Raw genomic sequence first — 57,272 nt, forward strand, 5'->3', positions numbered from 1 at the left:
CAAAAGTTCAGGTAAAAATTTATCCCTTAGTTCGAACCACTTCTCAGGATTTCTGAAGAATTCTGTAACATTTATCGTTAACTTATCAAGGAATTCATCTTTTTTCTTGTTATCTTTCAGTATCATATCAAGATACTCTTTATACGATTTGCAATTGTACTTCCTAATAAGCATTTCTATTCTTCTTTTGACTCTTTCCGGCTTGTATCCAGAAAGATCTAAATTCATTATATCTTTTATTCTTTTAACAAACCACTCGAATTCTTCCCATGGCAATTCATGAACTTCACCAGATTGGAAACTCGACAGCCAAGCGAACTTTTTCTCCTTGTTGTCGTCCAACGACATATATCTCACCTACCTTCCATACAATACTCCCATTTATCCCAGGTGAATTTATATTATTAACAATATTAAATTCAAAGTTATCTCCTTTTAAGGAAAAGCCAAATTCAGAATTAATCTTTCCATCAGCTAAGTACAACAAATAGTAAATTAGTAGACTTTCTTTCACATAATTTATTCCCATTCCGGATTTATTTCCAAAAAATGCGTAAATACCCTTACCTGCTCCAAATATATAATTATTATCAATCTTCTCAACAAATAATGTGTATCCAAGTATGTTTAACGAAACATTTAGATTTTTCGAATCTCCTATAATCGAAAAATTATCGTCGATGTAAAAAAGTTTGTCGCCATAATAACCAGCTTTGAGCCAAGTCGAATACCAAACTTTTTGTGCGGGGTTTATGAATGTCGTGAAAGGTATTTGATTGATAAAATCATATGTAACTTTGTACGGATAATCTTCAAAATGAAATTTGTCTATGATATCTGAAAACTTGGCGTCTATTTGTGGAAAACCCATTTTGATTTTTACATCAACGGGCAGGTAAAACCTTACATCAAACTTCCAAAAGTTAAAATTGTATCTTAGTGTAAAGCCATAAACATTATCAAATGGAGAGACGTTAAAAAACAACGCCTCTCCAAATACAAAATTAATATTCATTAAAGATAACATTACTAATAAGAGCAAAGATACATATTTGACTTTTTTCATCTAATCGCACCTTTAAAACGTTGAAAGGGTGTCAACTTTCACATCAGCCTTCAAGTTTTGCCATTATTGCTTCAAGTTCTGCATCGTCTATGTCAAAGTTTCCAAATACTTCTTGTACATCATCGTTATCTTCAAGTGCATCGATGAGCTTAAGTACTTTTTCCGCTTCTGAACCTGTTACTTTTACTGTGTTCTTTGGTTTGTATGTTATCTTTGATTCTCCTTCAAATCCATTCTTTGCAAGTGCTTCTTTTACTGCTGTTAAGGATTCTGGAGCTACGTAGACAGTTACTGGATCTCCTTCTTCTATATCTTCCGCGCCGGCATCAATCGCCAATAGTGTGAATTCATCCATATCGGAAATTTTTGAAGCAGGAATTTCAATAGCGCCTTTTCTTTCGAATATCCAAGCAACTGAACCACTTTCTGCAAGTGAGCCACCATTTTTGCTGAGTATGTGTCTTAATTCCTGCGCTGTTCTGTTTTTGTTATCTGTCAACGCAAGTATGTAAAGCGCAACACCACCTGGTGCATAGGCTTCGTATATAATTTCTTCGTACTTTTCGCCTTCTAATTCTCCTGTACCTTTTTTAATTGACCTTTCAACTGTATCTTTTGGCATGTTGGCTTCTCTTGCTTTTTCAAGGACAGCCCTCAACCTTGGGTTTGTGTCTGGGTTTCCGCCACCTTCTCTTGCTGCAACGATAATTTCCCTAATCAATTTTGTGAATATCTTTGACCTTTTAGCATCTTGTGCGGCTTTCCTATGCTTAATATTTGCCCACTTATTGTGACCTGACATAATCTCTCCTCCTTTAAATTCCCTCTCTAATTGATTCTAATTCGTAAAATATTTTATCTCTCGCCTGGTTTAATTACCTTATCAATTATACCATATTCCATAGCCTCTTGTGCACTCATAAAGAAATCTCTATCGGTATCTTTTTCTATTCTTTCTATATCCTGCCCAGTGTGTTTGCTGAGAATTTCATTTATTATTCTTTTTATTCTTAATAATTCTTTCGTTAATATTTCAACATCTTTGGCACTGCCTTCCGCACCACCTAATGGTTGGTGAATCATTATCCTGCTATTTGGAAGTGCAAATCTTTTACCTTTTGCACCAGCTGCAAGTAATACAGCTCCCATTGACGCTGCCTGACCAACACATATCGTTGCAACATCACATTTTACGTATTGCATTGTATCGTATATAGCCAACCCTGCTGTTACAAGACCACCAGGTGAATTTATATAAAGCTGGATATCTTTATCTGGATTTTCCGCTTCAAGGAAAAGAAGTTGTGCAACAACAAGGTTAGCAACATGGTCATCTATTGCACTGCCAAGGAAGATAATCCTATCTTTGAGGAGTCTTGAGTAAATATCATAAGCTCTTTCATAGCGACCTGTGCTTTCGATAACTATTGGGACGTATTGATCGAGTATTTTTTTAAGTTCTCTATCCATTTCCATGCTTTATCACCACTTTTCATCTTTTTCAAACTTCAAATTCAAAAATTATTCTGACTTTTCATCTTCATTTTTCTCATCTTTGTTGAAAGAAACTTCTTCAACTTGAACTTTGTCTACAAGTAAGTTTGCGACTTTTGATTCGACTATATCCATTACAACTTCGTTTCTGAGATCTATTCTTGATTTAATCAAAGCTTCTGCTCTATCTGGGCTTACTCCCCATTCAACTGAAACTATTTCCGCATATGCTTTTATATCCTCATCGTTAACTTTTACATCGTTTTCCTCGGCTAATTTTTTAACTACAAGGTCTTTCTTGATAAGGTTGATGTAATAGTTTTTAAACTCCTCAACGAGTTTTTCTTCACTGCCGTAGCTTTTGATATAATCGTCGTATTTTCCTTCTTCTTTTAAATTATCTATTATATTTTCAACAGCTCTTTGAATTGTTTTTTCACTAATATCAATATCTGTTGCTGATGGTATTTGGTCAATTATTTGCATCTTATAAGAATCGCCTAATTCTCTATCGTATATTTCCTTACCCTCGTTTCTGAACTTTTCCTTTAAACCTTCCAATGTTTCAACATTTTCTATAGCAAGGCTTTTGACAAATTCATCGTTCAAAACGGGGAGTATTCTATTATATACTTCTTCGACTTCTAGTATATATTTATAGGTAATTTTCTCATTTTCGCTTTTTTCAAATGTCTTCTCAAATTCAACAGTATCACCTTTTTTCTTACCATAAAGCTGTTTGACAGCATCTCTTTCATCGTCTTTTAAAAGTAAGTATTCTCTTTCTTCATGGTCTCTAATTGCTTTTTCGTTCAGTAAAACAGTTTCCTTAACCTTGACAACATCACCCTCTTGTGCTTCTCCCTCTTTTGGTTCAAGAACAGCATGTTCATCTAACATATATTTTACTCTCATTTCGACATAACTTTCAAGCACTTCATCCTCTTTTGCTTTTCTAACTTTAATTTTAGACGGGTCGAACGTTACTTCTGGTTCGAGGTGAAGCTCAACAACAACTTTTCCACCATTAGCATCAAATCTTGCATCAACGATAACTGGAGGAATAACAACACTTATATTTTCTTTGTCGAGTTCATCTTCGACTTCTATTATCGCTTCATCTGCTACATAAATATTATAGAATGCATCTTTAAGTCTAAGTTTGTATATCTCCTTTGGAACTCTTCCTACTCTGAATCCTTCTATTTGATATCCTTTGCTGTTAAGTGAATTTACGGCTTTATCTTCTAATCTTTTAACATCGTTGGCATCAAAAATATATTCTTTTACAATGACATTTTTATCTTTTTCTAATTCATTAATTTGCATTACTACACCTCCTAATTTTTCACTTTAAAAAGGGGCAATTTCGCCCCTTTTTATAGGTTAATTACAGAAAATTACTCTACTATTTGCAATACTGAAACTTCTGCACCGTCGCCCCTTCTTTGACCAACTTTTATTACTCTTGTGTATCCACCGTTTCTGCCTGTGTATTTTGGTGCAATCTCGTCGACAAGTTTGTTAACAAGTTTTCTATCTCCAAGTTCTGCAAAAAGTTGTCTTCTTAACGCTATACTTTCTTCTTTATTCTCATCTTTTATTTTGTAAGCTTTTACTGCTTTTGTTATAAGTTTTTCAATATATTCTTTTCCTACCTTTGCCTTTACCGTTGTTGTCATTATTGTGCCGTGTTCTATGATTTCTTTTGCAAGGTTTCTCATGAGTGACCTTCTGTGTGAACCGTATCTATTTAGTTTATTTCTCTTCATCCTGTGTCTCATTTCATTTGTCCCCCTTTCTTAGTGACAGACCAAATTTGTCACGGAGTTTTTCTCTTACTTCCTCGAGAGATTTGAGGCCAAAATTCTTTATTTTCATCAACTCTTCTTCTGTTCTTGATAACAGATCACCTATTGTCTCTATCTTGTCTCTCTTCAAACAATTAAGTGATCTTGCAGATAGTTCTAGTTCTTCAACTTTTTTGCTCATTACATCTTCTGGCGAACCTATTTCTTCTGTTACTACTGCAGTTTCTTGTATTATTGGTATTGGTAATTCCTCAACATCACTAAGACTTTGTTCGATAAACATAAAGTGGTCAAGAATTATTTTTAGTGAATGCTTCAAAGCTTCAGATGGTTTTATGCTTTTCTTTGTCCAAATTTCAAGAATGAGTTTTTCATAGTCCGTTCTTTTATCAACACGAACATTTTCAACAAGCCAATTGACTTTTATAACTGGGCTGTAGACTCCATCTAAAACAATCCAACCTATTTCTGGTCTTTCATTTCTATCTGCTGCCGGGACAAAACCCTTTCCAAATGTTGCATAGAGTTCTATTTCTAAATCAGCATCTTCGTTCAACGTTGCAAGGTAATGGCTTGGATTCACTACAACTACTCCTGCTGGACATTCAATATCCCCTGCCGTAAGTACTCCTGGTCCTTTTTTATTTATCGTCAATTTTACAGGTGATTCAACGTAAGTATCAACACGCAATTGCACTTTCTTAAGATTCAAGAGTATATCCATTATGTCTTCTTTTGCGCCTTCGATTGTATCAAACTCATGGTATTTTTCTGGTTTTACGAATCTTACATCAGTTATTGCAAAACTTGGAATAGAAGAGAGGAGAACTCTTCTAAGTGTATTCCCAACTGTTACGGCGTAACCTTTTTCAAGCGGTGAGAGGGAATACCTTGCATAATAATGGTCCTCGTGTTCTACCTGCTCTTCTAATTTGAATTTCCTTCCTGTAATTTGAATCATTAAGATCACCTCGAGTAGAATTCGACAATAGCCTGTACGTTAACTGGGAGATCAATAATTTCTTCTAATTTTGGATTTCTTACGTATACTCCTTTAAATTGATCGTAATCAACTTCAAGCCAATTTGAAATTGCTCTACCTTTATTTAGCTCTATTGCTTGTTTGATTGGTTCTATTGTTCTGCTTCCTTCTTTTATAGAAATAACATCACCTGGTCTGACTTGGTATGATGGGATGTCAACTTTCTTCCCGTTTACAAGTACATGTCCGTGAGAGACAAGTTGTCTTGCTGCTCTTCTGTTAATTGCGAATCCAAGTCTGTAAACAACATTATCAAGTCTTCTCTCAACTTGTGCTACCAGGTTTTCACGGGTATCGCCAGATTGTTTGACAGCTCTTTCGTAGTATATTCTAAATTGTTTCTCAAGTACTCCGTAAATTCTCTTCATTGTTTGTTTAGCTCTGAGTTGGAGAGCGTATTGTGTTAGTTTTTTCTTTTCTCTACCGTGTTGTCCAGGTGCGAATGGTCTCTTGTCAAATGGACATTTCTCGCTGAAGCATCTTTCACCCTTAAGGTACAATTTCATTCCTTCTCTTCTACACAATTTGCACAAAGGCCCTGTGTTTCGTGCCATTATTTTCCCTCCTTTGGTTTCAAAAATCAGATGTAACTTTTCTTAGCCCTCTCTTACAAAGTTTACTAAGTTTATCTATATCGATTCAATTATTTCACGTATTATACTCTTCTTCTTTTTGGAGGTCTACAACCGTTAAATGGGATTGGTGTAGCATCTCTTATATTGTCAATTTCCAATCCAGCTGCTTGAAGAGTTCTTATAGCTGTTTCTCTTCCAGCACCAGGTCCTTTGACAATAACGTCAACTCTTTTAATTCCCATTTTGACAGCATCTTTCGCTACTTTATCAGCTGCAAGTTGTGCTGCGTACGGTGTACCTTTCCTTGTACCTTCAAAACCTGTCGTTCCACCGCTTGCCCAGCTTAAAACGTGTCCTGTTGGATCTGTCAAGCTGATTATTGTATTATTGTATGTTGACTTTATGTGGACTACACCATGATCAACCGCTACTCTTTTCTTTTGTTTTGTTCTTGTTGTTCGGCCTTTTGCCATTATTTTCCCTCCTTTTACATTTCTTCCATACTTTTACATGCACTCGCTAGTTACAAGTTAAACATCTTTTCGGGTCCGATTTTAAAGAAAAACTTATTTACCCTTTTTCTTAATTCTGCTTGGTCTTGGACCTTTTCTTGTACGGGCATTTGATCTTGTTCTTTGACCTCTAACTGGAAGCCCTAACTTGTGCCTTAAGCCGCGGTAACATCCTATATCCATTAATCTCTTTATATTTCTCATCACTTCTGTTCTGAGTTCACCTTCTACTTTGTAATTCTGTTGAATGAAAGAAGCTATTTTGCTTATTTCATCCTCAGTAAGTTCTTTAACTCTCTTGTCAGGGTCTACACCTGTATTCTTACATATTTCCATTGCGCGTGTTGGTCCTATACCGTATAGATATCTCAATGCAATATGTACTTTTTTATTACTTGGTATTTCAACACCAACGATACGAGCCATTAATCTCCCTCCTTAATTCTATCTCTCAACTATTAATACTTAGTACTTAACCTTGTCTCTGATTATGTTTTGGGTTTACTTTACATACAACGTAAACTTTTCCTCTTCTACGGATAACCTTACAATATTCGCATCTTTTTCCAACTGATGCCTTTACTTTCATACTTAATCTCTCCTTTCGGATATATTCATTTTATTTTTCAATTATTCGTCGTCATCTAGTATCTCTTCTTCGCCCTTTGAGTCAAGTTTCTTTCTGTAAACTATTCTTCCACGAGTGAGGTCGTAGATTGTAAGTTCAACGACTACCCTATCACCTGGTACAAGCCTTATAAAGTTTTTGCGCATTTTACCAGAAACATGAGCGAGCACTTTAAAACCGTTGTCGAGTTGTACTCTGAACATAGCATTTGGTAGTGCTTCAACTATTGTTCCTTCCATTCGTATGACGTCTTCCTTGTTTTTCAGATAAATCACCTCGCGAATACGAAAGTTTCTCTCAGTTTAAGCTTGTATTATTCGGCAAGAGTTAAAATTTCATAACCGTCTTCTGTCACTGCTATCGTGTGTTCAAAGTGTGCCGCTCTCTTGCCATCCCTCGTTACAACCGTCCAACCATCATCTAATATAACCACGTGCCAGCCGCCTTCAGTAACCATTGGTTCTATCGCAATTGTCATTCCCGCTTTAAGTGTTATACCTGTACCTGGCTTTCCATAATTCGGTACTTGTGGGTCTTCATGCAAAGACTTTCCTACTCCATGCCCTACAAAATCTCTTACAACACCAAAACCATGACTTTCAACGTAATTTTGGACTGTAAAAGAAACATCTCCTAATTTTATGCCAGGTCTTATTATTTTTATAGCCTCAAAGAGAGATTCCTGAGTAACTTTTACAAGTTTTTCACCAACTTCATCTGTTTGACCAACTATGTAGCTTATCGCTCCATCTCCATAGTAACCATCATAAATTGCTCCAACATCTATTGAAACTATATCACCTTTTTTAAAAACTTTCTTCTTCAGCGGAAAACCATGTATAACTTCGTCATTTACTGAGACAGTTGTTATATATGGATATCCACCATACCCTTTAAACGCAGGTTTACATTTAAGCTCTTTCAAAATCTTTTCAGCTAAGATTTCTATATCATGGGCGGTTGCACCCTCTACCACTAATTTTTTTGATTCCATAAGTATAGTACCAACCGCCCGACCAGCTATTTTCATTTTCTCAATTTCTTCTCTCGTCTTAAGTCTTATCATTTCTTTTCAAAGCCACCTAATATATTAAACAATATTTTCATTACTTCTTCTACACTTTTTCTGCCATCTAATGTAAAAAGTTTGTTTTGATTTTTATAATATTCGATTAACGGCGATGTTTTTTCGATATAGACTCTGTATCTGCTCCTTACGATATCTTCTTTGTCGTCATCTCTTTGTATTAATGTTCCTCCACAATCATCACAAATGCCTTCAACTCTAGATGGAAGTGTAATTACGTTATAAACCTTACCACATTTGGAACAAACACGTCTTGTGGATATTCTCTGAACTACCGTTTCTTCGTCTACTTCAAAGTAAATAGCACCATCTAATTCCTTACCCATTTTTTTGAGCATTTCATTTAAAGCTTGGGCTTGATTTAATGTCCTTGGATAACCATCGAGTATAAATCCTTTTTTACAATCGTCTTGTTTCAAGCGTTCTTCGACAAGTGCATTTGTTAGTTCATCCGGAACGAGATTTCCTGAATTCACTATATCCTGGACTTTTCTACCAAGTTCGGTACCTTTTGCTATCGCTTCTCTAAAGATATCTCCAGTTGATATATGAGGTATATTGTATTTTTCCACAACTCTTTTAGCATATGTACCTTTACCTGCACCCGGAGGTCCGAGGAATATAAGGTTCATAATTTTCACCCTCTTGAATTTATCTTCTACCAGCTATCTTTCCTTTTTTAACAAAGCCTTCGTAATTTCTCATAATCAAGTGTGCTTCGATTTGTTGAGCAATATCCAAAGCAACTCCAACCGCGATAAGCGCACTTGTACCACCGAGCCAAATATTTACACGCGTAATTCCTTCAACTAAGTAAGGTAACAGTGAAATGCCAACAAGGAAGATCGCTCCGAGGAATGTAACTCTGTTGAGAACGAAAGTAATGTATTCCTCTGTTGGTTTTCCTGCCCTTATTCCTGGTATAAATCCTCCATATCTCTTAATATTTTCAGATATATCCTTTGGATCAATAACAACAACACTGTAGAAGTATGTGAAGAAGAATATCAAGAGCGCGTAAATTATCATCATAAGAGGACTTTGCATACTGAATAGTTTAACTGCCCACTGAGCACCCGTGATTTGCGCAATTGCTTCTGGAATACTAATTATTGCCCATGCAAATATGATAGGAATAACACCTGAGTGATTAACTTTTATAGGCAAGTATGTGCTTGTTCCACCGTATATCCTTCTTCCAACCATTCTTGTTGCATATTCAATTTTGATTCTTCTTTCCGCTTGTTGAACATATATAATTGCAACAACCATAAATATTGCAACTGCGATAAGGAATATCCAACCGAATATATTAAGATTACCAAGAACCGCACTTCTGAAATATGCTGGGTATCTTGAAACAATACCTGCGAATATCATTATACTAACACCATTTCCAATACCTTTTTCTGTAATTCTATCGCCAATCCAAAGAAGGAACATTGTACCAGCAACCAAAGAAACTGTTGAAACAAATGAGAATAACCATGTATTGATTGCGATGATTCCTTGGTAACTTCTTGCAAGTCCGAAAGAAACTACGAATGATTGCAATGCTGCCAATCCAAGTGTAAGATTCTTTGTGTAGTGTTGGAATTTCTTTCTACCTTCTTCACCTTCTTTTAAGAGCTCTTTCAAAGAAGGAATGATAGAAGCAAGAAGTTGCATGATAATAGATGCGTTAATGTATGGAGTAACGCTCATTGAGAACACGGAGAATCTGCTGAAAGCACCTCCAGTGAAAACATCATAGAAGCTGAGAACGCCTCCAGCAAGACCTGTACCTTGTTTGGAAAGCGCCTCCCCCCAAGCTTTGATATTTATTCCTGGAACCGGGACATAAATACCCAATCTGAAAACAAGCAACATTAAGAATGTAAAGATAACCCTATCCCTTACCTCTGGAATTTTCATCGCATTTCGCAGCGCTTTCCACATTATTAAATCACCTCTATTTTTCCGCCAACTTTTTCAATCTTCTCCTTCGCCTTTTCACTGAATTTATGTGCTTTAACTGTGAGTGGCTTTGTTATTTCACCTCTTGCAAGTATCTTTACACCATCGTAAATCTTATCGATAATTCCTTTTTCAATAAGAACTTCTGGTGTAACTACTGCGTTACTATCAAATTTCTCCTCGAGGGTCTCAAGGTTAACAACAGCGTAAAACTTCTTTGTGAAGTTTTTGAACCCAAATTTTGGAAGTCTTCTATGAAGTGGTGTTTGACCACCTTCCATCCAAGCTCTAACTTTTCCTGTACCTCTTGATTTTTGACCTTTGTGACCCTTTCCTGCGGTCTTTCCTTTACCTGAACCTTGTCCTCTTCCAAGTCTTTTGTATTTTTTGTTCGACCCTGGGGTAGGTTTGAGGTCCTCTATAGTAATCATGCAAATTCCCCTCCTTATTCTTCGACTTCTTCAACTTTGACAAGATGTTTTACTTTCTCAACCATTCCACGAATCTGAGGTGTATCTTCTTTAATTACTGTATAATGCATTCTTCTTAATCCAAGTCTTTTAACTGTATCTTTCTGATCGTATTTATATCCAATCGGACTTCTTACAAGTGTTATTTTCAGCTTCTTCATACATTAGCCCTCCTTTTTAACACCGCGTACTACTTGAGCTGGGGTAATATCTCTAAGAGCTGCTATTTTGTCTATACTGTAAAGGTTCTTTACGCCATTTACTGTTGCTTGAGCCATTATTACTGGATTTGTTGACCCCATTGCTTTTGTAAGAACGTTTTGAACGCCCGCAAGCTCAAGGATAGCACGTACTGTACCGTTGGCAATTATACCGGTACCTGGTGCAGCAGGCTTCATAAGTATCTTAGCTGCGTCTTGTCTGCCAACTACTTCGTGAGGGATTGTACCCTTAACTACAGGAATTTCTATTATATTCCTTCTTGCACTAACAAGCGCTTTTCTAATTGCATCAGGAACTTCTCTTGCTTTTCCAACACCGACACCGACTTTACCATTTCTATTTCCGACAACTGCAAGAACTCTGAAAGAAAGATTTTTACCACCTTTTGTAACTTTAGTCGTTCTTCTAATTTCAATAATCCTTTCTTCAAATGTTTCACCTGCTTGTTTTATCTTTTCGGCAATTTCTGACACTGTGAGCACCTCCTACCAAACCTTAGAATTTCAATCCAGCTTCCCTTGCCGCATCTGCAAGGGCTTTTACTCTACCATGGTACTTAAATCCACCGCGGTCAAAAACTACTTCCTTTATACCTTTTGCAAGTGCTCTTTCTGCTATAAGTTTTCCTACTTCTTTTGCCGCTGTGATGTTCCATGTCTTTTGAAGTTTTTCCTTCATAGCCTTTTCTACGGTTGACGCTGCAACCAAAGTAATACCTTTCGTGTCATCGATTATTTGAGCGTACATGTGTTTTTCGCTTCTGAATACAGCAAGTCTTGGCCTTTCAGGAGTTCCAAAAATCTTTTTTCTTAACCTTTTATGTCTGACAAGTCTCAATTGCCTTCGGTCTTCACGTTTAATCACGTTTTATACCCCCTTATGCTTTCTTTCCTTCTTTAAGTTTGAGAACCTCGTCTACATACTTTATACCTTTACCACTGTATGGATTTGGTTCTCTCCACTTGCGTATATCTGCTGCAACTTGTCCAACTCTCTGTTTATCGATTCCACTAACAATTATTTTATTTGGTGCAGGGACTTCTACTTTTACATCAGCTGGTACATCGAATTCTACTTGGTGAGCATAACCGAGGTTCATGATTAACTTATTTCCTTGAAGTTGTGCCCTGTAACCAACACCAACAATTTCAAGTTCTTTCTTAAACCCTTCAGTAACACCTAAAACCATGTTTCTGATAAGTCTCCAGTAAGTACCAACCATTGCCTTGAACTTTCTCTCATCTGCTTTTCTCTTGGCTACCTCAAGATTTGGTGTAACCCAAACTTCGTTGCCTTCGACTTTTATAGAAACAAATGGATGATTATTTAATTTCAATTCACCCTTTGGGCCTTTAACTTTTATCTCAGAGTCGGTGATTGATAACTGAACATTTGTTGGTAAAACAATTGGTTTCTTCGCAATACGTGACATGTACTACACCTCCTTACCAGATGTAGGCAATAACTTCTCCACCGACTCCATGTTCCGCTGCTTCTTTGTCGGTGAGTACGCCTTTTGATGTGGATATTATGGCAATACCGAGTCCATTTTTAACTCTTGGTATGTTGTTTTTACCAACATAAATCCTTCTTCCTGCCTTAGAAACACGAACAATTCCATGAATTACTCTTTCTCTGTTCTTTCTTGTACCTTTGTATTTCATTTGAATTCTCAAAATTCCTTGTTTTCCATCTTCAATGTATGTGTATCCCTTAATAAATCCTTCCCTAACAAGAATATCAGCTATTGCCTTTTTTAAATTGGATGCAGGAACATCTACTTGTTCTTTAAAAACTTGGTTTGCATTTCTTATTCTTGTAAGCATGTCAGCTATTGGATCGCTCCACACGGTTAACACCTCCATAATTACCAGCTTGCCTTCCTAACGCCCGGGAGTTTTCCCTCGTTAGCCATTTTTCTAAAACACACTCTGCAGATTCCAAATTCTCTGTATACTGAATGGACTCTTCCGCAAATGCTGCATCTTGTGTATTCTCTAACTTTAAACTTTTTCGGCTTCTTCCATCTTTCGACCATTGATTTCTTTGCCATTTATTTTTCCCTCCTTAATTACTGCTTTTTGAATGGGAAACCAAGTAACTCAAGTAATCTTCTTGCTTCTTCGTCTCTTTTTGCTGTTGTAACCACTACAATATCCATACCTTGGATCCTCTTGATCTGGTCTGGTGAAATTTCTGGGAATACCAATTGTTCTGTTAAACCGAAACTGTAATTACCTTTTCCATCAAATGAATTTGGATTTAAACCTCTGAAGTCTCTAACTTTAGGTAAAACAAGATTAACAAGTTTGTAGACAAAATTGTACATTCTTGGCCCTCTGAGCGTTACTTTTACACCAACGCTCATACCTTTTCTTATCTTAAAGTTAGAGATACTCTTTTTTGCTTTTGTGATTATTGCCTTTTGACCAGCTATTGTTGTTAATTCTCTTGCGTGCGCTTCTATAACATCTTTATTTCTTGAACCTTCACCAACACCCATATTTATAACTACTTTAACAAGTCTTGGAACTTCATGAATATTTTTATATCCAAATTCTTTCATTAAAACCGGCACCACTTCTTTTTGATACTTTTCCTTCAAAGGAACAAATTCGTAGGCCATTTTTTACTCCTCCTTACTTCTTATCTATGATTTCTCCACATTTTTTACAGTATCTAACTTTTGATCCATCTTCGAGTACTCTAAATCCTACTCTTGTAGCCTTATCACAGCTTGGACAGACTAACATAACCTTTGACCAGTAAAGTGGTGCTTCTTTTTCAATTATACCGCCTTGTCTCATTTGTCCAGTTGGTCTTTGGTGTCTTTTTACTACGTTTATGCCTCTGACTATTAATTTCTCTTCTTTTGGAAGTACTTGTATAACTTCTCCTCTTTTACCTTTATCTTTTCCGGAAATTACTTGTACTGTGTCACCCTTTTTTATCTTCTGTGCCATCGATTACCACCCCTTACCATACTTCTGGTGCGAGAGATACTATTTTCATGAAGCCTTTTTCTCTGAGCTCTCTTGCAACAGGTCCAAACACACGTGTTCCTTTTGGTTGATTGAATTTGTCAAGAACAACCGCTGCGTTATCGTCGAATCTTATATAGCTACCATCCGGTCTTCTAATTTCTTTCTTTGTCCTTACAACAACTGCTTTAACAACATCGCCTTTTTTGATATCTGTATTTGGTACAGCTTCTCTTACACTGCAAACAACTATATCACCAATTGTTCCAAATTGTTTGTGTGAACCTCCAAGCACTCTTATCACTCTTAATACTTTCGCACCTGAATTGTCAGCTGCTACGAGGTAGCTTTCGTTCTGTATCATTGTTCACTACCCCCTTCAACGTCAATTGTTTCCTCTATCTCTGGCGTTTCTGAAAGTTTTGAACGTTCAAGAATATTAACAACTACCCATCTTTTGAGCTTGCTTAATGGTCTTGATTCTTCAATTTCAACAACATCTCCAACTCTACACGCATTATTTTCATCGTGTGCGTAAAATTTCTTCGTTCTTTTAACGTATTTTCCAAACTTTGCATGTTTAACGAGTCTTTCAACTTTAACCGTTACAGTTTTATCCATTTTGTCGCTTACAACAACGCCAACTAATCTTTTCTTAGGCATGTGTATTACCTCCTTATACCAAGTTCGCGTTCACGTAGAATAGTCTTGATTCTTGCGATATCTTTTTTCGTTTTTTGAATAAGACTTGGGTCCCTCAATTCGCCGAGTGCGTTTTGGAATCTCAAGTTCATAAGTGTTCTTTTCTTTTCTTCAAGTAACTTCAACAATTCTTCATTATTCATATTTCTGATTTCCACTGGTGTCATACTGCTTCACCACCTATGTGATGTCTTGTCACTATTTTTGTTTTTATTGGTAATTTTGTGGCTGCATATTCCAAGGCTTTAATTGCTAATTCTTCGTCAACACCACCAATTTCGAACATGACTTTTCCAGGTTTTACCACTGCTACCCATCCTTCAACGTTACCTTTACCTTTACCAAGTTTTGTTTCAGGTGGATGTTTTGTGTAGGATTTATCAGGGAATATTTTTATCCAAAGCTTACCTTCTTTTTTCAATGTCCTTGTTATAGCAAGCCTGCAAGCTTCGATCTGTTGAGCTGTGATCCATGCTGGTTCTAAAGCTTTTAATCCGTATTCGCCAAACATTACAAGTGCTCCACCTTTTGCATCGCCTTTTGTTCTACCTCGGTGTTGTTTTCTGTATTTAACCCTTTTTGGCATTAACATGGCTGTTTACCTCCCTTATCTCGCCTTTATCCTGCCTTCTTTTGCCTTAGCTTTTCAGGTCCTATCTGCGTTTTTTCTGTGTTTTTCAACATTTTATATTATTTATATGTTTTGATCGCCTTTGTATATCCAAACTTTTATCCCGATTGTACCGTATTTTGTTTCTGCACGTGCTGTCGAGTAATCTATGACAGATCTGAGTGTCTGAAGTGGAAGTCTTCCTTTAAGATACCATTCTGTCCTCGCAATTTCTGCACCAGCAAGTCTTCCAGAAACCATTATCTTTATACCCTTTGCCCCTCTCTTGAGTGCAGCAGTAATTGCTCTCTTCATGACAATCTTGTAAGATGCACGTTTTTCTATCTTTTGAGCAATAGATTCTGCCACAAGTGCTGCCTCTGTTTCGGGCGTTTTTAATTCGATTATATCAATTCCAAATTTTCTGTTGAAGTTTGCCTCTAATGCTTGTCTCAATTCTGTTATACCTGCACCTTTTTTACCTATTAATATTCCAGGTCTTGCTGCGTATATTGAGACTAAAACTCTTTCAGCATCTGGTCTTTGAACAAATACTTTTGCAATTCCAGCTTGGTTGTAATTTTTCTTAATGAAATTTCTTATTGCTTCGTCCTCAAGTAAATATTCGCTGTATTTTTTCTCATTAAACCACTGAGCATCCCATTCAGAAGTTAAACCGAGCCTAAATCCTTTTGGATGTACTTTTTGACCCACCTGTATCACCTCGCAAAGTATTTATTATTTTGCTTTTGTCTCATTTTCTTTTTCTCTATCCCTAACAATAACAGTTATATGGGACATTCTCTTTTGAATAATATCCGCTCTTCCTCTACCGCGCGGCCATACTCTCTTCATTCTTGGGCCATCGTTTACATAACATGCTGCAACATAAAGGTTTTCCTCAGAAAGTCCGAGGTTATTTGTTGCATTCGCTACTGCAGATTTTAACACATTATATACGATTCGTGCAGCCTTTTTCGATGAAAATTCAAGAAGATTAAACGCTTCTGAAACATTTTTACCCCTAATGGAATTGATTACTGACCTTGCTTTCCTTGGAGATATGCGGACAAATCTTGCAACTGCCCTTGCTTCATATTTTGGTAACGTTGCAAGTGTCTCTTTTCTCTTTGCATGGAACTTGGACCTTTTGAGTCCTTCTCTTTTAATGATAGTTTGCATTATCAATTCCCTCCTTATTTCTTGACCTCACCTTTTTTGGCTGACTTGTTCGTATGTCCACCAAATCTTCTTGTGAATGAGAATTCACCAAGTTTGTGTCCAACCATATTTTCTGTTATATATACTGGTATGTGTTTCATTCCGTTGTAAACAGCTATTGTATGACCGACCATTTCTGGAACGATTGTACTTGCTCTGCTCCATGTTTTTATTATTTTCTTTTCACCAGTCTCATTGAGCATTCTTATTTTTTTGATAAGTTTGGGATCTACGAATGGTCCTTTTTTGCTTGAACGGCTCATTTATTACACCTCCTGATTAACCGTTTCTTCTTCTAACAATGAATTTATCGCTTGCTCTCTTACCTCTCCTTGTCTTGTAACCTTTCGCTGGGACACCCCATGGACTCTGTGGATGGTGACCTTTACCTCTACCTTCTCCACCACCGTGTGGGTGATCAACTGGGTTCATGACAACACCACGTACATGTGGCTTTCTACCTTTCCATCTTTCTCTACCAGCTTTACCAGATACTTCGTTTTTGTGGTCTTCGTTTCCTACCACACCAACTGTTGCGTAACATTTTATATGTACTTTTCTCAATTCGCCAGATGGCATCTTCAAGAGTGCATAGTTACCTTCTTTTGCCATAAGTTGACATGCTACACCTGCACTTCTTGCTATCTTTGCCCCACCGCGTGGTAAAAATTCTATACTGTGAACGATTGTACCAACTGGTATATTTTCAAGCGGAAGAGCATTACCTGGCTTAATTTCTGCTTCAGGTCCTGACATTACTGTATCTCCAACATTAAGTCCATTTGGTGCAAGAATGTATCTTTTTTCACCGTCAGCGTAAATTAGCAAAGCAATTCTTGCGGTTCTATTTGGATCATATTCAATTGATGCAACTTTTGCGGGGATATTTTCCTTTTCCCATCTTCTGAAATCAACAATTCTGTAAAGTCTCTTGTGGCCGCCACCTCTGAACCTAACTGTTACTCTACCGTGGTGGTTTCTTCCTGCGCTCTTTTTAAGAGGAACAACAAGTGACTTTTCGGGTTCTGTTTTTGTAATTTCCGAAAAGTCTGGAATTATCATGAATCTTCTACCTGGTGTTGTTGGTTTAAATCTTTTAAGACCCATTGTTTTTCACCCCTTATGCCTGGAGTTCTTTAATTGCATAGCCTTCTGCTAATTTGACTATGGCTTTTTTCCATTCTTTCGTGTAACCTTCTCTTGCCATGTAACCTCTTCTGAGGTCTCTCTTTGGTTTTGGTTTGACTACAACTGTATTTACCCTTTCAACTTTAACATTGAAAAGTTTCTCAACAGCTTCCTTTATTTGGGACTTATTTGCATTTTTGTCAACTTCAAAAACATACTCTCTATTGGCTCTGAGCATCATCGTTTTTTCACTTATTACTGGTCTGATGATGATATCTGAATATTCTTTTCTCATTTGCTGAGCACCTCCTCAATTTTGCGAACGGTGCCCTCTGTAAGGACAACCTTTGAAGAGTTGATTATATCGTAAACATTCAAACCATCGATGTTTACTGGATTTCCGTTGTTTGGATTATCCGCAATTATTACTTTTACTCCAGGAATGTTTCTTCCAGAAAGTTTTACATTTTCGTACACTTCTTCTTTTCTTGGAAGAACAAACAATACTTTCTCGTCAGCGATTCCAAGATTCTTAAGAACTTCTCTCATTTGCTTTGTTTGAGCCTTTTCAAATCGTATGTCGCTCACAACAATAAGGTTTCCTTCCTGGAAGCGAGCAGAAAGTGCAGATTTAAGCGCTAATTTTTTCATCTTTTTGTTCAATCTCTTAAGGTAATTCCTTGGTTTTGGACCGTGCGCAACACCACCGTGTCTCCAGTGAATTGCCCTTATGGAACCTTGTCTTGCTCTACCTGTGTGTTTTTGTGGCCATGGTTTTCTTCCACCGCCAGCTACTTCTCCTCTTGTCTTTGTGGATGCTGTCCCTGCTCTTGAGTTTGTAAGTTGCATATCGATATAGCGCCACATGACATCAAGGTTTGGTTCAACGTTAAAAACTTCATCAGCAATTTCGATGTTACCGATCTTTTCACCTTTAATGTTATACAATGTTATTTGTGCCATACTCTTCGTCCTCCTTTACTTCATTTTCGGAGCACGTCCTTGTTGTGTTTTTTTACGCCGTCAAAAAAATAAACGAGCAATAATTCAAAAATATTGAGTTATTTTGAATTATTGCTTGACAGCGCTTCTTATAATAACAAGGCTGCCCCTCGCTCCTGGCACTCCACCTTTAACTGCTAAAAGGTTGTTCTGCGCATCAATTGTGACTACTTCAGAGTTAAGAATTGTTACTCTTTCATTACCATATCTTCCAGGCATTCTTTTACCTTTGAATATTCTTGCTGGTTCAGTGTGTTGACCAACAGAGCCAAGCTCTCTGTGGAATTTTGCACCGTGTGCTTTTGGTCCACCTTGGAAGTTCCATCTTTTCATTGCACCAGAGTAACCTCTACCTTTTGTCCATCCTGTAATGTCTATTTTATCGCCTTCTTGGAAAATTGCAACTGTTATTTCTTGACCAACTGAATATTGGTCAACATTTTCTACTCTGAACTCTTTTAAAACTCTCATTGGTTTAACATTTGCTTTTTTAAAAACACCAAGCATTGGTTTTGTGAGTTTCTTTTCATTAACTTCTTCAAAACCAAGTTGTATTGCGTTGTATCCATCTTTTTCAACAGTCTTCTTTTGGACAACAACACATGGACCCGCTTTAAGAACTGTTACTGGAACAACCTTTTCATCTTTCCATAATCTGGTCATTCCAACTTTTCTTGCAATTATAAATTTCATCTCAAAACACCTCCGAGGACTCACAGATTGATTTCAACGTCGACACCTGCTGGAAGATTAATCTTCATCAGAGCGTCAATCGTTTTTGAGTTCGGTTCAATTATATCAATAAGTCTCTTATGTACCTTTTTCTCAAATTGCTCACGTGAGTCTTTGTGCTTGAGTGGTGATCTAAGCACTACGTAAAGCGACCTTTCTGTTGGCAATGGAATTGGTCCCGATACCTTTGCATTTGTCTGCTTTGCGACTTCAACTATTTTCTTGGCTGATTCGTCAAGTAATCTATGATCATAAGCCCTCAACCTTATTCTAATTTTCTGACCTGGCATGTCTTACCCTCCTTCTTAGAAAAGGGGGGGAATCCCCCCGATTACAAGTATATGCGCTATTTCTGTGTTTTCTTTGCAATCTTTATAGCATGTTTCGAATTACTCAATTATTTCGGAAACGACTCCAGCTCCGACTGTTCTTCCACCTTCACGAACTGCGAATCTCATACCTTTTTCGATAGCTACTGGGTAGATGAGTTCAATTGTCATTTCGACGTTGTCACCAGGCATAACCATTTCAACACCTGCTGGGAGGTCAACAATTTCTCCTGTAACGTCAGCTGTTCTGATGTAGAATTGTGGTTTGTAACCTTTTGTGAATGGTGTGTGTCTTCCGCCTTCTTCTTTCTTCAAAACGTAAATGTTTGCTTTGAATTTCTTGTGTGGTGTTATAGAACCTGGTTTTGCTATAACTTGTCCTCTTTCAACTTCGTCTTTGTCAATACCTCTTAAGAGACATCCAACGTTGTCACCAGCCATTGCTTCGTCAAGTTCTTTTCTGAACATTTCAACGCTTGTGATAACTGTCTTCTTTGTTTCGTAGCTCATACCGATGATTTCTGCTTCAACACCTGGTTTGATTACGCCACGTTCGATTCTTCCTGTAACAACTGTACCTCTACCTGTGATTGTGAATACGTCTTCGACAGGCATAAGGAATGGTTTATCAACTTCACGAACCGGATCTGGGAAGTAGCTGTCCATTGCATCAAGAAGTTCTTTTATTGCCTTAAGATCTGGGTGGTTTGGATCATTTGGTGCTTCAACTGCTTTAAGAGCAGAACCTCTGATAACTGGAAGTTCATCGCCAGGGAATTCGTATTTGCTGAGAAGGTCTCTAACTTCCATTTCAACAAGGTCAACAAGTTCTGGGTCGTCAACCATATCAACTTTGTTTATGAAGACAATCATCGCTGGAACGTTAACTTGTCTTGCGAGAAGAACGTGTTCTCTTGTTTGTGGCATTGGACCATCTGTTGCCGCAACGACAAGTATTGCACCGTCCATTTGAGCTGCACCTGTAATCATGTTCTTAATGTAGTCTGCGTGACCTGGACAGTCAATGTGTGCGTAGTGTCTCTTTTCTGTTTGGTATTCAACATGTGTAATGTTGATGGTAATACCTCTTGCTCTTTCCTCTGGTGCCTTATCAATCATTTCGTATGGTGTGTAATCTGCCCATCCAAATAGAGAACAGTACTTTGTTATAGCTGCTGTAAGTGTTGTCTTTCCATGGTCAATATGTCCAATCGTACCAACGTTCATGTGAGGTTTGGTTCTTACAAATTTTTCCTTTGCCATACTTTTGCCCCTCCTTCTTCACCTATGATGGAGATTGATTTTGGTTTGATTATTTCTTGTTAATTTTTATTAACCCTTAAGTATCTTTTCAGCTACTTTTTCAGGCACTTTCTCGTAGTGTGAAAGCACCATCGTGTAATTTGCTCTACCTTGAGATAGTGACCTAAGTGTTGTTGCATAACCAAACATTTCACTTAATGGGACGAGAGCCCTTACTACTCTCAAGTGACCCCTGTTTTCAAGGGCATCTATATGGGCCCTTCTAGAATTAAGATCCGCAATGATGTTACCCATGTAATCCTCCGGTGTTGTTACCTCAACTTTCATTATAGGTTCAAGTAATACCGGGCTCCCTTTCTCCATGGCTTCCTTGAAAGCCATGCTTGCTGCTATCTTAAATGCCATTTCTGATGAGTCAACTTCATGGTATGAACCATCGAGTAACGTCGCTTTGATTCCAACAACTGGATATCCAGCCAGTACTCCAACTTGCATTGCTTCTCTGATTCCTTCCTCGATAGCGGGAATGTATTGTTTTGGTATCACACCACCAACTGTCTTATCAACAAATTCGAATGTCTTGTCAAGTCCAAGAGGCTCAAATTGAACAACTACATGACCATATTGACCTCTGCCACCGCTCTGTCTTATGTACTTACCCTCAACCTTTACTTCTTTTGTAATTGTTTCTCTATAAGCGACTTGTGGTTTACCAACTCTGACATTGACATTGAATTCTCTCTTAAGTCTATCAACTATAATCTCTAAATGCAATTCTCCCATACCGGAGAGAATTGTTTCGCCAGTTTCTTGGTCAACGTACGCTCTAAGTGACGGGTCTTCATCAAGTAATGATTGCAATGCTTTTGAGAGTTTTGTTTCATCATCTTTTGTTTCAGGCTCTATAGCTATTGAGATAACTGGTTCTGGAAATTCCATCTTCTCTAATATAACATATGTATTTTCTTCACAGACCGTATCACCAGTTATCGTGCTTTTCATTCCTATAACGCCAACTATATCTCCAGCCCTTACATACTCAACATCTTCACGCTTATCAGCATGTAAGAATATAAGCCTCGAAACTCTTTCTTTAACGCCTTTTGTTGTATTTATAACATAACTTCCTTTTTCAAGCTTACCACTGTAAACTCTTAAGAATGTGAGCTTACCAACGTATGGATCTGTCTGAATTTTAAACGCATACGCAACAAAAGGAGCATTTTCCGTAGGTTGAACTTGTATCTCGTTACCTGCCTTGTCAAATCCTTTAACTGGTGGAAGATCCAACGGTGATGGCAAGTATCTTACGATTCCATCTAGAAGAGGTTGAATACCAAGATTCATTTTCGCCGAACCACAAAATACTGGTGTTCCCAATCCTGCTATTGTTATCCTTCTGAGTGCTGCATGAATTTGCTCAACAGATGGTTCTTCTCCTTCAAGGTACATTTCCATGATTTCATCATCAACTTCCGCGATTTTTTCTATCATGTCTTCTCTTGCTTCTTCTGCTTTGTCTTTCCATTGCGCTGGAATTTCTTCAACTACCATTTCTGTCCCTTCTGGATTAAGCCATCTGATAGCTTTCATCTCAACTAAATCTATAACACCTGCAAAATCACTTTCAGCCCCCATCGGTAATTGAACAGGAATTGGGTGTGCACCAAGCCTTTCAACCATTGTTTGGACAGCCATTTCGAAATCTGCGCCAGTTTTATCCATCTTATTCATAAACGCAATTCTTGGTACGTTATATTTATCAGCCTGGCGCCAAACTGTTTCAGACTGTGGTTCAACACCTGCCGTTGCGTCAAACACAGCGACTGCTCCGTCAAGAACTCTCAAAGATCTCTCAACTTCAATAGTAAAGTCAACGTGTCCTGGTGTGTCGATGATATTAATACGATGCTCTTTCCAGAAACACGTTGTAGCAGCCGATGTAATGGTTATACCTCTTTCCTTTTCTTGGATCATCCAGTCCATCGTTGCTGTACCATCATCGACACTACCTATCTGGTGTTTTCTACCCGTAAAAAACAGAATACGCTCAGTAGTTGTTGTTTTACCGGCGTCTATATGAGCCATTATTCCTATATTCCTTAACTTATTCAGGTCGACATATAATGCTTTTATCTCTTCCATACTTTCCTCCTCGAAGACATATAACTTTGAATCTTAGAAATATTAATATATTACCATCTAAAGTGAGCGAACGCTCTGTTAGCTTCTGCCATTTTGTGTACGTCTTCTCTCTTCTTAATAGCCGCACCTGTGTTATTGTACGCATTCAAAAGCTCTTCTGCTAATTTTTCTTGCATTGGTTTTCCTTTTTTGGATCTTGCAATATCAACTATCCATCTAATAGCAAGTGTTGTCTTTCTGGGTTCTTGAACTTCAACTGGAACTTGGTAAGTTGCACCACCAATTCTCCTTGGCCTTACTTCTACAATAGGTTTAACGTTTTCTATCGCCTGTTTAAAAACTTCTATTCCGTCCTTACCCGTCTTTTGACTGAGTATATCAATTGCACCGTAAACTATCTTTTGAGCTATTGATTTCTTTCCATCCCACATAATTTTATTAACCATCCTTGTTACAAGGACTTCGCCGTAAACTGGATCTGGTGAAACTACTCTCGGTTCGGCTCTTCTTCGCCTCATTCAATTCCCTCCTTATTACTTCTTACCTTTTGCGCCTGCTGCAGTTCCGGCTTTTGGCCTCTTTGCACCGTATTTACTTCTGCTTTGACGTCTGTTTTCAACGCCTGCTGCGTCTAACGCACCTCTTATGATCTTGTACCTAACACCTGGAAGGTCCTTAACCCTTCCACCTCTTACAAGGACAATTGAGTGCTCTTGAAGATTATGACCTATGCCAGGAATATATGCTGTTACTTCAATGCCGTTGCTTAATCTAACTTTAGCTATTTTACGAAGAGCAGAGTTCGGTTTTTTTGGTGTCATTGTTGAAACTCTAACACAAACTCCTCTCTTCTGTGGATGACCTTGCAATGCCGGTGACTTAGATTTTTCTTTAACTTTTTCCCTTCCGTGTTTTACTAACTGATTAATCGTTGGCATCTTAACCCTCCCTTCAAACTATACATTCGTGTGATATTATAAACTCTGTTTTAATAAAAAACAATAAAAGCCGTGTGAATTTTTTGTTGCGTACACGACCTCGTGCGTTTTTGCGACATAAGCATAATAATTTACAAACAAAAGATTATTTACATTAACCGAATCGTTTCGTTAACATTCTAACTTCTGGTAATACCAAAATAATGGGCGCATATGCGCCCGTTGATTTTCTACATCTTATCGTTATTTGCATTAATGAGTGCAGATAATGAGAATTAAAATTGGCTGGGGCGGTAGGACTCGAACCTACACAACTGGAGCCAAAGTCCAGGGTCCTGCCAATTAGACGACGCCCCAGCGTTAACGCCGTATCGCCTAAATTTGACCCTCATTTTATTAACTAAAATTGGTGGGTGCGGCAGGGATTGAACCTACGACCTCTTCCGCGTCAAGGAAGCGCTCTCCCACTGAGCTACGCACCCACTTTTAGGTATCGCTGACCTCATTGGTCAGCGATACTGATTTTACTATGTATCTTTAAATCTGTCAAGAGGTATTTTATTTAAAAATTTATAATTCTCTATTTATTAACATTATAACAAAATCACCCGATTGAAGTTCATATGGAATAGTATTACTATTTGATATTGGTAAATTCTTTGCTCCAAATTTAGTTATAACTTTTACACTTTTTACTTCAATCTCTCTTCCAGCGGTTTCATTAACAAAAACTTCAATATACCTTCCCTGAGCAAGATTTAGATTCCCAAGTACAATTAATCCCTGATTATCTTTCCAGAAGCTGTAATTTGCTGTTAAACCATCTTGGTAGTTTAAATATACATATCGGAATTCACCATCATAGAATTCAGAAACCTTTTCCCTTATAGATAACAATCTCCTCAAGTAATTATAAATTTCATCGTTTGCTTTGTCCCAGTGTAATGCGTAATAATCAAAAAAAGCAAGCTTTCCATAAAATTGGTCATTTGGTGGCAATACAGTTTTCCCGAATATGTTGTTATCCAAACCAAGATTCATTGGTTGAACTTCCTCTATTTCCTGTCCACTGTTTATATATGGTATCGCGTTCGGAGCAAAATACAATAATGCAGGTGCAAGGTATTTGAGCTTATCACCATTTTCTCTTACAACTATCCTTGGAGTATCTGGTGTTTCGCAAGAAGCAATAAAAGGTACTTTAAGATAAGGTACTGTCTCTTCAATGAATTTGTAAAATTCTCTTGGTCTTGCAGCTGCATACCAGCTGTTGCCTAATATACAATCGTAACCTTCCCTTTTTGCTTTTTCATCGTTTTTCATTTCAAGTTCTTCGGCAATAAATACGAACGCTGGATCTATTTCCCTGGCTTTTGAAATAATCATATCCTGAAGACTTGCGGGCAATGCATGTCCCATATCAATCCTTGCTCCATCTATTCCAAATCTTTTTTGGTAAGACGGAATTATATCTGAAAGATATTCCCACAACTCCATATTTGGTTCGTTACCTGGGAATTTACTCGACTTAACAACATCAAATAAAACATAAGGTGGTTGGTTTTCCGGTAAGTATTTCTGACTTTCCGCTGGATGATCCAAATACAATCTCAAAAATGTGACATCGTCCCAAGTTGGTTGAGGATCATTTACCCAGTCGGAAAAGCCTGGAGGTGTAATAATTCCAAACTCACGAGCGATATTTGAAAGGATATCGCCTTCCATTTTCTTAACTCTCTGCCATTTCTTTGGATCTAACTTGTTTGGTGGAAGCGTGAATTTTGCAAGATGTTGTTTAACTTCTTCATTTGAATATATTACAGATAAATCTGCTGGATCTGGTATTTTAAAAGGTAATTCAGGTATGTGTGGTGGTTTGTAACTTGCCACTTCTTCTATCCTTATCCAATAGAACCAATCTGGGTGTTCTTTTATTAAATCACTATCCCTTGCGGCAGTTCTTGGTATAAAATCAAGCACAACACGTATACCAAGCATATGCGCCGCTTGGACAAGTGCTTTAAATTGCTCATCAATAGATATTCCTTCAAGAAGTGGGTCATGGTAGCTTTCATCAAGCTCAACAGGATTTTTAACCGCGTACGGTGAACCAACTTCACCTTTTTTGAAAATGTTGCTCATTTTCGAAATAGGGAGCATATACAAAATATTGATTCCCATGGTTTTCAAATATGGTAGCAATGCTATCATCTTTAAAAACGTTCCAGATTCTTTGTAACCGAAAATATCTTCTGGTTCAAAAGCGCCAAATCCTTTGTGGTTGTAAGCCACTGTAGCTCTTGGGAGAGCGCCGTATATCTTACCTTTACCAATCCAAACAGGTTTTATCTCACCATTTAGCATTGCTAAAGATTTTGAATAATCGAATCCTTTATCATTTTCAAGGATATAATCGATTAAGAAGGCAAAGTATTCGTATGGATCAACGAAATAGCGCCCATCTTTAATGGAAACCTTTCCAGCATAATGAGAAATAAACCATTGCTTAGGTAAAGCGTAAAGTGTTTTTCCGGTAATTTTTGTTTTCAAATAATCTCTCAAGTCTCTAAGTTCATTCATACTTGATACCTCCTATTTAAAAATCTTAAAAGATTTAACATTGCTTATTGTTCACCACTTGACGAACTCTAATAATCATTGTATAATCTTACCGCTGGACGGAGGCGTGTCCGAACTGGCTAAGGAGCCGGTCTTGAAAATCGGTGGTGGTCAAACCACCGTGTGGGTTCGAGTCCCACCGCCTCCGCCATTTTTTATTTTATCCCTCTATATCTTCTCCAATTTCTCTACTTCTTAAAGCTAACTCTCTCATTTTTTTATTTAATGCTTCAACTTCTGTATCAAAATACCATGCTGTTAACATTAGGAAAAAGCCACATATAAACCAAAAATACGCACTTAATTCAAGAGCGGCGGCCATACTTCCAAGACTCACTGAAAGCGCCCCACCAACGAAACGACCAATTCCAGTACCTACAGAATCAGTTAAATTAAATATGGAAAATATTCTTCCTCTGTCCTTCGGTTCATTCACATTTAAAAGCATCATCTTAACATTTGGCCCTGTGTAAGAGTCCATCATCGCCGCTACAAATCCTAACAAACCAAAAATCAAAAAGGTACCCGGCATATAGTTAAATTTAAACACCCAAACAGTGAAAAATACACCTAAGATTGTTGTAACAGCAGATACAAGTGGAACTAGTCTACGAGAAATCGAATAAAGTTTTTCTCCAACAATACCACCTATAACATTCCCCGCAATGCTTCCTAAGGCAAAAATCAGAAACATCGTTGTGGCTTGATTTAAATCCATGCCTTTCTCTCTTCTAAAGAACTCTATCATAAAATATGGTATAGCGCCCCAAGGAACTGTACCTGCAATCCCTTGAAAGAATAAAAGCAAATTTGTTTTTATTTTTACAAGATTTGCGTAATCTGAAAGCTTAATACTATACTTATATTCAACCTCCGTACTTTCAAAGCCTTCCTCGTGAGCTGCTCTTTTTGGTTCATCAAGATAATACCAAATAAGTGGAATAAGAATTATATTAGGAGCGGAAACAAGGATAAATGGTATCCTCCAACCAAGAATATTAGCTGTATATCCAGCCACTAACATTCCCAATATACTTCCCACAGTAGAAGCAAGTCCAAGTATTGAAACTACCTTTCCCCTCTCTTTATGCCCAAATAAGTCACCAACAATTGAATATGAAATTGGAAAAGAAGCACCAACACCGATACCAGTCAAAACTCGCCAGAAAAAAAGCTGGCCAAACGAACCTGAAATGGCCGTTAAAAGGCATGGAATTTCCCCAACTAATATAGAACCAACCAACAACTTCTTTCTGTTGTACTTATCACTTAAAAATCCCCAAAAAAGGCTGATAATGGCCCCTACAATACTGAAAACTCCCCCAACAAGTCCAATATGCGAATCGGTAACATTAAATTCTTTTTCAATCATACCAATAACAGGACTCATCACCATCTGATCGGCGTTGAGTATAACAAGTAATATAAAGAGAAAAATTACAGTCCTTTTTCTATTAATATCTTTACTCAAAAGAACCCCCCCATTCGATACCAAGAAATTAAAAATTCTACTTTAGTAAAGACAAAATATCATACTTCAAAAACTTTTCAATAACATTCCATGGTATAACAAACTCTGGCATACCTGAAGCATAAGGTGCCAAATCGTAATGCGGGTACATAATAATCAAACCGTCTTTAGAAATAGTAAATTCTCTTGAGAAAATATCATCTTTTAAAATATTCATAGGAGCATCCGGAAAGAAATCTGTGTTATTTTGCTCTATTTGTTTCAAAATATTTGACTTTATTGTATCTTCTGCCTCTTCTTTAATTATATCATAAAGCTTTAAGACTTTGGAATTTTTAAGATCTATATTGTAAGTCTCAAAAAAAGTTATACCATGAGCTCCTCCAGTAAATTGATAATAATAAACTACAAATGAAAGAAAATCCTTTCCTTCATATCTAACGTCTACACTAACATAAGCTTCGTAAGGAGTATGTTGAACGTCTTTATCATGATCTTCTTGTGCTATCCCTTTTACCTCGTTCACAAATTTTTTTATTTTTTCTTCAACTTCAGAATTGAATTTTTCTTCAAAATTAGAATCTTTAAGGTATTTTAAACGAGGTAATTCAACATGTATCCGTACAATTTCGTTTTCAGTAGAACTTTTTACAATTTCAAAAACTTTCATTCTTGATATATAGAATACCACAAGCAAACTAATAAGCATAAGAACACCTATCATGAAAATTCTTGAACGCGTTTCTGAAAATTTTTCCATAAAATCATCTACCTTTCTCAATTTTTCAGATCACCAAACGCAATTTGATGGTCTTTTTCCATCAAGAGCTTCCATTACATTTATCGCAACTATCTCTGACATTTTGTCACGAGTTTCGTAAGTAGCAGAACCTATATGTGGCAATAGCACAACATTATCAAGTTTCTCGAGCCCTGGAGTTAAAACTGGCTCATTTTCGTAAACATCAAAACCCGCACCTGCAATTCTTCTCTCTTTCAAAGCCTCATACAATGCCTGCTCGTCAACAACAGGTCCTCGCGCAGTATTTACCAATATAGCATTTGGTTTCATCTTAGCAATTCTTTCTTTATTTATGAGGTGATACGTCTCCTTTGTGAGAGGCGTGTGTAGCGAAATATAATCTGAAATTTCAACCAACTCATCAATATTTACATATTTCGCGTTGTATTGTTTTTCAATTTCCTCTGGTAATCTATTACGGTTGTAATAAACAATATTCATACCAAAACCGAGGGCTCTCCGTGCAACCGCCTGTCCAATCCTTCCCATCCCAATAACTCCAAGAGTTTTTCCATATAAATCGTAACCTAAAAATAGCTTCGGTTTCCAACCAACAAACTTACCTTCACGAACAAACTTATCAGACTCTACAATTCTCCTCGCAACTGCGAGAATCAAAGCAAAAGCAATATCAGCCGTTGCCTCAGTTAAAACTCCCGGAGTATTGGTAACGTATATTCCCCTCTCCTTAGCAGCCTCAATATCTATATTATTATATCCAACAGCATAATTTGCTATAATCTTAGCTTTCTTCAGAGAATAAATAAATTCTTTATCAATAGGATCCCTTAACTGAGTTACTATTGCGTCGGCATATTCTGCACGTTTTATCATCTCTTCTTTTGATAAAAACTCTTCGCCTGTATAAACATCTACTTCAAACCTTTCTTTAAGCATATTTATGCCTTTCTCAGGAATAGCGTAAGTTACAAAAACTCTCACTTCACTACACCTCCAATCATGCGTAAAATATCTGATTATATTCTATTCCAAAAACCAATTAATTCAACTTTATATTTTTATTTCCCAAAAATTTATAAGAAAAAACCAGAGGAAAATCCTCTGGTTCATTTGCCTTTATATATCTTTCTGCATTGTTCATTAATTTTGATTTTTTCAATATTATTTTAAATTCAAAAGGTGTTTTATTCTTTCCTCCGGAGCAGGATGACTGTAATACCAAATTTTATAGAGTGGCAAAGGATTCGGATTTGATAAATTTTCTTTCACCAACTTTTTGAGTGCAGAAATAATATATTCTGGGTTTTCAGACACTTTTGCTGAATATTCATCTGCTTCGTATTCCATTTTTCTTTGTAAATAATTAAGCAATGGCTCAACAAAATAAATCAAAGCACTTATAAATGTAAATGTGTAAAAAATAACAGTGTAAGGTTTTGAAATGCCAAATGGTTGTATTTGGAAAAGATACAGATAAACAAAATTGCTAAATAGTAATACTAATGTTGTAGAAATTGATGATATGGCTATGAGTTTAGCTATATGTCTATGCGCATGATGACCAAGTTCATGAGCAACAACTGCTAATATCTCATCATCCGTTTGCTTAAGTATGTTATCATACAAGACTAATCTTCTTGCCTTACCAATTCCAGTAAGGTATGCGTTTTGTTTTTTTGTTCTTTTTGAAGCGTTCATAACGTAGATGTTTGGAACTTTTACGCCAGACTTAGTCAAAAGTTTTTTTAGTTTTTCTTTTAATTCTCCATCTTTAAGTTCTGTGAATTTATAAAATAGTGGTGCGATGAGAATTGGTTGAATGTATGAGAAAAATAATAAAAATAAAAATACAAGGATTGATAATTGCCACCACCAAATTGTGAAATGTGTTAAAAACCACATTGAGCCAATCAAAATTGGAGTGGCTATAGTTACAATTAAGACTATGGATAATAAGCTGTCAAATATAAAAGTTTTAAGTGTAGTTGTGTTGAAACCATATTTTTGCTCTATAACGAATGTAGAAAATAATTTGAATGGCAAATCGATTAGAAAATCTATTAAACCATATATACCAGCAAAGAGTAATGCTTGTAGATATACGTTTGCAGTTAAATTACTAACTATTTTTTCAAGAAATGGATAACCTTTTAGCAAGAAAACCAAGGTAACAATAAGATTTACTAAAGTTGAAACAGCAGAAAACATGGTTCTGTCTTTGAGGTATCTTTTTGCTTTTTCGAAATTTTCCGCAGACATAATGTCCGATAAAATATCAGGTACATTTTTGGTGTTTAAAGAATATTTCAAATTTGCCAAGCTTAGTACTACTTCCCAAATTTCTTTGAAAATAACTAGCAGTATTAAAACTTTAATAAACAATCCCCATCCCTCCTAATGTTTCCCTAAATTTCTTTAATATTTCTCATGATTTTTCATTACAAAAAGCAAGTGCTCAGCTTCTTTGGTAAGGTATTTACCATATTTAAAATTAAGTGTTTCATCACTGAAAATCCCAAGAGCTGATACTTCAACCAATTCTAAAGAAAAATTTTTAGAGATTTCTATTAAATCTTCTTCAGAAAAAGAGCGAGATATGAATGTACCATATTGAGAGCCTATCGGTAGTTTTTTGTACTTTTTAAGGTATTCATAGTCTCTTTTATCACCGTAAATTATAACATCTCGAAGGTATGAATAAAAATTATCGACGGTACCGAAAATATAGGTACCGTCTTTCGATAATTTCTTTATATTGTTAAGAACTTTCTCTATGTTCTCAACGTAACTTAGAACATCTCCAAAAAGGAAGATTACATCAAATTTCTCATCTAATTGTATATTCTCAGCTTTTTCACATATAAAAGTGCATTTTTCACTGTAATTTTTCAATTTTTCTTTTGCTATCTCTAACATATTCCATGCAGGTTCAACCAACACAACTTGTGCCCCATTTTGCACAAACCACTGAGACCACTGTCCTGTCCCTGCGCCTATATCTATGACTTTTTTGTCTGAGAAATCGCTAATATAACTTTTTAAAACGTATTTTATTTGTTTTTTCGCATTTTCCCAATATTTGTCTAAGTACATTTCATCGTAAATGTGTGCAATTGAGTTATAGTATTCGTAAGATTTTTCTATGTGTCTCAAAAATCTTACACCTCTTTTTTGAATTTCTCAAAAGCCAATTATTTCAATGCCTCTTTCCTGACATAATTTTTTAAATACATTGTCTATGATTCCGTTAGTTGCAACCGATATTGGTTTTGTGGCTGTATTTTCCAAAACCTTTTCAAGTGCTTTTACTGGACTATTTAAATCAATTTCAATATGATAATAGCCATCTTCAGTAATTAGTACGATTGCATACTTTGGTAACAATTTTAGCAAAAGATTTATTTCTGAATTACTTTGAATGTGTTCTTTAATCATTATGTTTTCTATCATATATCCAATAGAATATTTCCTGTTTTTGTTCGAATCACTTACGTATTCGTATTGTATAATTTCCTTTCCTTTAAGTGTTTCTTGTACAAATTCTTTGTCCTCGATTTTTTCGCATGCTATAGTTGAAAATGTGCTTTCTTTAAGTTTTCTAGCCATGTCATTTGTAAGTTCTCTTAAAACAACTGTTTCACCTTTAATATCGCAAATTCTCTTTCCAGATTTTTTAAGATCCACCAAAGTTGATGGTATGTTCCCAACAAGCCCTATAACCAAATCTGGGTTAATGTAAGATAAAATAGCCCCGGCAACTATTGAAGAAGCATTTTTGGTATATTTTGAAAGTCTGATAAATTTATCTTCAACTTTATCTAAAATCTCGTAGTCAAATTGTGGATTAATGAATCTTTCGAATGTCATATGTTCAAATTTTTCTGAAGCAAATAGTTCAGATAATACTCTATGTATCGTCGCATCGTATTTCATTGTATGATAAAAGGCTTTTAAAGCAAACATCCTTCTGTCGTGCAGTTGAACATCTCCACACAAATCAATGGATTTTATTACTTTATCATAATCTGCAGGATCACAAACAACAACAACGTTTCTGTGGTTTTTCGCCGCGGCTCTCAGTAAAGCAACACCACCTATATCTATATTTTCAATAAGTACATCTTCATCTCTCGTTTTTTTCTGCACTTCGTCAAATGGATAAAGGTTAACCACAACCAAGTCTATGGGCTCAATAAAATTATCCCGCAAATCTTTTACATGACTTTTGTCACCGAGATCTGCAAGTATTCCACCGAATATTTTTGGATGGAGTGTCTTAACTCTTCCACCAAGAATTTCTGGAAAACCGGTAACATCAGAAACTTGTTTTACAGGTATTCCTGCGTCAGAAAGTAATTTGGCAGTCCCACCGGTGCTTATTATTTCAACACCACGATCTACTAAATTCTTTGCAAACTCAACAAGTCCTGCTTTATCAGAAACACTTATCAGAGCCCTCTTAATATTCATCACTCAGCCCCCCACTTTTACCATTCTATCAATTTTCCTGTGTAGTCTAAGAATATACCTGATTTATCAAGATTTCTAATTACATTAATTATACCAGCGGCTGATTCTTCAGGTAACACTGGAGCATTGCTACCACCCATGTCAGTTTTAACCCATCCAGGATGAATAGAAATAACTTTCATATTTTTAAGTTTGTGTGATAAAAGTTTCGTTGCCATATTTAGAGCTGCTTTTGAAATAGAATACGGTATGGAAGACGTTCCACCTGTATTAGTTATACTTCCAAGGATACTGGATATGTTAATTATCTTCGCACTTTCTCTTAATTTCCCTGCTTTGTATAACTCTTGAACAAGCATATACGGTCCTAATGTGTTCACTTTAAACGAAAGAAGCATACCTTCTTCGGTAACTTCGGGAAAACGTTCTTCAATAAGCACACCTGCGTTATTTATAAGCACATCAATTGGCTTGTCAATTTTAACCACGAATTCTTCTATTGATACAGGGTCAGAAACTTCAAGTTTTAACGCTCTTAAATTTTGGTGTTCTATAGGCATGGAAGTTCTGATGCCCACGGTGACTTCTTCGTTCTCTTGAAGAAGTTTTTTGGTAATAGCCAAGCCAATGCCTCTATTTGCACCTGTGATTACCCAGTGCATCGACTCACCTCCATATAATAATATATAGTAATATAAGTTCTTACTTATTGCCCTAATTCAAACTTATATTCTGGATTGGCTTGGAGTAATTTATCACGATAACCTTGGGCTGTTTCTTCATCGCCAAGGCTTTTGTACATGTAGTACAAATATTCCATTGCTTTTTGACTAATTTGCGGGTTTTCGGAATTCACAAGTTCGTCAAGCTCTGCCAAATTATTATAAATATACCGAAGAACAGAATTTATATCTCCATTTTTAATGTAGGAAAGCAATATTTTTGATAATTCAACATTGTATTCAAGAACTATCTTTTCTGAATTATCAAATTGTCTTAGTCTTGAAAGTATTGAGAATGTCTTATAACCCTTTTCATAGAGTTTTAATATTGCTTCTTTATACTCCTGCTGATATTTTTCTGTCAATTTTGCATCTTCTATGGTTGATAAAATACCTGCTAGCAACCAAGGATCATCAGTTTTAAGTGTTTTATCCTCATTGAAAATTTTTGAATAATATACAGAAATAAGCAGTTCAGTGGCTTTATCTTGTACATAATCTACCCATATTGAATAGCTTACTGGAACAACAATCTTTAGTTTTTCAGTTGCGATTTTCGAATTGAGGTAATCTTCAAATTTTTTGTTCCCTAAATCTTGCTGAACTTCCGCATACTTAGATGATTCTTTGAATTTATCAAATGTGGAAAAGTCATTGTGATTCCTAATTAAGAATACAAAGTTACCGTTATCTGTAATTTGAATTCTTATTTTACTATCGTATTTTCCAAAGAGTGTATCAACAAATATTTCAGAGGTTTCCGATTTCTTTAATCCATCATACGAGTCACTTTCTACATTTGTCGCTTCTTTGATTTCTTCAAGAGCTTTTTGGAATCCTTCTTTTAACGCTGTATCAAAAAATTTCTGTGCTTCTTCTTGTGTTTCAAATATAACATAGTCAATGTCAACGTATTCTTCATCTTTCATTAGTTGTTCTCTATTTTCATTGTAATATTTCATCATTTCTTCTTCAGAAATTGTGGAATGTTGTTGGAAAAACTCATCCAAAGAAAGATTTTCAAGTTTAGCAAAGTATTCTTTAACTTTATCTTGTAAAAGACTATTTAATATATATGCTTTTACATATGGTTCCTCAAAAAGTGGATCAAAACTGCCGTAATAAGATAGATAGATATCGTATGTTTCTTCAACTTCTTTTTCTGAAACTTCTGTGCCTGGTACTACTTTTCCGTTTAGTTCAAAAAATCCAATTATCTTGTTTTCTGTACTTGTTTGAGCAAAAGAACTTGAAATCACTACAAAACCGATTAAAAAGACCAAAAAAATAAGTTTTGAATTTCTCATATTAAACACCCCTCATTCTCCTATGAAATTATCCCCCGCACTATTCGCGGGGGATTATTTTTTGCCCTTATTTACCTGTATTTGTGCTCTCGTTTGTTGTATTTGTACTCTCGTTTGTTGTATTTGTGCTTTGTTGCAATGCTTCTTTTTGTTTAATCATTTCATCAAGTTCTTTTTCAGCTTTTTCAAAATCCAAGCTGTAATCAGGTTTGATTTCTTTTAATTTCGTAAGGTATTGTTTAGCTACTTTTGGCTCGTCAAGCGCTTTGTTCATATCGTACAACTTGTAAATAGAATCCGCTCTTATATTTAGTTCCGTCGAGGTAGAATCAGCAAGATCAGCAAAACCTTGATACACTTCAAATAGCTGACTCATTACATATTGCGCTCCACCAATTGATAAGTATGGTTTTATTTCATCGTAAAGTTTTGAGTAATAGTCAAACGCGATCTGTTTGTTTTCCGGATTGTATTCTTTCATCCTTCTAAGAATTTCTTTTGACGAACCTTTTGTTGCTTCATAAATTGAGGATACAATTTTCTTTTCAAATCCTTTTACGTCTTCTTTTACTTTCTCAAGAGCTGTATCCGTACTTTCAACTATTCTGTCTGCAACTACCAAGAAAGCTGCTTTTTGCTCGTTTGCAACATCTGTTCTTACTTCACCTTTTTCATTGAATAATTGTTCATAAAATTCTTTATAAACACTTAAAAGGTCTTTGTTTTCTGAACTAAGTGCTTTGTACCATGCCTTGTAAACTGGATCTCTCAATTCAAATGAGACTTTGTTTTCGTCTTTCCATTTTTTGAAATTATCAGAGAATTTTTTATTCGTAAGTTCGTTTCTAACTTCTGTATAACCATCTGTCTTGACAAAGTTTTCATAAGTATCAGCTTTTTGGACACTTTTTACATTGAAAACAAAGAATGAATTGTTGTACGGTAAAGAAACTAAAGTTGACGTTGCATCAAATATTTCTTTTTCAAGCTCCTCAGGTAATGTACCTTTTTGTAATGTGTACGGTGAAAGTGTAACTGAAAGTTCGGAAGCAGCTTGAGTTACTCCTTTTTCTGTTGCAAGTTTAACAAAATTTTCCATTTCATCTTTTGAATTAAACGTTGCATACTCTACTTCCGCTTTTGTGTATTTTTGTACTATGTCATTTTTGTTTTCATTATAATATTTTTTGATTTCGTCCTCACTAATGGCACCAAGCTTTTCTTTAACGGCAGATATAATCAACTCTTGTTCTTTGTTTTTTCTGAATTCCTTCTCATAATTTGACAAACTTCCGTATTGAGCTTTTATTTGTTGTGATTTCGCTTGATCTTTCTTTATATTATCCATTTCCTTTTTAACTTCTTCATCGAGTTTTTTCTTATCTGCCTTTATATCATTAACTTTCGCATAATAAAGCATTGTCTTATTATTTAAAAAATCAACAGCAATAAGCGTTTTAACGTATGGTACCTCAACAACGGGGTCAATTTGTGGATTTCCATACGCAGCAAGTAAGTCTCCATATTTTTGTTCTACTTCTTCTGGGAATACCCAATATGATTGATCTTTTGATGGTTCGCCACTAATTGTTAAATATCCTACAGTTTCTTCTATTGTTCTCTTAACTTTCTTTGCACCAGGCGCATAGTTAACTGCAAGTGCCCAAAGAGCGATACCAGCAACGAATGCAATAGCAACAATCCAAATGAATATCTCTTGCCATCTCTTAATGGTTTTCCTCACTTTAACATCTTTGCTTTCCTTACTCATGCTTTATTTCCCCCTTCTTTTTCTATGATTTCAGATTTTTCTAAATCGGTGTAATCTTCAATATCTATATCTCCTTCTGGTCTCACAAGTGGGAATGCTATAACGTCCCTTATATTAGCACTGTCTGTAAGCAACATTACCAATCTATCTATTCCTATTCCAAGTCCACCTGTTGGTGGCATTCCATACTCGAGAGCTCTTACAAAGTCTTTATCAAGCATTTGAGCTTCCTCGTCACCAAGGTCTCTAAGTCTCAGTTGATTCATAAACCTTTCAAGTTGATCAACAGGATCGTTCAATTCACTGAATGCATTGGCCATTTCTCTACCATAAATTATAAGTTCAAATCTTTCCGTTACCCTTGGATCTTCTCTGTGCTTTTTGGCAAGTGGTGATATTTCAACAGGATGTTCGAGTAAGAACGTTGGTTGAATAACTTTGTCTTCAACAAGATCCCAAAGTTTCTCTATCATATGGCCTCTATCGTTTATATCAACTTCCACTCCATTTTCTGCAAGCACTTTTGCCATTGTTTCATCACTATCTTCTATGATATCAACACCAAGATTTTCTTTTATGAAATCTCTCATCTTTACCCTTCTCCAAGGTCTTGTAAAATCAATCTCTTGACCTTGATATGTTATCTTAGTTGTGCCGTATAGCTGCTCGACAAGGTAAGTTATAAGTTCTTCCGTAAGGTTCATCATATCTTCGTAATCGGCGTAAGCTTGGTAAAGTTCTATTGATGTAAATTCTGGGTGATGTTTGTAGGAAATCCCTTCGTTTCTGAATATTTTACCAATCTCGTAAACTTTGTCAAAACCTCCAACGATAAATCTCTTGAGGTGTAATTCCGTGGCAATTCTAAGATACATGTCTATATCAAGAGCATTTAAATGTGTGATGAATGGCCTCGCGGATGCGCCACCTGTAAGGTATTGAAGTATCGGTGTTTCAACTTCAAAGAATCCTTTCTTTGTAAGAAACTCTCTAATCATCCTTATAATATCTGATCTCATTCTAAATCTCTTAATTGTTTCGTCGTTTGCGATCATATCAACATATCTTTGCCTGTAAAGTACTTCCTTGTCCTTTATACCGTGCCATTTTTCAGGCATTGGTCTTAAAGGTTTAACCAGAAGTTCAAACTTTTCCACAAGTATGGTGATTTCACCAGTATTGCTCTTAAATACTATACCTTCAATACCGATTATATCACCAACTGTAACATGCTCTTTGAAAAATTCGTAATTCTCTGTTTTGTCTTTTCTAATGTAAGCTTGGATTCTTCCATATGTATCCTTTATATGGAAAAAAGCACTTTTTCCGTGTTCCCTTATTGACATTATTCTACCAGCAGTTGAAACTCTTTTATCGGTTACTTCACCGTTAGAAAGATGTTCAAACTGCTTTTTGATGTCTTCCGTTGTATGTGTTTTATTGTAAGAATACGGATAAGGGTTAATTCCTAAATTACGAAGTTCATCTATTTCTTTAATCCTTGCTTCTCTAAAATCCTTAAGCAAAATACTCCCTCCTTAGACAGATTAACAGTTTTTATAATTTTCTTATCTTGAGTTTATCTCAATAACTTGATATTTCACTATCCCTTTTGGTGCCTTGATTTTTACGGTTTGACCTTTCTTTGCGCCATTAACTCCTCTTCCAAGGGGCGATTCTATGCTTATTTTATTCGCAAATATATCTGCCTCTTGCGGGTTCACAAGTTGTATTTTCATTTCTTCACCGGTATCTAAGTTTTTAAGAATGACCCAGTCACCAAGATTAACAGTTGATGAATTGGAAGCTTCCGTTATAATCTCTGCATTCATTAACATCTGCTCAAGTTCGTTTATTCTCGATGCTATTCTACCTTGCTCATTTTTCGCTTCTTGGTATTCAGAGTTTTCTGACAAATCACCAAGTTCTCTCGCAGCTTTTATTCTTTCAGGAATTTCAAACATGAGTTGTCGTTTTAATTCATCAAGTTCTTTTTTTAGAAGCTCGTAGCCTTCTTTCGTAAGTTTAACTTTTTCCATCTAAATCCCTCCTAAAGTTTCTAAAAGTTTATATTATTATATTTGTCCCTCGTTTCTTAATTCTTTTATAACCTCGATAAACTGGTCAATTTCTCTAAAATCTTTATATACAGACGCAAATCTTACATAAGCTACCTGATCCACTTTTCTCAATTCTTCCATAACTAACTTTCCAATTAACTCAGATGGTACCTCAAGTGTACCACTTTTTTGTAATTGCGAAACTATGTTGTCAACAATTCTTTCCATATCATCTACAGTAATAGGTCTTTTTTCAAAAGCCTTTAGTAAGCCGTTCAGAATTTTCTTTCTATCGAATTTTTCTCTCCGCCCATCTTTTTTTATAACAGTTATTGGTCCAGTTTCATACCTTTCATATGTTGTAAACCTTGCATGGCATTGTGGACATTCTCTTCTTCTTCTTATAGCTCTTCCCTCACTTAATTCTCGTGAGTCAAGGACTCTTGTATCTTCGTATCCACAAAATGGGCAACGCATTTTCTACACCTGCCTTATTACTTTAAAGAACTATATTATTCATTATTATTCATTTTTCCGTCGTTTCTAATATTTTCTGCAATTTCAAATATTTTCTTTATTCTATTATAGACCATACTTTTTGTTAGTGGTGGGTCAAATAACTCTCCAATCTCAGTTAAAGACAAATCTTCGTTTTCTAACCTCAACTTAGCCAATCTTCTCAAATCTGGAGGAATAGCGTCTAAACCTATGGTGTCTTTTATAAAATTTATCGTTTCTATTTGTTTTGCATTGCTTTCTCCTGTTCTCTTAGCGTTAGCTGTGATAAAATTCAACGAACGATTTATATCGCTTTTTATTTCTCTAGAAGTTAATATTTTTTCAAAATGAGCAGCGCCTCTAATGGCGCCCATAAGTTCTAAGATTTCCTGAATATCTCTACCTCTCTTTATATAATACCTATAATTATAATTCATCTTTGAAATTTTCCCTGACACACCAAGCATTTCATCTAACAGTTCATCAACATATCTTAATAGAGATTCATTATACGACACAAACTCAAAATGATAATGTTTCGAAGGATCAGTTACAGAACCTGAAGAAACAAATAAACCTCTGAGAAAAGCCCCAAAATAGCCTATATCTTTTTCTATTATACCAGGTAATTTTAAAATAGAAATTCCCAGTTTGTCCAAAATACTAACTGGGATAAATATTTGAACTCTCTTTTTTTGCAACTTATTCTTGAGTAAGGTCAGTCGCTTTTTATCAACACCAAGATGGTGCATTAAATTCATTATTCGCCTTGCTGCCGGAATGAAACCAACCTCAAGTTGTATATAAACATCTGTGGAACTTTTTACGATAATGCCTTTTCCTTTTAAATAACCGATAAGCTCAATTTGAGCCTCTTTACTATCAAAAATTTCAAGTTGGCATAATTCACCTTTTACTTCTTCTGAAAATGAATATCTCACACTTACACCTCATTGGTTAACGCTTTCTCTGATATTTCAAGAAGAGTTTTTGCAATCAAGAACGAATCATGGCGTATACGTGGTTCACTCTCGAGTATAATTTTTGAAAAGTGCCCAGCAATTATGCGATTATCACTAACGTCAAGTTCCACTGGTACAGAATTTTTACTCTTGTACTTTTCCAAAATTTCTGCCTGAGATGGTGGGAAAGAGTAAATTATATAATCAAGTTCTTTTCCAAGGTATTTTTCTACTTCTAATATATGGTCACTCAATTTATAATTATATGTTTCTCCTGGTTGAGTCATTATGTTCGCGATATATATTTTTATAGCCTTTGATTTCATGACAGCCTCTTTGAAACCATTTACTATAAGATTTGCTATTATACTTGTATAAAGACTCCCTGGGCCAAAAACAAGTACATCGCTTCGAACAATAGCGTCATAACAGCTTGGATTAATTTGAATTGGTGTTTCAAGTTTTAACTCAACTATTCTTCTCATTGATTTTTTTCCGTAATCTACGATTTTTGTCTCGCCAGCGACAACTTGGCCATCTTCAAAAACGGCAATAAGTCTTGCCATTTTATCCGATACCGGAAGCACGCGACCTTTAATAGCCAATATATCTGCGGCTTTTGCTACAGCTTCTGGGAAACTACCCGTGAGTTTTGTAAGAGCAGCTAGAATTATGTTACCGACCGCATGACCATTTAAACTCCCGTTTTTGAATCTATAGTTAAAAAGCTTGCCAAGAATATCTTCATCATTGGCAAGAGCAACCAAATTATTGCGCACATCACCAGGCGGTGGTACGTTTAATTCTTCTCGTAATATTCCGGAGCTCCCACCTTCATCGGTAATAGTCACAACAGCTGTTAAATCAGACGAATATTGCTTTAAACCTCTTAGTAAAGTAGAGAGACCTGTTCCTCCACCAACCGCAGTTATTTTCATCCAAGATCTACGTCCCTATGTTCAATAGTAACCTTGTAATCTTTACTCAAGAACATCTGCCCAAGCTCTTCAGCAAAATAGACGGACCTATGCTTCCCACCTGTACATCCTATCGCTACAGTTATCTCTTTACGTCCTTCTGCTTCGTACCTTGAAATAGCTATGTTAATTAATTCATAAATTTTATTCAGATATTCAGAAACACCATCAATTTTCCTAAGAAATTCTTTGACTTCTTCATCTTTACCTGTTTTTGGCCGTAATTCATTTATGTAAAATGGATTTGGGAAGAATCTAACATCAAAGACAAAATCTGCATCTAAAGGCATACCATACTTGAAACCAAAGCTGATAACATGCACAACAAAAGTCTTTTCGGATTTTTCTTCAAGAAAAGTCGTAAGTTTTGTCCTTAGTTGATGAGGGTTCAACATGGTAGTATCTATAACCAAATCTGCGATTTCCATGATTTCTTTCATAATTTCAAACTCGAGTTCTATTGCTTCGCCTATCGAATTGGTCTGCTTTGAAAGAGGATGTGAGCGTCTGGTGTGAGCAAATCTTTGTATGAGGGTATCCTTAGCTGCAGTCAAAAATATTACCTTTGTAAAAGGGTATCTTTCTTTAACATCTTTTATGGCATTTTGAATGTTTCCGAAAAGATAACTTCTAATATCAAGAACAATCGCAAGCTTATCGACATTGTTAGATAAGATGCTCGCAACTTGATAAACCACTTCCGGAGGAAGATTATCTATGCAAAAAAAACCTAGGTCTTCAAGTAGTCCCGCCGCTGTCGATTTGCCCGCTCCCGAATGACCCGTCAATATTACAAGCTCTTTCAAAATAAACCACCTTCTGTTCTAACTCAGAAATTTCAAGATGTTTAATCTGGTAAGGATGCCTAAACCCAATTTTTTTAATTTTTCTTTCAAATTCATCCGGATTACCGGTTACGTAAAACTCCACAAATGGTCTTCCATTTAAAACTAAGTGTGAAACCTCACGTACAAGTTCATCAGCCGGATCGATAACTCTTACATTTCCCATAACTCTCATAATAATATCCTTCAAAAATGGGAAGTGAGTACAACCTAAAATCAACTCATCTGGTTTAAATTTTCTAAATGGCTCAAGATAAAACTTAACTACAGCTTCTACCATGTTCCCATAAAATATTCCTTCTTCAACAAGAGATACAAAAAGTTGAGCTGGTCTTTGCATCACTTTTTTCCCTTTGGCTTCAAGCGCATTTTTATATATACCACTCTGTATGGTTGTATGCGTACCTATCACAGCAACTCGTTCATATTTTGATGCACTAACGCCTGCTTGAATTATACTGTGATAAGGAATTCTGAAGTTATTTCTGTATTTTGAAAGTGTTGAATCTGATGTATTACATGCAGCAAAAATACGCTCGACTTTCTTTTCCATAAGAAAGCCGATAATTTCTCTACTGAAAGTTTCTATCGTTTCACTTGATTTCGTACCGTATGGAGCGCGCATAGTATCAGCTACGTAAATATAATGTGCTGGAAGCGTTTCTATGAGCTTTTTTAGAACAGACAAGCCACCAATTCCTGAATCAAATAACCCTATGTTCATGTTAGATGTTTTCACCTTCCATTTTTTTACTGCAATACATTTTTAAGTTTTTCTTTCAGTCTAAAAAGTGTACTTTCAATATTCTTTTTAAGATTATACTCTTGTTCAAGTAAATCACATAACATTAATACGAGGAGTTCGTCAAACGGAATCTCCTCGTACAAATTCTTATAGTTTAGCTGAAGGTCCTTAATTCTTCTATTTACATAGTTTATTAATTCTTCAGATCCATCAGTTGCGAATTCATAACTTTTTCCATATAGCGTTATACTAACCCTCTTCATGGTAATTCACATCCAAGACTTTCATAAGGTCTTTAACCCTTATGACTAGCTTGTTCATTACCTCTTCATTATTTTTGAGAACTTCTTCGAGCTGTCGCTTTTCGTTCTCCAAAGTGTTTATTTTCTCAATAGCCTGGTTTAACTCATTCCATAAGCTTTCGTTCTCACTCTTAAGTTCCTTATAAATTGTTATTAACCCTTCCACTAAGCGTTCTAATTCTTGCATCTTATCATCCATTTTACCACTCCTCCCCGTGTTTTACTAGTTTCGAAATGTAATAAAGTTTGTTACATTTGTGATAAATAAACTCAAAGGCTGCATTATCATAGGCAAAATCCACAGCACAAGCAGCCCTATCATAAATATGATACCATAAAAACTAAATTTTAAGTACCATTCATAATATTTTGATGGAAGAAATGAAAGAATAATTCTTGAACCATCAAGCGGAGGAATTGGGAATAATGATATTATAGCCAATGTCAAACTCCACTTGGCTGAAGTATAGAATAAATTAAACAAAAGTGCGTTATTCAAAACCCTACATAAATAAGCGTACAAAAAAAATAGTATGAAGCTCGATATTATTCCAAATATAGAGTATATGAATAATTTTTTTCCCTTAGTTTTTGAATAATCAATTGCAGGTTGATGAATCCAACCAAAGTCAAAAAATATAAATGTCAGTAAACCGATTGGATCAACATATTTAAAAAGGCCATTCTTTTTGAGAAATACTACTTTATCATCGGTCCTAATATTTATAAGTTTCATAAAAAAATTTCTTAACCATTCCCGTGGTAAACTAATTAAAAGGTAAGCAATTAAGCCAATTATAATATTTTTAATAACAGATATAAGCAAAGCTGACAAGAAAATCCCCCCCTATTTATTAAATTATATCAAAACTTAACTAAATTAAAGCTATTCTTTTGTATACAACTTCCTTTTCTCTTGGGCGTATTCTTTTAGTTTTCTTATTTGTTCTATTCTCATATTATTCCACCAGTAAGGAAGTATTGTGTTGTTTAGCAGCAAAGGATCTTCTGTGCCTTTCAACAAACCTTTATTCACAAGCTCAATCCATATATCTGTTCCAACAATAGGTGTAAACTCGTTTAAAGAATAATCTATGCCAACAGAAGAACAAACATCAACAGCATTCTTAACATCTTCTTCTGTCTGTCCTGGAAGATTAATCATTATATACGCACTGACTTCTTTGTAAGTAAAGCCTGCACTTCTAAGTATTTCTGCAGCTCTTACAACATCTTCATCCCTAACTTTACCACCTGTTTCAAGTTGAAGCTTACCAGATGTTTCATATCCAAGTTTTATCGTTTTAAAATTAGCTTCGTAAAGTAAATTGGCAACTTCTTCGTTTAGCAATTTTGCATGGATACCGTTTGGAAGATGAAATCGTATTTTTTTGTTTAAACCTCGTGCGATAATCTCAGATAGTATTACTTTCAAATGTTTTTGCCATTTTATCAATATCGCATCATCGAAAAATACTATATCTTGGATTTTCAACAATTCTGAAAACTTCTCTATCTCATCTAATACTCTGTATGGGTCTTTGAATTTCATCCGTTCCCAATTTCGATGAGCAATACAGTAAGTACATTTGTAGGGGCATCCAAGCGTTGTTAAAAGAACAACGTAGCCTATTCGTTCGTAAAGCTCATAAGCAGGTGATAGTTCCAAAAACCAATCTTTTTCAGAATTTTGGAGATTCCAGCCAAGTAAATCATTTAAAAACTTTGGTAAAAATCTTAAATCCGTTTTCGTAAATATATAAGCACCACTTTTTTTCGCTATGTGCGGCTGGTTCCTTACAAAAAAGCCGCCAAAAACTATTGGTACACCTAGTTCCTGCCTTAATACATTTATTGTATCAAAATACCCCGGATACCAATAAGTGAGAGTTGAAGTAACGAAAATGGCGTCTATACTGCCATTTTCTTTTATTTTTTGCAATTTTTTCCTAAATAATTCTTCTGGCATCCCATACCTTTTATATTTCCTTGGTACAAAACTGAGAATTTTAGGTTTTTCTATTTCTATGTGTGGAAATTTACCGGTACCGTAAAATTTATCCTTTGGAACCTTTGTATAATCTGATAATTCTGGATCGTATCTATTCATTAAATCAATTAATTCAACTTCTATGCCTAAAGATTTAAGGAAAGAACCGACATATAAAAGGCCAACAGGCTTGAGCCAAAAATCGTAAGCTGCGAAATCCTCTATCCATGGATTAACAAGCAGAATTCTTTTTCTCTTCATAAAAATAATACATCCCTCTCAGTGTAAGATCCCTATCTACGACTCCATCAACAATTTTCTGAACATACAAAGCATGACCACCAGTATGAATTATAACAGGTGGAGTATTATACTCTTTCGTTATATTTTCCACAACATATTTAATCGCACCAACTGTTGCATTTATCGTTCCTATCCTTATATTCGATTCCGTGTCTTTCCCAATAAAACCATCGTATGGTTTAATCTCAACAAGTGGCAGTTTAGCAGTACCTTTGAAAAGCGCGTTTATCATCATTGCGAATCCAGGCATTATAACTCCGCCTTCGTAAACACCATCTTTTAGCACGTCAATAGTTATAGCTGTTCCGTAATCTATAATTATACAATCTTTTCCATACTCTTTGTACGCTGCTATAACATCGCATACCCTATCTGCTCCCAATTCCTTTGGATAATTTATATTCCATACAATTTTATTGTAATCCGTCGAACTGACAAAGTAAACATTTCCATCACCATATTTATTCGCAAAGTACTCAAAAACAATATTTAAAGAAGGAACAACAGAAGAAACAACAGTTGCAATACCTTCTATTACTGTGCCACCATATAAACTCTTTAAGAAAACGTAAAGTTCGTCTTCTGTTTCATACTTTTTTGTTGATATCCTGTATTTTTCAAACATTTTTCCATCTCTTGTCAAAGCTACAGTGGTATGTGTATTTCCAACGTCAAATAATAAGAGCATTGAATACACTCCCTTCATCATTTAAAAGACCATTTTGAAAATTCAAATGATTTATTCTACCATCTTGTTGTTATCTCTGTAACCGTTTCAGGTAACATCTTATACTTTTCAAGAATCTCTCTAACATCTTTTGTCACATAAATGCGTATTATCTGTATAAGGTTGCTTTTCATAAAATTGTAAGCTGGGTAATTTTTTACATACTCCTCGAATGTCATAAGATGATTTTTCTTGATAATGTATATGTTACTTCTCAAAAATTCCTCAGGATGAACTATGGTAAGTTTGTAAGGGGTGTCTATCCTAAAAACATCATCAAAGTTATTAATCATATACAGAATTATTCTTTTATCTTCTTCATCTGCAATTTCATAAGACCTTTCGAGTTTCAACCTTATTTTCTGTAATAAATCACTTGCTATTCCTTGGCTAACGAGTGAGGGGTCAACCCCTTCTATTGAAAACGGGGTTTCGAGAACTAACTTCCATAAATTTCTCGACTTCAATCTCTCAACAATCTCGTACGCCATAACGATATCAAGTTCAAGTGGTTGTAAATCTATTTCGTATTTTAATAAACTTTGCTTTGTCTCTTCATCACCGCCGTATTGTTCAACCAAATCATTAAATTTATAAATAACTTCGTTTATAATCGTCTGGTCCGTTAAATCAAGGAAAGAATGTATATTCATTACCCTTTCATCTAGTCTCAAAGCTTTATATGATAGCTCCAAGAGTTCCTGTATCATCATATCCGCAGCACGTGATGTTTTATGAAAATAAACATTTTTATACATCATAAATCTTCCAAAAAGTATGGTGTATATCTCATCAACAACTTTTGAATCATACGCTAAAATACTTTCATTATCTTTGTTGACTATCATAGCATTCCTTATGAGTCTGTCAATTGCACCTGTTCCAAATCCACGCGTGCCAGCGTAATACGAATCTCTTAATACAAAATCCAACCTATCTGCGCCAAGAGGCCCCTGAACTATCGCGAAATCTATAGTTCCATGTTCTTCACCTTCGTAGACTTTGATGACCTCTTCCATTAACTGAGCAAAATTATCTTCCATATTATTTGATAATTCACCCAACGTAATTTCTAAGTCTTCTATAACTGCTTTTTTCAATTTAGCTGGCGCTTCATCATACTTTTTTTTCATCTCTTTTGGGAAATATTCCCTCAATAACCTATGTCTGTATTCATCATGACCATCTTTAAATCCAAGTTTTTTGTAAACTACGTCGTCAAATTGATGGCTAAAAGGTCCATGACCAATATCGTGAAGTAGACCTGCCAACCTAAGAATTCTAACTTTATCGGGAGTATCGTAAAGATGTTCGGCATACACACCGGAAAGGTGCATAACACCAAGTGAATGCGCAAACCTGGTATGTGTAGCTCCAGGATAAACATACTCAGAACCTACGAGTTGGCTTAAATATCTCAAACGCTGCATTGCTTTTGTATCAATTAAAAGAATCTCCAAAGGGTAAAGCAAAATTTCAGAATAAATCGGATCGCGAGAAACTTTATAATACACAAATATCACCTCCAGTTATATTTTATCATATAATGTTAGAAATATGCAAAGAAATGCTTGAAAAAGCTTCCAAAAATTTGTTTCAATTACAATTTGCAAAAGTTTATGAAATTATTGTATAATATATTCGAAAAAAAATACAAGGGGGTTCCCACACTAAAAAGAAGGAGGGGTTAGTTGTGAAGAAACTTGTTGTATTTTTGGCAGTACTTTTTGTAGTTTCGCTTTTTGCAGTGCAGGTAAACTACGGTATATTCTCTGATATTACGACAACAAACATTTGGAACTTGCTCGGTTCAGGTTCGTCTTCCTGGAACTTCGTTGTCCAACTTTGGAAATATCCATCACTACTTGGTATGAACAAAGAAGGTCAGCTCATACCATCCGCAGCTGCCGATATTCCAAAAATCGTTAAAGAAGGAAATATGTACACCGTTACAGTGAAACTCAGAAAAGATATGCGCTGGTCAAACGGTGCACCATTTACAGCAGACGATGTTGTGTTTACGTACACAACGGTTAAAGGCATGGAAATACCAGGTGGTAACTGGGGTGGAGCCTACGAACCAGAAAAAGTTGAAAAAATCGACACATGGACAGTAAAATTCTACTTCAAAGAAAAGAAGACAATGACAATTTACTATGACACATTAATGACAGCAATTGTTTGCAGTAACTATTGGAAACCTATAGTAGATAAGGCTAAGAAGCAGAAAGATCCAGTCAAATGGTTACTCTCTCAAGAAGTCATTGACCCAGGTATAACAGCACTCAACCTTGGTAAAATTGAAAAAGGTGCGTTCGTACAAGTTGTAAAACAAATTTCAAATGATAAATATTGGTCATACGGAGAAAAGAACTTATACTACAAAAACGGCGGTTTTTCAATTGTTAACCCAAAGACAGGGTTCAAATGGTCAACAACAGACCCAAAACCTGCTGGAGATGTGGCTCTCGAAGTTGTTAATGGGCCATTCGTAGACACAATAGTTTACAAAGTTTACGGTAACAAACAAGTTGCTATCCAAGCACTTATCGCCGGTGACATCGACTACATTTACAACCCAGTTGGACTAACGGCAGGTGAAGCAGAGCAACTTAAAGGACAGAAAGACATAAAGATAGTTTCCAACCCACAACTTGGTTTCAGATACCTTGCATTCAACATGAGAAAATTCCCAATGAACGTGAAAGAATTCAGACAAGCATTGGCAGCATTAATCGACCGCGATTTCATATGTAACCAGGTGCTCCAAGGTAGAGCTATTCCACTTGCAACACCAGTACCACCAGCCAACACATTCTGGTACAATTCCGCAGTTAAAACTATCGGTGAAGGACTCAGTATGGGTGAAAGATATCAACTTGCAATCAATTTACTTAAGAAAGCCGGCTTCAAATGGGACGTTGAACCAGTTATCGATCCAAAAGATACAAAGAACCCAGTTAAGACACAAGGTAAAGGCTTAAAAGGTCCAGATGGCAAACCAGTACCAACACTTACTCTCTTATCACCAGGTATGGATTACGACCCAATGAGGGCACAAACAGCTATGTATATCGAACAATGGGCAAAGAACATCGGTATGCCAATTAACCTCAAACTCACAGATTTCAACGAAATTGTAACAAAAGCATTCGATGAAGTTGACTTCGATATGTACATACTCGGTTGGGGAATTGGAAGAGTCCCAACATACTTCAAATCGTTCTGGCACAGTGGAGAAATGGCACCAGATGGATTCAACACACCAGGATATAAGAACCCAGAGTTTGACGCTCTTGTTGAAGAATTTGAATACGCAGATGATTTCAACCAAGCAAGAAAAGCAATATTTGAAGCACAAAAGATACTCGCAGACGATCTCCCATACATAATCCTCTTCACAAACCCAATGATAGAAGCATATAGAACATCCATTAAATTCCCATTCGACAATATGCTTGATGGTATCCAAGGTTACTACGGATTCCCAGAAGGAGTAAAGAAAGCACAATAATTCCAAGCTTTAAAATCCCTTCAGTCCCCCGGAAGGGGGACTGTTTAGTTCAAATATAAATCAATTACAAAAATTCAAAGGAGAGGTGAAGATGACAAAACAAGTACTATTAATCATATTTGGAGTAATTGTTCCACTAGTTGGTGTGTATTATTCTGTAAAAAAAGGTAAAAAACCACTTAATTACATATTTTTGTTAATTTCTCTCGCAGTATACTACGGTGCTCTCTTCAATGTAAAATACCTTTATTTATTCAGTCCAAGATTCAACTTTATCATCGCTCCAATTGTTTACTTCTACTCATTTGACTTACCGGGGCTTGCAAAGTTCATAAGAAATCGCATTGCTCAAATTGTGCTCTTACTTGTAATCTACGTAACCGTAGTATTTTTCATTTTCTTAGCAATGCCTGGTGATTACACGACGAAATTCTTAGATCCAAAATTGATGAGAAATCCCGAGATGTACGAACGAATGAAACAACTCTTTGGAGTCGAAGACCCGTGGTACGTAAAATACTACAAACATATGAAAAATTTCTTCAATTTGGAAATGGGAGTTTCGTTTAGTGAATACCCCAAAAAAGTTGAAGAAATTATAGCGGAAAGATTGCCAAGAACGCTATTTTTGTTCTTAGCAAGTTCAATACTTTCCTTCCTGTTAGGATTTGACCTTGGAAAAAGAATAGCATGGAAACGTGGAGGGATAACCGATAAAGCTGCAACACTTGTTGGTATTATCTTTTGGACAATATTTACTCCATTTTACATGCTTATAATAATATGGCTCTTTGCAGTTACTTTAAAATGGTTCCCACTCTCTGGGTTCGTTACCCCATCTAAGTGGTTCAATGCTCCATTCAGTGCACAGGATGTATTCATAAAACTACTTTGGACAGAACTATTCTTACTCATCATGTGGATAATAGGTATAGTTATAGCAAGTAAGTTAAAGACAATAAAAGCCAAAAAGACCGCGATTTGGTCATCAGTAATAGCTGGGATTGTTTTGTCTATAGTTTTCTGGCTAACAAACGGTATGGGCAGTTACGCTTTGGACATAATTTACCACTTAGCACTTCCAACAATTGCTCTTGTCACATTACACTTTGCAGGAGACATGTTAGTTATGAGAGACACCATGCTTGAAGTTGTCAAAGAAGACTATATCACAACCGCACGCGCAAAAGGTTTGCCAGATAAAGTAATAAGAGACAAACATGCTGCGAGAACGGCTTTACTACCGTTGATGACCAGTTTTGTCATAGGTCTTGCCTCAACTGTCAGTGGTGGGGTCATCACTGAAACTATGTTCTCTTGGAAAGGGATGGGATTAACATTGCTTGAAGCAACAACCTCACAAGACACACCCCTTGCAATTGGATGTCTTGTCTTTACAGGTGTGCTCGTACTTTTTGCACACCTTGTAGCGGATATACTGTACGCTTTCTTAGATCCACGAATCAGATACTGATGGTAGCAAGAGAGGTGATATGAGATGGCAAACAACATTAATCAATCAGCGGAAATCCAAAATAGAAAAGAATCAATTGCTAAGATAAAGTTTAAACTCTTTATCAAGAATTTTAAGAAAAATTGGGCATTATTTAAAGAGAGTAAAATGGGAATGTTTGGGTTATGGCTTATTATAGCATTTGGTATATTCGGCGCATTATCACCAATTGTTCTAAGAATGCTTGACCCAAGCATATACGATCCTGTTGTTGGCCTTGATTCGAGAATACTCTCAACAAAGTACATAACCGATTATCTTTCAACACAAAATTTGGTTAAAGGTATAGAAATTCCATCCGCTCAACTTTGGGTTTACTCGTTCATGGATAAAGGAGAAGCGTTTAAATCTTCAATGGAGAACCTCGTTAGAAATTCCCAATACGAGATAATGACAACATACGCACCAGATAGTTTTAGACACCTACTTGACACAATTGCAGATAGTTACATACCAACAAAAGAAAGATTGTATTTCCAAACAAGTGTTTCAGAACTCGTTGACCATGGCTTTATAAAATTTTCACCAATTTCTTCGGCGAAAGATATAGGCAACAGGGATAAATTTTCATTTTCTGACTTCTCTGAATTATTACAAAAAATTGATTATAAAACTCTTGCCATCGCGCTTTCAAATTATAAAGATTCCGATGAAGTATCCCGTGTCACTCTTTGGTTCAGAAGCTTAAATAGAGACAAACCAGAAGTTGTTGAAGAATTCAATTATCTTCTCACACAAACATACTCAAGCGAAGAAGTTGAAAATGCGGAAAAGCAAGTTGTAGAAGTCGCTAAAGGTGTTTCAGATGTAAGTACAACTGGACAATTGTATGTGCAATCTGACACACAACTTTCAGAAGTTATTCAAAATAACATAGTACCAGTTGAATCATTGGTCTATGCTGCAGCATTTAACGTTATTCCAGATTTACTTGTTCTATCAAAGGAAAATGGAAAAATCGAAGAACAGATAGGCAACAGTAAATTCTCTGTTTTACTCAATTATGCAAAATCGAAACTTTCAGATCTTTCAAATAAAGATATATACACTTCAGCAATTTCAAAAGCTAATAGAACAATAAAAACAATTGAAGAAGAAATTAAATCCATAGGGCTTGAAGTATCGCACGAAAACACAGTCGAATTTCTTGAGATTTACGCAGGTATGACTTTGGCAAAAGTTTCAATAGATATAAGTCCTGAGCTTAGGGCGAAACTTGAGAATGAACTTGGAAAATATTCCTCAAATATTAGAAAGGGATTTGTCTATGAATTAAACAGTGCTTTTATTAAGATAGCCACAGCGAGATCATTTATGGCTTCTTTACTTAACGATGAAAATGTGCCTGATAATTACGAAATGTTAGGTAGTAAAGTTATAAAAGTTCTTTCAGATCCAATAACATCTTTAATGGCTTACGCATACAAAGGAACGAAAAAACTAGACAAAATCATAGCGAATATCGAAAATTCTCAGCTCGATGATTTCAAGCGTTTAGATATAGTTGAAAAATTAAAGAACTATAAAGAGCCTGTTGAAGCTGCGAGATTTTTAATCGGTGAAGGCGACATAAACGATAATATTTACTATAAAATGTTAAATGAACACAAACAATACTTGAGTGATACATCCGCATGGGCAAATATTAAAGATATAAAAGATTACGAAAAGCCACAGAAAACAAATTGGTCGAAAGAATTTGCGGAAAAGAAACTTGTTGAAATATTCAACACACTTTCTATTACAAATAAAATAGGTGTTGGACATCCACTTCCGCCAAGTAGATGGCATTGGCTTGGTACAGACCCAGTTGGTAGAGACATATTTGTACAACTTATGGTTAGTACCCCGAGCGAATTCGTACTTGGCGTTCTTGCTGCGTTAATCACCGTCGTAATCGGTACAATTATAGGTACAGCAGCCGCATACTACGGTGGTGCTGTTGACATCATATTCATGCGAATAGCGGACCTTATGATGCTCTTCCCATCAACAGCATTCTTAATTGTTCTTTCCGGCTTCATGACGATGAATCTGTTCAAACTCGCAATTATTCTCGGTTTACTCGGTGGTTTTGGTGGTATAACACTCGTTCTTAAAGCTCAAGCTTTGACGATAAAAGTTAAGCCATATATTGATGCTGCAAGAGTATCCGGAGGAAGTCACGGATACATAATATTCAATCACATAATTCCAAATGTTATGCCACTTTCATTCCTATACATGATGTTCAATGTAACTGGTGCTGTCTTCTCCGAAGCAGTGCTCAGCTTCTTCGGGCTTATGAAAGTTAGAATGTCATGGGGATTGATGATAAACACAGTTTGGAGTTCAGGATATCTCGGTTCTGGAAACATAGGTGCTTATTGGTGGATGTGGGTACCTGCAGGTGGAGCTATTACACTGCTGTGTGCAGCATTCTACTTCCTCGGAAGAGGTCTTGAAGAAATCGTCAACCCAAGACTTAGAAAGAGGTGATAACTGTGGCGATATTAAAAGTTGAAAATCTCAAAATGCATTATAAAACAAAGAAAGGTTACGTTAAAGCCGTTGATGGTATCTCATTTGAATTGGAATCGGGCGAAAGCCTTGGTATAGTGGGTGAATCCGGTTGTGGTAAAACTTCTGTTTCAATGACCTTATTAAGAATACTACCTGAGAACGCTCAATTCATGGGCGGACATGTTTGGTTCAACGATAATGGAAAAATGGTTGACTTAGTTTCTCTCCAAGAAGACGAAATGAGACACTACAGATGGAAAGGCATATCGATGGTCTTCCAAGCAGCTATGAACTCACTAAATCCCGTTTACAAAGTCGGTGACCAAATTGTTGAAGCTATACTCAATCACTATCCTGATACACCAATTGATGAGGCAAAAGCAAAAGTCGCAAAACTCTTCGAATTAGTTACACTCGATCCAAAACGTATGGAGCAATATCCACACCAATACAGCGGTGGTATGAAACAAAGAGCAGTGATAGCCTTATCACTCGCATGTGATCCGAAAGTAATAATCGCAGATGAACCTACAACCGCTCTTGATGTAATTGTACAAGATAAAATACTAAGGGAAATGAAGAAAATCCAAAAAGAACTAAACATGGCGATGATATACATCTCTCACGATATCGCAGTTATAGCAGAAGTCAGCGATAAAATCGCAGTAATGTACGCCGGTAAATTTGTCGAGCAAGCTGACTCTACAACTATATTCAAAAGACCAATGCATCCTTATACATTTCTGCTCATGAACGCATTCCCAAGCCATGTTGGTGAAAAAAGAAAACTATTCACTATTCCAGGTGAACCACCTGACTTATTGAATCCACCAACCGGTTGCAGATTCGCTCCAAGATGTCCTTGGGCAACGGATAAATGTATGACAACCGAACCTGAATACGTAGAAGTTGAGAAGGGTCACTTCCTTGCTTGCTGGCATCCACTTACAGAAGAGGTGAGACAGAATGAGTTCAAAAAATAATACAAACAACGTATTACTTGAAGTCAAAAACTTGAAAAAGTTCTTTGCGGCAGAGAGAGCTCTCTTTTCAAGAGCCAAGCACTTTGTCCACGCTGTTGATGACATCTCTTTTGAAATAAAAGAAGGAGAATCTTTAGGATTAGTTGGAGAATCCGGATGTGGTAAAACAACTACGGGTAGGATGGTCGTAAGGTTAGAACAACCAACGGAAGGAACAATAAAACTACTTGGAAAGCCAATTGAAGAATACGAAAGAATGGAATACCACGCACAAGTCCAAATGATATTCCAAGACCCATACGAATCACTAAATCCAAGAATGACAATATTCGATATAATTGCCGAACCTTTGAATATTCATAATGTTGGAACTTTAGAAGAAAGAGAAGAAAAAGTATCAAACTTGCTCCAAGAAGTTGGACTAACACCTCCAGAAAGCTTTTTGTGGAGATATCCGCACGAATTATCTGGTGGTCAAAGGCAAAGAGTCGCAATAGCACGTGCACTTATATTAAATCCAAAACTAATCGTCGCCGATGAGCCAACATCAATGCTTGACGTTTCTGTAAGAACAGGTGTTATGCACCTCATGATGGAACTCCAACAAAAGCACAATATGAGCTATTTGTATATCACACACGACCTTGCTGTTGCAAGATACATGGTTAACAGAATCGCTGTTATGTACCTTGGTAAAATAGTTGAACTTGCTGAAACGGAAGAACTGCTTCACAATCCTATGCACCCGTATACAAGAGCACTCATTGACGCTGTTCCAGTTCCAGATCCAGAATATAAAAGAGCTGAACCAAACATAATTGGAAACATAAGCGTTCCAATAGACCCACCACCAATTTGTAGATTTTACGATAGATGCCCATTCAAAGAAGAACGTTGTAAAACTGACCCGCATCCAGAATTAAAAGAAGTAGCACCAGGACATTTTGTTGCTTGCTATCCTGTACAAGAAGGAAAACTTAGATAAGAAATTAAATAAAAAAGGCTTCGGTGATTAACCGAAGCCTTTTTTTCAATTCAAATAAAATATTTTAAAAAGCCATTTTCCTTGCAAATTCCGCGGCAGCATTTAAATCAGACTCATCTGGTCTATCCGGATTGACTCCGCCTTTCTTTCCAAAAATCAATCCAAAATAAGAACCAGGGCAATTAAATTCACCAATCAAGTTAAAATTCTTTTTTTCTAAAAGTCTTATCATACTTTTGTGATACTTCTTCCCATCCAAATCCGCTGAAGTTGAAAATAAAAATACCTTCTTCCCATCGCCATCTTTGACCTTTTTAATTAACCTCTTTAATGATCTGTGCATACCAAAAGCATAAATACCTGAACCCAAACCAATAATATCGTATTTTAAAATCTCTTCAGGGCTTATTTCTTTAGGACCTTTAACTTCACATTTCAAAACCTCAGCCATCTTATTAGCAATTTTTAAAGTATTTCCTTGATGTTTAGACACACAAATTATAATCGCATTCTTCCCTTCCATCAGAATCCCCCCTCTTCATTTTTTAAAAAAGCTTAAAAAGTCTAATAATTATTTTACCACAATTTGAAGAAAATAAAAAAGAGATTGTGCACAAGGCACAATCTCTTTTCATTAAAATCACTATGAGTTCTTACATTGATTTCTCACATTCTTCTCAAAGAATTCTTGTATATTCTTGCTATAACTTCCCTTTCAGCCTTTATAGGTGCCACGCTGAGCAATAAATCAAGAGAAGGAGTTGTAAGCGCAAGATTGGTAAGCTTTTCAATATCTGAGTCTTTAAATCCTTCATCCCCAAGTTTTTGTGTAACTCCCATGGCAAATAACCAGTCCTCTATACCTTTTGCAATTTTCTCAGCTTCCGCAGGATTACCTTTTAAGCCAGGGACAATAGGTTCGTACACTTCAGCAAGAATTTCTGCAGTTGATGGGTAAATTTCCTTAACAACAGCTGGTAAAAGCATAGCAAGTCCCAAACCGTGAGCAAGCTCAGGTTTAACAGCACTTAAAGGATGTTCTAAAGCATGTGTGAAATGCAAAAGTCCATTATCAAAAGATATACCTGCTATCGCCGAAGCATAGAGTAAATAGTATCTTGCATTTAAATCGTTCGGATTACTCAAAGCTTGTGGCAGATATGTCGCAATCAATCTAACAGTTTCTTTTGCAAGGAGTATCGAATATGGATTCCTTGCCAGTGTTGTTGCTGCCTCTGTTATATGATTAAGTGCATCAATAGACGTATATAGCGTTTGCTTATACGGTAGAGTAACCATAAGTTGTGGGTCGTCTATGGCGAATGTTGG

70 protein-coding genes and 3 tRNA genes (2 of these 73 cut by a window edge) are annotated in these 57,272 nt (G+C 36.1%); 6 read left to right on the forward strand and 67 right to left on the reverse strand.

Annotated features, from left to right (window positions below):
- From AS161_RS01460 to AS161_RS01670, 43 genes are all read right to left on the reverse strand, one after another.
- Positions 1-348, reverse strand: partial view of a protein-glutamate O-methyltransferase CheR gene (locus tag AS161_RS01460; RefSeq protein WP_049751017.1) — the beginning only. The gene continues 504 nt to the left of window position 1, outside the view; the window shows 348 of its 852 coding nt (coding positions 1-348); the start codon lies at positions 346-348; the stop codon falls past the left edge of the window.
- Positions 287-1,066 (reverse strand): hypothetical protein, encoded by a 780-nt coding sequence (locus AS161_RS01465; protein WP_164541542.1) that lies wholly within the window; start codon positions 1,064-1,066, stop codon positions 287-289. Before AS161_RS01465 ends, AS161_RS01460 begins: the two co-directional genes overlap by 62 nt.
- Positions 1,067-1,109: 43 nt before the next feature.
- Positions 1,110-1,868 (reverse strand): YebC/PmpR family DNA-binding transcriptional regulator, encoded by a 759-nt coding sequence (locus AS161_RS01470; protein ID WP_164541543.1) that lies wholly within the window; start codon positions 1,866-1,868, stop codon positions 1,110-1,112.
- A gap of 53 nt (positions 1,869-1,921) precedes the next feature.
- Positions 1,922-2,536 (reverse strand): ATP-dependent Clp endopeptidase proteolytic subunit ClpP, encoded by a 615-nt coding sequence (gene clpP / locus AS161_RS01475; protein ID WP_041257177.1) that lies wholly within the window; start codon positions 2,534-2,536, stop codon positions 1,922-1,924.
- 51 nt (positions 2,537-2,587) lie between these two features.
- Positions 2,588-3,889 (reverse strand): trigger factor, encoded by a 1,302-nt coding sequence (locus AS161_RS01480; RefSeq protein WP_164541544.1) that lies wholly within the window; start codon positions 3,887-3,889, stop codon positions 2,588-2,590.
- Positions 3,890-3,960: 71 nt separating this feature from the next.
- On the reverse strand, positions 3,961-4,344 hold the full coding sequence (rplQ, locus tag AS161_RS01485) for a 50S ribosomal protein L17 (RefSeq protein WP_011994269.1): 384 nt from the start codon (positions 4,342-4,344) through the stop codon (positions 3,961-3,963).
- A 1-nt stretch (position 4,345) separates the two neighbouring features.
- Positions 4,346-5,332 (reverse strand): DNA-directed RNA polymerase subunit alpha, encoded by a 987-nt coding sequence (locus tag AS161_RS01490; RefSeq protein ID WP_164541545.1) that lies wholly within the window; start codon positions 5,330-5,332, stop codon positions 4,346-4,348.
- Between the two features lie 5 nt (positions 5,333-5,337).
- Positions 5,338-5,967, reverse strand: coding sequence for a 30S ribosomal protein S4 (gene rpsD / locus AS161_RS01495; protein ID WP_011994271.1), 630 nt, complete (start codon positions 5,965-5,967; stop codon positions 5,338-5,340).
- A gap of 101 nt (positions 5,968-6,068) precedes the next feature.
- On the reverse strand, positions 6,069-6,461 hold the full coding sequence (rpsK, locus tag AS161_RS01500) for a 30S ribosomal protein S11 (protein ID WP_011994272.1): 393 nt from the start codon (positions 6,459-6,461) through the stop codon (positions 6,069-6,071).
- 93 nt (positions 6,462-6,554) lie between these two features.
- A complete protein-coding gene (rpsM, locus tag AS161_RS01505) occupies positions 6,555-6,926 on the reverse strand; it encodes a 30S ribosomal protein S13 (protein ID WP_011994273.1) in 372 nt (123 codons plus the stop codon).
- A 46-nt stretch (positions 6,927-6,972) separates the two neighbouring features.
- Positions 6,973-7,089 carry a 50S ribosomal protein L36 gene (rpmJ, locus tag AS161_RS01510; protein WP_011994274.1) on the reverse strand — a complete coding sequence of 39 codons (117 nt, stop codon included), beginning with the start codon at positions 7,087-7,089 and terminating at the stop codon, positions 6,973-6,975.
- A 41-nt stretch (positions 7,090-7,130) separates the two neighbouring features.
- Positions 7,131-7,394: a translation initiation factor IF-1 gene (infA, locus tag AS161_RS01515; RefSeq protein ID WP_083756826.1), complete on the reverse strand. Its 264-nt coding sequence runs from the start codon at positions 7,392-7,394 to the stop codon at positions 7,131-7,133.
- Positions 7,395-7,441: 47 nt separating this feature from the next.
- Positions 7,442-8,194, reverse strand: a complete 753-nt coding sequence (map, locus tag AS161_RS01520) for a type I methionyl aminopeptidase (RefSeq protein WP_164541546.1) — start codon at positions 8,192-8,194, stop codon at positions 7,442-7,444.
- Positions 8,191-8,847 carry an adenylate kinase gene (locus tag AS161_RS01525; protein WP_164541547.1) on the reverse strand — a complete coding sequence of 219 codons (657 nt, stop codon included), beginning with the start codon at positions 8,845-8,847 and terminating at the stop codon, positions 8,191-8,193. Before AS161_RS01525 ends, map begins: the two co-directional genes overlap by 4 nt.
- Positions 8,848-8,866: 19 nt before the next feature.
- Positions 8,867-10,153 (reverse strand): preprotein translocase subunit SecY, encoded by a 1,287-nt coding sequence (gene secY, locus AS161_RS01530; protein ID WP_164541548.1) that lies wholly within the window; start codon positions 10,151-10,153, stop codon positions 8,867-8,869.
- A 2-nt stretch (positions 10,154-10,155) separates the two neighbouring features.
- Positions 10,156-10,599, reverse strand: a complete 444-nt coding sequence (rplO, locus tag AS161_RS01535; protein WP_041257178.1) for a 50S ribosomal protein L15 — start codon at positions 10,597-10,599, stop codon at positions 10,156-10,158.
- A gap of 17 nt (positions 10,600-10,616) precedes the next feature.
- Entirely contained in the window at positions 10,617-10,802 is a 186-nt protein-coding gene (rpmD, locus tag AS161_RS01540) for a 50S ribosomal protein L30 (RefSeq protein WP_011994280.1), read from the reverse strand.
- Between the two features lie 3 nt (positions 10,803-10,805).
- Positions 10,806-11,336: a 30S ribosomal protein S5 gene (gene rpsE / locus AS161_RS01545; protein ID WP_011994281.1), complete on the reverse strand. Its 531-nt coding sequence runs from the start codon at positions 11,334-11,336 to the stop codon at positions 10,806-10,808.
- Between the two features lie 22 nt (positions 11,337-11,358).
- Positions 11,359-11,727 carry a 50S ribosomal protein L18 gene (gene rplR, locus AS161_RS01550; protein WP_011994282.1) on the reverse strand — a complete coding sequence of 123 codons (369 nt, stop codon included), beginning with the start codon at positions 11,725-11,727 and terminating at the stop codon, positions 11,359-11,361.
- Positions 11,728-11,740: 13 nt separating this feature from the next.
- Positions 11,741-12,295, reverse strand: a complete 555-nt coding sequence (rplF, locus tag AS161_RS01555) for a 50S ribosomal protein L6 (RefSeq protein ID WP_011994283.1) — start codon at positions 12,293-12,295, stop codon at positions 11,741-11,743.
- A 13-nt stretch (positions 12,296-12,308) separates the two neighbouring features.
- Positions 12,309-12,713, reverse strand: coding sequence for a 30S ribosomal protein S8 (gene rpsH, locus AS161_RS01560; RefSeq protein ID WP_164541549.1), 405 nt, complete (start codon positions 12,711-12,713; stop codon positions 12,309-12,311).
- A gap of 17 nt (positions 12,714-12,730) precedes the next feature.
- On the reverse strand, positions 12,731-12,916 hold the full coding sequence (locus AS161_RS01565) for a type Z 30S ribosomal protein S14 (RefSeq protein ID WP_011994285.1): 186 nt from the start codon (positions 12,914-12,916) through the stop codon (positions 12,731-12,733).
- Between the two features lie 18 nt (positions 12,917-12,934).
- Positions 12,935-13,489, reverse strand: coding sequence for a 50S ribosomal protein L5 (gene rplE / locus AS161_RS01570; RefSeq protein ID WP_011994286.1), 555 nt, complete (start codon positions 13,487-13,489; stop codon positions 12,935-12,937).
- 13 nt (positions 13,490-13,502) lie between these two features.
- Positions 13,503-13,826 (reverse strand): 50S ribosomal protein L24, encoded by a 324-nt coding sequence (rplX, locus tag AS161_RS01575; protein ID WP_164541550.1) that lies wholly within the window; start codon positions 13,824-13,826, stop codon positions 13,503-13,505.
- Between the two features lie 13 nt (positions 13,827-13,839).
- Complete coding sequence (gene rplN, locus AS161_RS01580) at positions 13,840-14,208, reverse strand: 50S ribosomal protein L14 (RefSeq protein WP_011994288.1); 369 nt, start codon at positions 14,206-14,208, stop codon at positions 13,840-13,842.
- Positions 14,205-14,507, reverse strand: a complete 303-nt coding sequence (gene rpsQ, locus AS161_RS01585) for a 30S ribosomal protein S17 (RefSeq protein WP_164541551.1) — start codon at positions 14,505-14,507, stop codon at positions 14,205-14,207. Before rpsQ ends, rplN begins: the two co-directional genes overlap by 4 nt.
- A 5-nt stretch (positions 14,508-14,512) precedes the next feature.
- Positions 14,513-14,713 carry a 50S ribosomal protein L29 gene (gene rpmC, locus AS161_RS01590; RefSeq protein WP_011994290.1) on the reverse strand — a complete coding sequence of 67 codons (201 nt, stop codon included), beginning with the start codon at positions 14,711-14,713 and terminating at the stop codon, positions 14,513-14,515.
- Entirely contained in the window at positions 14,710-15,138 is a 429-nt protein-coding gene (rplP, locus tag AS161_RS01595) for a 50S ribosomal protein L16 (protein ID WP_164541552.1), read from the reverse strand. Before rplP ends, rpmC begins: the two co-directional genes overlap by 4 nt.
- A 102-nt stretch (positions 15,139-15,240) precedes the next feature.
- The gene (gene rpsC, locus AS161_RS01600) at positions 15,241-15,870 is read right to left on the reverse strand and encodes a 30S ribosomal protein S3 (protein WP_164541553.1); all 630 of its coding nucleotides are present in this window, start codon (positions 15,868-15,870) and stop codon (positions 15,241-15,243) included.
- Between the two features lie 24 nt (positions 15,871-15,894).
- On the reverse strand, positions 15,895-16,338 hold the full coding sequence (rplV, locus tag AS161_RS01605; RefSeq protein WP_011994293.1) for a 50S ribosomal protein L22: 444 nt from the start codon (positions 16,336-16,338) through the stop codon (positions 15,895-15,897).
- A 14-nt stretch (positions 16,339-16,352) separates the two neighbouring features.
- Positions 16,353-16,640: a 30S ribosomal protein S19 gene (gene rpsS, locus AS161_RS01610; protein WP_011994294.1), complete on the reverse strand. Its 288-nt coding sequence runs from the start codon at positions 16,638-16,640 to the stop codon at positions 16,353-16,355.
- A 16-nt stretch (positions 16,641-16,656) separates the two neighbouring features.
- Positions 16,657-17,484, reverse strand: a complete 828-nt coding sequence (rplB, locus tag AS161_RS01615; RefSeq protein WP_164541554.1) for a 50S ribosomal protein L2 — start codon at positions 17,482-17,484, stop codon at positions 16,657-16,659.
- Between the two features lie 13 nt (positions 17,485-17,497).
- Positions 17,498-17,800: a 50S ribosomal protein L23 gene (gene rplW / locus AS161_RS01620; protein WP_164541555.1), complete on the reverse strand. Its 303-nt coding sequence runs from the start codon at positions 17,798-17,800 to the stop codon at positions 17,498-17,500.
- A complete protein-coding gene (gene rplD / locus AS161_RS01625) occupies positions 17,797-18,468 on the reverse strand; it encodes a 50S ribosomal protein L4 (RefSeq protein WP_164541556.1) in 672 nt (223 codons plus the stop codon). Before rplD ends, rplW begins: the two co-directional genes overlap by 4 nt.
- Before the next feature lie 108 nt (positions 18,469-18,576).
- Entirely contained in the window at positions 18,577-19,200 is a 624-nt protein-coding gene (gene rplC, locus AS161_RS01630) for a 50S ribosomal protein L3 (protein WP_011994298.1), read from the reverse strand.
- Positions 19,201-19,220: 20 nt separating this feature from the next.
- Positions 19,221-19,529 carry a 30S ribosomal protein S10 gene (gene rpsJ / locus AS161_RS01635; RefSeq protein WP_011994299.1) on the reverse strand — a complete coding sequence of 103 codons (309 nt, stop codon included), beginning with the start codon at positions 19,527-19,529 and terminating at the stop codon, positions 19,221-19,223.
- 99 nt (positions 19,530-19,628) lie between these two features.
- On the reverse strand, positions 19,629-20,831 hold the full coding sequence (gene tuf, locus AS161_RS01640; protein ID WP_164541557.1) for an elongation factor Tu: 1,203 nt from the start codon (positions 20,829-20,831) through the stop codon (positions 19,629-19,631).
- A gap of 69 nt (positions 20,832-20,900) precedes the next feature.
- Positions 20,901-22,976: an elongation factor G gene (fusA, locus tag AS161_RS01645; protein ID WP_164541558.1), complete on the reverse strand. Its 2,076-nt coding sequence runs from the start codon at positions 22,974-22,976 to the stop codon at positions 20,901-20,903.
- A 50-nt stretch (positions 22,977-23,026) separates the two neighbouring features.
- Positions 23,027-23,494 carry a 30S ribosomal protein S7 gene (rpsG, locus tag AS161_RS01650; protein WP_011994302.1) on the reverse strand — a complete coding sequence of 156 codons (468 nt, stop codon included), beginning with the start codon at positions 23,492-23,494 and terminating at the stop codon, positions 23,027-23,029.
- Between the two features lie 15 nt (positions 23,495-23,509).
- Positions 23,510-23,914 carry a 30S ribosomal protein S12 gene (gene rpsL / locus AS161_RS01655; RefSeq protein WP_164541559.1) on the reverse strand — a complete coding sequence of 135 codons (405 nt, stop codon included), beginning with the start codon at positions 23,912-23,914 and terminating at the stop codon, positions 23,510-23,512.
- Positions 23,915-24,196: 282 nt separating this feature from the next.
- A tRNA-Gln gene (locus AS161_RS01660) sits at positions 24,197-24,271 on the reverse strand.
- 50 nt (positions 24,272-24,321) lie between these two features.
- Positions 24,322-24,396, reverse strand: a tRNA-Val gene (locus tag AS161_RS01665).
- Positions 24,397-24,484: 88 nt separating this feature from the next.
- The gene (locus tag AS161_RS01670; protein ID WP_164541560.1) at positions 24,485-26,494 is read right to left on the reverse strand and encodes an alpha-amylase family glycosyl hydrolase; all 2,010 of its coding nucleotides are present in this window, start codon (positions 26,492-26,494) and stop codon (positions 24,485-24,487) included.
- 100 nt (positions 26,495-26,594) lie between these two features.
- On the opposite strand from AS161_RS01670, the gene AS161_RS01675 reads away from it, so the two are divergent.
- Positions 26,595-26,684 (forward strand) — tRNA-Ser (locus AS161_RS01675).
- Positions 26,685-26,693: 9 nt separating this feature from the next.
- Here AS161_RS01675 and AS161_RS01680 read toward each other — a convergent pair.
- From AS161_RS01680 to AS161_RS01785, 22 genes are all read right to left on the reverse strand, one after another.
- A complete protein-coding gene (locus AS161_RS01680; RefSeq protein ID WP_164541561.1) occupies positions 26,694-28,004 on the reverse strand; it encodes an MFS transporter in 1,311 nt (436 codons plus the stop codon).
- A gap of 37 nt (positions 28,005-28,041) precedes the next feature.
- Positions 28,042-28,785: a DUF3298 and DUF4163 domain-containing protein gene (locus AS161_RS01685; protein ID WP_011994306.1), complete on the reverse strand. Its 744-nt coding sequence runs from the start codon at positions 28,783-28,785 to the stop codon at positions 28,042-28,044.
- Between the two features lie 9 nt (positions 28,786-28,794).
- On the reverse strand, positions 28,795-29,748 hold the full coding sequence (locus AS161_RS01690) for a D-glycerate dehydrogenase (RefSeq protein WP_011994307.1): 954 nt from the start codon (positions 29,746-29,748) through the stop codon (positions 28,795-28,797).
- A gap of 180 nt (positions 29,749-29,928) precedes the next feature.
- Complete coding sequence (locus AS161_RS01695) at positions 29,929-31,149, reverse strand: M48 family metallopeptidase (protein WP_164541562.1); 1,221 nt, start codon at positions 31,147-31,149, stop codon at positions 29,929-29,931.
- A 33-nt stretch (positions 31,150-31,182) separates the two neighbouring features.
- Positions 31,183-31,920 carry a class I SAM-dependent methyltransferase gene (locus tag AS161_RS01700; protein WP_164541563.1) on the reverse strand — a complete coding sequence of 246 codons (738 nt, stop codon included), beginning with the start codon at positions 31,918-31,920 and terminating at the stop codon, positions 31,183-31,185.
- 27 nt (positions 31,921-31,947) lie between these two features.
- Complete coding sequence (locus AS161_RS01705) at positions 31,948-33,237, reverse strand: IMP cyclohydrolase (RefSeq protein ID WP_011994310.1); 1,290 nt, start codon at positions 33,235-33,237, stop codon at positions 31,948-31,950.
- Between the two features lie 17 nt (positions 33,238-33,254).
- The gene (locus AS161_RS01710; protein ID WP_011994311.1) at positions 33,255-33,899 is read right to left on the reverse strand and encodes an SDR family oxidoreductase; all 645 of its coding nucleotides are present in this window, start codon (positions 33,897-33,899) and stop codon (positions 33,255-33,257) included.
- Positions 33,900-33,943: 44 nt separating this feature from the next.
- Entirely contained in the window at positions 33,944-35,266 is a 1,323-nt protein-coding gene (locus tag AS161_RS01715) for a peptidylprolyl isomerase (RefSeq protein ID WP_164541564.1), read from the reverse strand.
- Between the two features lie 67 nt (positions 35,267-35,333).
- Positions 35,334-37,037 carry a peptidylprolyl isomerase gene (locus AS161_RS01720; protein ID WP_164541565.1) on the reverse strand — a complete coding sequence of 568 codons (1,704 nt, stop codon included), beginning with the start codon at positions 37,035-37,037 and terminating at the stop codon, positions 35,334-35,336.
- Complete coding sequence (lysS, locus tag AS161_RS01725; RefSeq protein WP_164541566.1) at positions 37,034-38,563, reverse strand: lysine--tRNA ligase; 1,530 nt, start codon at positions 38,561-38,563, stop codon at positions 37,034-37,036. The genes AS161_RS01720 and lysS overlap by 4 nt, the downstream gene beginning before the upstream one ends.
- 42 nt (positions 38,564-38,605) lie before the next feature.
- Positions 38,606-39,076 carry a transcription elongation factor GreA gene (gene greA / locus AS161_RS01730; RefSeq protein WP_011994315.1) on the reverse strand — a complete coding sequence of 157 codons (471 nt, stop codon included), beginning with the start codon at positions 39,074-39,076 and terminating at the stop codon, positions 38,606-38,608.
- Between the two features lie 36 nt (positions 39,077-39,112).
- Positions 39,113-39,574, reverse strand: coding sequence for a transcriptional regulator NrdR (nrdR, locus tag AS161_RS01735; RefSeq protein WP_011994316.1), 462 nt, complete (start codon positions 39,572-39,574; stop codon positions 39,113-39,115).
- Between the two features lie 35 nt (positions 39,575-39,609).
- Positions 39,610-40,536 carry a DNA-binding protein WhiA gene (gene whiA, locus AS161_RS01740; RefSeq protein ID WP_164541567.1) on the reverse strand — a complete coding sequence of 309 codons (927 nt, stop codon included), beginning with the start codon at positions 40,534-40,536 and terminating at the stop codon, positions 39,610-39,612.
- Between the two features lie 2 nt (positions 40,537-40,538).
- Positions 40,539-41,495 (reverse strand): gluconeogenesis factor YvcK family protein, encoded by a 957-nt coding sequence (locus AS161_RS01745; RefSeq protein ID WP_164541568.1) that lies wholly within the window; start codon positions 41,493-41,495, stop codon positions 40,539-40,541.
- Entirely contained in the window at positions 41,492-42,340 is an 849-nt protein-coding gene (gene rapZ / locus AS161_RS01750) for an RNase adapter RapZ (RefSeq protein WP_164541569.1), read from the reverse strand. Before rapZ ends, AS161_RS01745 begins: the two co-directional genes overlap by 4 nt.
- Positions 42,273-43,103, reverse strand: coding sequence for a glutamate racemase (gene murI / locus AS161_RS01755; RefSeq protein ID WP_164541570.1), 831 nt, complete (start codon positions 43,101-43,103; stop codon positions 42,273-42,275). The genes rapZ and murI overlap by 68 nt, the downstream gene beginning before the upstream one ends.
- 26 nt (positions 43,104-43,129) lie before the next feature.
- Entirely contained in the window at positions 43,130-43,387 is a 258-nt protein-coding gene (zapA, locus tag AS161_RS01760) for a cell division protein ZapA (RefSeq protein WP_011994321.1), read from the reverse strand.
- A complete protein-coding gene (locus AS161_RS01765; RefSeq protein ID WP_011994322.1) occupies positions 43,374-43,625 on the reverse strand; it encodes a hypothetical protein in 252 nt (83 codons plus the stop codon). The genes zapA and AS161_RS01765 overlap by 14 nt, the downstream gene beginning before the upstream one ends.
- A 24-nt stretch (positions 43,626-43,649) precedes the next feature.
- Positions 43,650-44,261, reverse strand: a complete 612-nt coding sequence (locus tag AS161_RS01770; RefSeq protein ID WP_164541571.1) for a site-2 protease family protein — start codon at positions 44,259-44,261, stop codon at positions 43,650-43,652.
- Between the two features lie 51 nt (positions 44,262-44,312).
- A complete protein-coding gene (locus AS161_RS01775) occupies positions 44,313-45,677 on the reverse strand; it encodes a radical SAM protein (protein ID WP_164541572.1) in 1,365 nt (454 codons plus the stop codon).
- Entirely contained in the window at positions 45,649-46,407 is a 759-nt protein-coding gene (locus AS161_RS01780; protein ID WP_164541573.1) for a type III pantothenate kinase, read from the reverse strand. Before AS161_RS01780 ends, AS161_RS01775 begins: the two co-directional genes overlap by 29 nt.
- Before the next feature lie 56 nt (positions 46,408-46,463).
- Positions 46,464-47,960, reverse strand: coding sequence for an HD domain-containing protein (locus tag AS161_RS01785; RefSeq protein WP_164541574.1), 1,497 nt, complete (start codon positions 47,958-47,960; stop codon positions 46,464-46,466).
- Between the two features lie 179 nt (positions 47,961-48,139).
- On the opposite strand from AS161_RS01785, the gene AS161_RS01790 reads away from it, so the two are divergent.
- The 5 genes from AS161_RS01790 to AS161_RS01810 all read left to right on the forward strand — a co-directional run bounded on the left by AS161_RS01790 (position 48,140) and on the right by AS161_RS01810 (position 55,943).
- Entirely contained in the window at positions 48,140-49,960 is a 1,821-nt protein-coding gene (locus AS161_RS01790) for an ABC transporter substrate-binding protein (protein ID WP_164541575.1), read from the forward strand.
- Between the two features lie 91 nt (positions 49,961-50,051).
- A complete protein-coding gene (locus AS161_RS01795; RefSeq protein ID WP_164541576.1) occupies positions 50,052-51,434 on the forward strand; it encodes an ABC transporter permease in 1,383 nt (460 codons plus the stop codon).
- Positions 51,435-51,458: 24 nt separating this feature from the next.
- A complete protein-coding gene (locus tag AS161_RS01800; protein ID WP_164541577.1) occupies positions 51,459-53,951 on the forward strand; it encodes an ABC transporter permease in 2,493 nt (830 codons plus the stop codon).
- 5 nt (positions 53,952-53,956) lie between these two features.
- A complete protein-coding gene (locus tag AS161_RS01805; RefSeq protein ID WP_164541578.1) occupies positions 53,957-54,958 on the forward strand; it encodes an ABC transporter ATP-binding protein in 1,002 nt (333 codons plus the stop codon).
- Positions 54,942-55,943: an ABC transporter ATP-binding protein gene (locus tag AS161_RS01810; RefSeq protein ID WP_164541579.1), complete on the forward strand. Its 1,002-nt coding sequence runs from the start codon at positions 54,942-54,944 to the stop codon at positions 55,941-55,943. The genes AS161_RS01805 and AS161_RS01810 overlap by 17 nt, the downstream gene beginning before the upstream one ends.
- Positions 55,944-56,007: 64 nt before the next feature.
- On the opposite strand, the gene AS161_RS01815 is transcribed toward AS161_RS01810, so the two are convergent.
- Together AS161_RS01815 and AS161_RS01820 are read right to left on the reverse strand one after the other, a co-directional pair.
- Complete coding sequence (locus AS161_RS01815) at positions 56,008-56,466, reverse strand: flavodoxin family protein (RefSeq protein ID WP_011994332.1); 459 nt, start codon at positions 56,464-56,466, stop codon at positions 56,008-56,010.
- A gap of 143 nt (positions 56,467-56,609) precedes the next feature.
- On the reverse strand, positions 56,610-57,272 hold the 3' portion of the coding sequence (locus AS161_RS01820) for an iron-containing alcohol dehydrogenase (protein ID WP_164541580.1). The gene runs 546 nt beyond the window's last position; the window shows 663 of its 1,209 coding nt (coding positions 547-1,209); its start codon lies off the right edge, out of view; it ends in the stop codon at positions 56,610-56,612.

It is taken from the genome of Fervidobacterium sp. 2310opik-2, assembly GCF_011057735.1.
GTDB classification, from domain to species: Bacteria; Thermotogota; Thermotogae; order Thermotogales; family Fervidobacteriaceae; genus Fervidobacterium; species Fervidobacterium nodosum.

What these genes read in the sequence shown, in the direction of transcription:
- rplQ (WP_011994269.1), bottom strand. Translation starts at nt 4,344, where the DNA reads ATGAGACACAGGATGAAGAGAAATAAACTAAATAGATACGGTTCACAC.
- rpsL (WP_164541559.1), bottom strand. Translation starts at nt 23,914, where the DNA reads ATGCCAACGATTAATCAGTTAGTAAAACACGGAAGGGAAAAAGTTAAA.
- clpP (WP_041257177.1), bottom strand. Translation starts at nt 2,536, where the DNA reads ATGGATAGAGAACTTAAAAAAATACTCGATCAATACGTCCCAATAGTT.
- rplD (WP_164541556.1), bottom strand. Translation starts at nt 18,468, where the DNA reads ATGGCACAAATAACATTGTATAACATTAAAGGTGAAAAGATCGGTAAC.
- AS161_RS01765 (WP_011994322.1), bottom strand. Translation starts at nt 43,625, where the DNA reads ATGGATGATAAGATGCAAGAATTAGAACGCTTAGTGGAAGGGTTAATA.
- AS161_RS01465 (WP_164541542.1), bottom strand. Translation starts at nt 1,066, where the DNA reads ATGAAAAAAGTCAAATATGTATCTTTGCTCTTATTAGTAATGTTATCT.
- AS161_RS01780 (WP_164541573.1), bottom strand. Translation starts at nt 46,407, where the DNA reads ATGCTCTTATTATTTGACGTTGGAAATACACATACCACTGTAGCTTTG.
- rplP (WP_164541552.1), bottom strand. Translation starts at nt 15,138, where the DNA reads ATGTTAATGCCAAAAAGGGTTAAATACAGAAAACAACACCGAGGTAGA.
- AS161_RS01565 (WP_011994285.1), bottom strand. Translation starts at nt 12,916, where the DNA reads ATGGCAAAGAAATCAATGGTCGAAAGATGGAAGAAGCCGAAAAAGTTT.
- nrdR (WP_011994316.1), bottom strand. Translation starts at nt 39,574, where the DNA reads ATGCGTTGCCCATTTTGTGGATACGAAGATACAAGAGTCCTTGACTCA.
- fusA (WP_164541558.1), bottom strand. Translation starts at nt 22,976, where the DNA reads ATGGAAGAGATAAAAGCATTATATGTCGACCTGAATAAGTTAAGGAAT.
- AS161_RS01715 (WP_164541564.1), bottom strand. Translation starts at nt 35,266, where the DNA reads ATGAGAAATTCAAAACTTATTTTTTTGGTCTTTTTAATCGGTTTTGTA.
- greA (WP_011994315.1), bottom strand. Translation starts at nt 39,076, where the DNA reads ATGGAAAAAGTTAAACTTACGAAAGAAGGCTACGAGCTTCTAAAAAAA.
- zapA (WP_011994321.1), bottom strand. Translation starts at nt 43,387, where the DNA reads ATGAAGAGGGTTAGTATAACGCTATATGGAAAAAGTTATGAATTCGCA.
- rpsJ (WP_011994299.1), bottom strand. Translation starts at nt 19,529, where the DNA reads ATGCCAGGTCAGAAAATTAGAATAAGGTTGAGGGCTTATGATCATAGA.
- AS161_RS01525 (WP_164541547.1), bottom strand. Translation starts at nt 8,847, where the DNA reads ATGAACCTTATATTCCTCGGACCTCCGGGTGCAGGTAAAGGTACATAT.
- rpsQ (WP_164541551.1), bottom strand. Translation starts at nt 14,507, where the DNA reads ATGCCTAAGAAAAGATTAGTTGGCGTTGTTGTAAGCGACAAAATGGAT.
- rplC (WP_011994298.1), bottom strand. Translation starts at nt 19,200, where the DNA reads ATGAAATTTATAATTGCAAGAAAAGTTGGAATGACCAGATTATGGAAA.
- AS161_RS01490 (WP_164541545.1), bottom strand. Translation starts at nt 5,332, where the DNA reads ATGATTCAAATTACAGGAAGGAAATTCAAATTAGAAGAGCAGGTAGAA.
- rpsS (WP_011994294.1), bottom strand. Translation starts at nt 16,640, where the DNA reads ATGAGCCGTTCAAGCAAAAAAGGACCATTCGTAGATCCCAAACTTATC.
- rpsK (WP_011994272.1), bottom strand. Translation starts at nt 6,461, where the DNA reads ATGGCAAAAGGCCGAACAACAAGAACAAAACAAAAGAAAAGAGTAGCG.
- secY (WP_164541548.1), bottom strand. Translation starts at nt 10,153, where the DNA reads ATGTGGAAAGCGCTGCGAAATGCGATGAAAATTCCAGAGGTAAGGGAT.
- rpsD (WP_011994271.1), bottom strand. Translation starts at nt 5,967, where the DNA reads ATGGCACGAAACACAGGGCCTTTGTGCAAATTGTGTAGAAGAGAAGGA.
- AS161_RS01710 (WP_011994311.1), bottom strand. Translation starts at nt 33,899, where the DNA reads ATGCACTGGGTAATCACAGGTGCAAATAGAGGCATTGGCTTGGCTATT.
- AS161_RS01480 (WP_164541544.1), bottom strand. Translation starts at nt 3,889, where the DNA reads ATGCAAATTAATGAATTAGAAAAAGATAAAAATGTCATTGTAAAAGAA.
- murI (WP_164541570.1), bottom strand. Translation starts at nt 43,103, where the DNA reads ATGAACATAGGGTTATTTGATTCAGGAATTGGTGGCTTGTCTGTTCTA.
- AS161_RS01815 (WP_011994332.1), bottom strand. Translation starts at nt 56,466, where the DNA reads ATGGAAGGGAAGAATGCGATTATAATTTGTGTGTCTAAACATCAAGGA.
- AS161_RS01670 (WP_164541560.1), bottom strand. Translation starts at nt 26,494, where the DNA reads ATGAATGAACTTAGAGACTTGAGAGATTATTTGAAAACAAAAATTACC.
- rplF (WP_011994283.1), bottom strand. Translation starts at nt 12,295, where the DNA reads ATGTCACGTATTGCGAAGAAACCAATTGTTTTACCAACAAATGTTCAG.
- rpmD (WP_011994280.1), bottom strand. Translation starts at nt 10,802, where the DNA reads ATGAAGAAGCTGAAAATAACACTTGTAAGAAGTCCGATTGGATATAAA.
- AS161_RS01745 (WP_164541568.1), bottom strand. Translation starts at nt 41,495, where the DNA reads ATGAAAATAACTGCGGTTGGTGGAGGAACAGGTCTCTCTACTTTACTA.
- AS161_RS01810 (WP_164541579.1), top strand. Translation starts at nt 54,942, where the DNA reads ATGAGTTCAAAAAATAATACAAACAACGTATTACTTGAAGTCAAAAAC.
- AS161_RS01800 (WP_164541577.1), top strand. Translation starts at nt 51,459, where the DNA reads ATGGCAAACAACATTAATCAATCAGCGGAAATCCAAAATAGAAAAGAA.
- rplE (WP_011994286.1), bottom strand. Translation starts at nt 13,489, where the DNA reads ATGGCCTACGAATTTGTTCCTTTGAAGGAAAAGTATCAAAAAGAAGTG.
- rpmJ (WP_011994274.1), bottom strand. Translation starts at nt 7,089, where the DNA reads ATGAAAGTAAAGGCATCAGTTGGAAAAAGATGCGAATATTGTAAGGTT.
- rplW (WP_164541555.1), bottom strand. Translation starts at nt 17,800, where the DNA reads ATGAGAAAAGAATATTCAGATATCATCATCAGACCAGTAATAAGTGAA.
- rplX (WP_164541550.1), bottom strand. Translation starts at nt 13,826, where the DNA reads ATGGCACAGAAGATAAAAAAGGGTGACACAGTACAAGTAATTTCCGGA.
- rpsM (WP_011994273.1), bottom strand. Translation starts at nt 6,926, where the DNA reads ATGGCTCGTATCGTTGGTGTTGAAATACCAAGTAATAAAAAAGTACAT.
- rpsG (WP_011994302.1), bottom strand. Translation starts at nt 23,494, where the DNA reads ATGAGGCGAAGAAGAGCCGAACCGAGAGTAGTTTCACCAGATCCAGTT.
- AS161_RS01705 (WP_011994310.1), bottom strand. Translation starts at nt 33,237, where the DNA reads ATGAATATTAAGAGGGCTCTGATAAGTGTTTCTGATAAAGCAGGACTT.
- AS161_RS01470 (WP_164541543.1), bottom strand. Translation starts at nt 1,868, where the DNA reads ATGTCAGGTCACAATAAGTGGGCAAATATTAAGCATAGGAAAGCCGCA.
- AS161_RS01795 (WP_164541576.1), top strand. Translation starts at nt 50,052, where the DNA reads ATGACAAAACAAGTACTATTAATCATATTTGGAGTAATTGTTCCACTA.
- rplN (WP_011994288.1), bottom strand. Translation starts at nt 14,208, where the DNA reads ATGATACAGAACGAAAGCTACCTCGTAGCAGCTGACAATTCAGGTGCG.
- rpmC (WP_011994290.1), bottom strand. Translation starts at nt 14,713, where the DNA reads ATGACACCAGTGGAAATCAGAAATATGAATAATGAAGAATTGTTGAAG.
- map (WP_164541546.1), bottom strand. Translation starts at nt 8,194, where the DNA reads ATGATAAGACTTAAGACGAGAGAAGAAATTGAGAAAATGAAAATAGCT.
- AS161_RS01775 (WP_164541572.1), bottom strand. Translation starts at nt 45,677, where the DNA reads ATGAAGAGAAAAAGAATTCTGCTTGTTAATCCATGGATAGAGGATTTC.
- tuf (WP_164541557.1), bottom strand. Translation starts at nt 20,831, where the DNA reads ATGGCAAAGGAAAAATTTGTAAGAACCAAACCTCACATGAACGTTGGT.
- rplV (WP_011994293.1), bottom strand. Translation starts at nt 16,338, where the DNA reads ATGCAAACTATCATTAAAAGAGAAGGACTCAAAAGGTCCAAGTTCCAT.
- AS161_RS01720 (WP_164541565.1), bottom strand. Translation starts at nt 37,037, where the DNA reads ATGAGTAAGGAAAGCAAAGATGTTAAAGTGAGGAAAACCATTAAGAGA.
- rplB (WP_164541554.1), bottom strand. Translation starts at nt 17,484, where the DNA reads ATGGGTCTTAAAAGATTTAAACCAACAACACCAGGTAGAAGATTCATG.